The 56,877-nt window shown below is 74.3% G+C and carries 49 protein-coding genes and 1 pseudogene (1 of these 50 only partly in view); 20 read left to right on the top strand and 30 right to left on the bottom strand.

All coding sequences use genetic code 11. From position 1 onward, the window contains the following. From FRAQA3DRAFT_RS31140 to FRAQA3DRAFT_RS02020, 4 genes are all read right to left on the bottom strand, one after another. Positions 1-57 carry the 5' end (the start) of a DUF4097 family beta strand repeat-containing protein gene (locus tag FRAQA3DRAFT_RS31140; protein WP_009737402.1) on the bottom strand. It extends 975 nt beyond the left edge of the window, so only the first 57 of its 1,032 coding nucleotides appear in the window; it begins with the start codon at positions 55-57; its stop codon lies off the left edge, out of view. Further along, complete coding sequence (locus FRAQA3DRAFT_RS02030; RefSeq protein ID WP_035920467.1) at positions 50-754, bottom strand: response regulator transcription factor; 705 nt, start codon at positions 752-754, stop codon at positions 50-52. The genes FRAQA3DRAFT_RS31140 and FRAQA3DRAFT_RS02030 overlap by 8 nt, the downstream gene beginning before the upstream one ends. Beyond that, entirely contained in the window at positions 751-2,091 is a 1,341-nt protein-coding gene (locus FRAQA3DRAFT_RS02025; RefSeq protein ID WP_009737400.1) for a histidine kinase, read from the bottom strand. The genes FRAQA3DRAFT_RS02030 and FRAQA3DRAFT_RS02025 overlap by 4 nt, the downstream gene beginning before the upstream one ends. A gap of 379 nt (positions 2,092-2,470) precedes the next feature. After that, a complete protein-coding gene (locus tag FRAQA3DRAFT_RS02020; RefSeq protein WP_035920465.1) occupies positions 2,471-2,896 on the bottom strand; it encodes a GNAT family N-acetyltransferase in 426 nt (141 codons plus the stop codon). A gap of 342 nt (positions 2,897-3,238) precedes the next feature. On the opposite strand from FRAQA3DRAFT_RS02020, the gene FRAQA3DRAFT_RS36525 reads away from it, so the two are divergent. Beyond that, positions 3,239-3,811, top strand: coding sequence for a GNAT family N-acetyltransferase (locus FRAQA3DRAFT_RS36525; protein WP_232292078.1), 573 nt, complete (start codon positions 3,239-3,241; stop codon positions 3,809-3,811). A gap of 33 nt (positions 3,812-3,844) precedes the next feature. On the opposite strand, the pseudogene FRAQA3DRAFT_RS36520 reads toward FRAQA3DRAFT_RS36525, so the two are convergent. From FRAQA3DRAFT_RS36520 to FRAQA3DRAFT_RS01995, 5 genes and pseudogenes are all read right to left on the bottom strand, one after another. After that, positions 3,845-4,897, bottom strand: a pseudogene (locus FRAQA3DRAFT_RS36520) (alpha/beta hydrolase family protein); the annotation flags it as partial. Positions 4,898-5,353: 456 nt separating this feature from the next. Next, positions 5,354-6,163, bottom strand: coding sequence for a hypothetical protein (locus tag FRAQA3DRAFT_RS38335; protein ID WP_198287011.1), 810 nt, complete (start codon positions 6,161-6,163; stop codon positions 5,354-5,356). Between the two features lie 14 nt (positions 6,164-6,177). Beyond that, positions 6,178-7,962, bottom strand: a complete 1,785-nt coding sequence (locus FRAQA3DRAFT_RS02005) for an N-acetylglutaminylglutamine amidotransferase (protein WP_009737397.1) — start codon at positions 7,960-7,962, stop codon at positions 6,178-6,180. Positions 7,963-8,176: 214 nt separating this feature from the next. Further along, positions 8,177-10,753 carry a carboxylate--amine ligase/circularly permuted type 2 ATP-grasp protein gene (locus FRAQA3DRAFT_RS02000; RefSeq protein WP_009737396.1) on the bottom strand — a complete coding sequence of 859 codons (2,577 nt, stop codon included), beginning with the start codon at positions 10,751-10,753 and terminating at the stop codon, positions 8,177-8,179. Positions 10,754-11,204: 451 nt separating this feature from the next. After that, positions 11,205-12,176 carry a LysR substrate-binding domain-containing protein gene (locus FRAQA3DRAFT_RS01995; protein WP_009737395.1) on the bottom strand — a complete coding sequence of 324 codons (972 nt, stop codon included), beginning with the start codon at positions 12,174-12,176 and terminating at the stop codon, positions 11,205-11,207. 143 nt (positions 12,177-12,319) lie between these two features. On the opposite strand from FRAQA3DRAFT_RS01995, the gene FRAQA3DRAFT_RS01990 reads away from it, so the two are divergent. From FRAQA3DRAFT_RS01990 to FRAQA3DRAFT_RS01965, 6 genes are all read left to right on the top strand, one after another. Then, complete coding sequence (locus FRAQA3DRAFT_RS01990; protein ID WP_009737394.1) at positions 12,320-12,883, top strand: peroxiredoxin; 564 nt, start codon at positions 12,320-12,322, stop codon at positions 12,881-12,883. Beyond that, on the top strand, positions 12,883-13,440 hold the full coding sequence (locus FRAQA3DRAFT_RS01985; RefSeq protein ID WP_009737393.1) for a carboxymuconolactone decarboxylase family protein: 558 nt from the start codon (positions 12,883-12,885) through the stop codon (positions 13,438-13,440). The genes FRAQA3DRAFT_RS01990 and FRAQA3DRAFT_RS01985 overlap by 1 nt, the downstream gene beginning before the upstream one ends. 165 nt (positions 13,441-13,605) lie before the next feature. Then, positions 13,606-15,030, top strand: a complete 1,425-nt coding sequence (locus FRAQA3DRAFT_RS37960) for a hotdog fold thioesterase (protein WP_051054097.1) — start codon at positions 13,606-13,608, stop codon at positions 15,028-15,030. A gap of 325 nt (positions 15,031-15,355) precedes the next feature. Then, positions 15,356-16,255: a FadR/GntR family transcriptional regulator gene (locus FRAQA3DRAFT_RS01975; protein ID WP_009737391.1), complete on the top strand. Its 900-nt coding sequence runs from the start codon at positions 15,356-15,358 to the stop codon at positions 16,253-16,255. A gap of 458 nt (positions 16,256-16,713) precedes the next feature. Continuing rightward, positions 16,714-18,195, top strand: a complete 1,482-nt coding sequence (locus tag FRAQA3DRAFT_RS01970) for a P-loop ATPase, Sll1717 family (protein ID WP_009737390.1) — start codon at positions 16,714-16,716, stop codon at positions 18,193-18,195. A 55-nt stretch (positions 18,196-18,250) separates the two neighbouring features. Continuing rightward, on the top strand, positions 18,251-18,991 hold the full coding sequence (locus tag FRAQA3DRAFT_RS01965) for a hypothetical protein (RefSeq protein WP_232291871.1): 741 nt from the start codon (positions 18,251-18,253) through the stop codon (positions 18,989-18,991). Here FRAQA3DRAFT_RS01965 and FRAQA3DRAFT_RS01960 read toward each other — a convergent pair. From FRAQA3DRAFT_RS01960 to FRAQA3DRAFT_RS01920, 9 genes are all read right to left on the bottom strand, one after another. Beyond that, positions 18,952-19,287: a hypothetical protein gene (locus FRAQA3DRAFT_RS01960; protein ID WP_009737388.1), complete on the bottom strand. Its 336-nt coding sequence runs from the start codon at positions 19,285-19,287 to the stop codon at positions 18,952-18,954. The two genes, FRAQA3DRAFT_RS01965 and FRAQA3DRAFT_RS01960, sit on opposite strands and share 40 nt — an antisense overlap. 301 nt (positions 19,288-19,588) lie before the next feature. Beyond that, entirely contained in the window at positions 19,589-20,950 is a 1,362-nt protein-coding gene (locus FRAQA3DRAFT_RS01955; protein ID WP_009737387.1) for a serine aminopeptidase domain-containing protein, read from the bottom strand. 65 nt (positions 20,951-21,015) lie between these two features. Then, positions 21,016-21,222, bottom strand: coding sequence for a branched-chain amino acid ABC-type transport system, permease component (locus tag FRAQA3DRAFT_RS01950; protein WP_009737386.1), 207 nt, complete (start codon positions 21,220-21,222; stop codon positions 21,016-21,018). Between the two features lie 276 nt (positions 21,223-21,498). After that, positions 21,499-21,690 (bottom strand): (2Fe-2S)-binding protein, encoded by a 192-nt coding sequence (locus FRAQA3DRAFT_RS01945; protein WP_009737385.1) that lies wholly within the window; start codon positions 21,688-21,690, stop codon positions 21,499-21,501. A gap of 390 nt (positions 21,691-22,080) precedes the next feature. After that, positions 22,081-22,899 (bottom strand): family 1 encapsulin nanocompartment shell protein, encoded by an 819-nt coding sequence (locus FRAQA3DRAFT_RS01940; protein ID WP_009737384.1) that lies wholly within the window; start codon positions 22,897-22,899, stop codon positions 22,081-22,083. Beyond that, positions 22,896-23,315 carry an encapsulin-associated ferritin-like protein gene (locus tag FRAQA3DRAFT_RS01935; RefSeq protein ID WP_009737383.1) on the bottom strand — a complete coding sequence of 140 codons (420 nt, stop codon included), beginning with the start codon at positions 23,313-23,315 and terminating at the stop codon, positions 22,896-22,898. Before FRAQA3DRAFT_RS01935 ends, FRAQA3DRAFT_RS01940 begins: the two co-directional genes overlap by 4 nt. Positions 23,316-23,385: 70 nt before the next feature. Continuing rightward, positions 23,386-24,534 (bottom strand): OmpA family protein, encoded by a 1,149-nt coding sequence (locus FRAQA3DRAFT_RS01930; RefSeq protein ID WP_009737382.1) that lies wholly within the window; start codon positions 24,532-24,534, stop codon positions 23,386-23,388. Between the two features lie 281 nt (positions 24,535-24,815). Continuing rightward, positions 24,816-26,018 (bottom strand): phosphatase PAP2 family protein, encoded by a 1,203-nt coding sequence (locus tag FRAQA3DRAFT_RS01925; protein WP_009737381.1) that lies wholly within the window; start codon positions 26,016-26,018, stop codon positions 24,816-24,818. Positions 26,019-26,452: 434 nt separating this feature from the next. After that, complete coding sequence (locus FRAQA3DRAFT_RS01920) at positions 26,453-27,832, bottom strand: Ig-like domain-containing protein (protein WP_232291869.1); 1,380 nt, start codon at positions 27,830-27,832, stop codon at positions 26,453-26,455. A gap of 820 nt (positions 27,833-28,652) precedes the next feature. Between FRAQA3DRAFT_RS01920 and pucL the strand changes: the two genes are divergently transcribed. After that, positions 28,653-29,546: a factor-independent urate hydroxylase gene (pucL, locus tag FRAQA3DRAFT_RS01915; protein WP_009737379.1), complete on the top strand. Its 894-nt coding sequence runs from the start codon at positions 28,653-28,655 to the stop codon at positions 29,544-29,546. 29 nt (positions 29,547-29,575) lie between these two features. Here pucL and FRAQA3DRAFT_RS01910 read toward each other — a convergent pair whose 3' ends face one another. Further along, the gene (locus FRAQA3DRAFT_RS01910; RefSeq protein ID WP_009737378.1) at positions 29,576-30,472 is read right to left on the bottom strand and encodes an S-adenosyl-l-methionine hydroxide adenosyltransferase family protein; all 897 of its coding nucleotides are present in this window, start codon (positions 30,470-30,472) and stop codon (positions 29,576-29,578) included. Continuing rightward, positions 30,469-30,996 carry a DUF3099 domain-containing protein gene (locus FRAQA3DRAFT_RS01905; RefSeq protein WP_232291867.1) on the bottom strand — a complete coding sequence of 176 codons (528 nt, stop codon included), beginning with the start codon at positions 30,994-30,996 and terminating at the stop codon, positions 30,469-30,471. The genes FRAQA3DRAFT_RS01910 and FRAQA3DRAFT_RS01905 overlap by 4 nt, the downstream gene beginning before the upstream one ends. Positions 30,997-31,258: 262 nt before the next feature. On the opposite strand from FRAQA3DRAFT_RS01905, the gene FRAQA3DRAFT_RS01900 reads away from it, so the two are divergent. From FRAQA3DRAFT_RS01900 to FRAQA3DRAFT_RS01885, 4 genes are read left to right on the top strand one after another with little or no spacing between them, the layout of a single operon-like run. Then, a complete protein-coding gene (locus tag FRAQA3DRAFT_RS01900; protein ID WP_198287010.1) occupies positions 31,259-32,653 on the top strand; it encodes a glycosyltransferase family 1 protein in 1,395 nt (464 codons plus the stop codon). Continuing rightward, positions 32,650-33,870 (top strand): glycosyltransferase, encoded by a 1,221-nt coding sequence (locus tag FRAQA3DRAFT_RS01895; protein WP_009737375.1) that lies wholly within the window; start codon positions 32,650-32,652, stop codon positions 33,868-33,870. The genes FRAQA3DRAFT_RS01900 and FRAQA3DRAFT_RS01895 overlap by 4 nt, the downstream gene beginning before the upstream one ends. A gap of 14 nt (positions 33,871-33,884) precedes the next feature. Continuing rightward, positions 33,885-34,733 carry an SGNH/GDSL hydrolase family protein gene (locus tag FRAQA3DRAFT_RS01890; RefSeq protein WP_009737374.1) on the top strand — a complete coding sequence of 283 codons (849 nt, stop codon included), beginning with the start codon at positions 33,885-33,887 and terminating at the stop codon, positions 34,731-34,733. Positions 34,734-34,762: 29 nt separating this feature from the next. Then, positions 34,763-35,557 carry a hypothetical protein gene (locus FRAQA3DRAFT_RS01885; protein WP_198287009.1) on the top strand — a complete coding sequence of 265 codons (795 nt, stop codon included), beginning with the start codon at positions 34,763-34,765 and terminating at the stop codon, positions 35,555-35,557. A 57-nt stretch (positions 35,558-35,614) separates the two neighbouring features. On the opposite strand, the gene FRAQA3DRAFT_RS01880 is transcribed toward FRAQA3DRAFT_RS01885, so the two are convergent. The 4 genes from FRAQA3DRAFT_RS01880 to fabG form a co-directional block, all read right to left on the bottom strand. Further along, complete coding sequence (locus FRAQA3DRAFT_RS01880) at positions 35,615-36,130, bottom strand: DUF3090 domain-containing protein (RefSeq protein WP_009737372.1); 516 nt, start codon at positions 36,128-36,130, stop codon at positions 35,615-35,617. 31 nt (positions 36,131-36,161) lie between these two features. Further along, positions 36,162-37,310 (bottom strand): ferrochelatase, encoded by a 1,149-nt coding sequence (locus FRAQA3DRAFT_RS01875; protein ID WP_009737371.1) that lies wholly within the window; start codon positions 37,308-37,310, stop codon positions 36,162-36,164. Further along, complete coding sequence (locus FRAQA3DRAFT_RS01870) at positions 37,307-37,612, bottom strand: hypothetical protein (protein WP_009399509.1); 306 nt, start codon at positions 37,610-37,612, stop codon at positions 37,307-37,309. Before FRAQA3DRAFT_RS01870 ends, FRAQA3DRAFT_RS01875 begins: the two co-directional genes overlap by 4 nt. 281 nt (positions 37,613-37,893) lie before the next feature. Further along, complete coding sequence (gene fabG / locus FRAQA3DRAFT_RS01865; RefSeq protein WP_035920461.1) at positions 37,894-38,610, bottom strand: 3-oxoacyl-ACP reductase FabG; 717 nt, start codon at positions 38,608-38,610, stop codon at positions 37,894-37,896. 219 nt (positions 38,611-38,829) lie between these two features. Between fabG and FRAQA3DRAFT_RS01860 the strand changes: the two genes are divergently transcribed. Together FRAQA3DRAFT_RS01860 and FRAQA3DRAFT_RS01855 are read left to right on the top strand one after the other, a co-directional pair. Then, positions 38,830-39,156 carry a DUF167 domain-containing protein gene (locus FRAQA3DRAFT_RS01860; protein WP_009399505.1) on the top strand — a complete coding sequence of 109 codons (327 nt, stop codon included), beginning with the start codon at positions 38,830-38,832 and terminating at the stop codon, positions 39,154-39,156. A 315-nt stretch (positions 39,157-39,471) separates the two neighbouring features. Next, complete coding sequence (locus FRAQA3DRAFT_RS01855) at positions 39,472-42,357, top strand: pyruvate dehydrogenase (RefSeq protein ID WP_232291865.1); 2,886 nt, start codon at positions 39,472-39,474, stop codon at positions 42,355-42,357. A 103-nt stretch (positions 42,358-42,460) separates the two neighbouring features. Here FRAQA3DRAFT_RS01855 and fabI read toward each other — a convergent pair whose 3' ends face one another. The 3 genes from fabI to FRAQA3DRAFT_RS01840 form a co-directional block, all read right to left on the bottom strand. Next, positions 42,461-43,234, bottom strand: coding sequence for an enoyl-ACP reductase FabI (gene fabI, locus FRAQA3DRAFT_RS01850; protein ID WP_009399503.1), 774 nt, complete (start codon positions 43,232-43,234; stop codon positions 42,461-42,463). A gap of 177 nt (positions 43,235-43,411) precedes the next feature. Then, complete coding sequence (locus FRAQA3DRAFT_RS01845) at positions 43,412-44,593, bottom strand: cation:proton antiporter (protein WP_009399502.1); 1,182 nt, start codon at positions 44,591-44,593, stop codon at positions 43,412-43,414. A gap of 21 nt (positions 44,594-44,614) precedes the next feature. Then, on the bottom strand, positions 44,615-45,097 hold the full coding sequence (locus FRAQA3DRAFT_RS01840) for a cation:proton antiporter regulatory subunit (RefSeq protein ID WP_009399501.1): 483 nt from the start codon (positions 45,095-45,097) through the stop codon (positions 44,615-44,617). Between the two features lie 443 nt (positions 45,098-45,540). Between FRAQA3DRAFT_RS01840 and FRAQA3DRAFT_RS01835 the strand changes: the two genes are divergently transcribed. Beyond that, positions 45,541-46,083: a PGPGW domain-containing protein gene (locus FRAQA3DRAFT_RS01835; RefSeq protein ID WP_035920458.1), complete on the top strand. Its 543-nt coding sequence runs from the start codon at positions 45,541-45,543 to the stop codon at positions 46,081-46,083. Between the two features lie 93 nt (positions 46,084-46,176). Here FRAQA3DRAFT_RS01835 and FRAQA3DRAFT_RS01830 read toward each other — a convergent pair whose 3' ends face one another. Continuing rightward, entirely contained in the window at positions 46,177-46,575 is a 399-nt protein-coding gene (locus FRAQA3DRAFT_RS01830) for a hypothetical protein (protein WP_009399499.1), read from the bottom strand. A 359-nt stretch (positions 46,576-46,934) separates the two neighbouring features. Between FRAQA3DRAFT_RS01830 and FRAQA3DRAFT_RS01825 the strand changes: the two genes are divergently transcribed. The 5 genes from FRAQA3DRAFT_RS01825 (at position 46,935) to FRAQA3DRAFT_RS01805 (ending at position 53,820) form a co-directional block, all read left to right on the top strand. Beyond that, complete coding sequence (locus FRAQA3DRAFT_RS01825; RefSeq protein ID WP_009399498.1) at positions 46,935-48,821, top strand: glycoside hydrolase family 15 protein; 1,887 nt, start codon at positions 46,935-46,937, stop codon at positions 48,819-48,821. A 170-nt stretch (positions 48,822-48,991) separates the two neighbouring features. After that, positions 48,992-50,275, top strand: coding sequence for an L-2-hydroxyglutarate oxidase (locus FRAQA3DRAFT_RS01820; RefSeq protein WP_009399497.1), 1,284 nt, complete (start codon positions 48,992-48,994; stop codon positions 50,273-50,275). 179 nt (positions 50,276-50,454) lie between these two features. Beyond that, positions 50,455-51,627 (top strand): aminotransferase class V-fold PLP-dependent enzyme, encoded by a 1,173-nt coding sequence (locus tag FRAQA3DRAFT_RS01815; RefSeq protein ID WP_035920456.1) that lies wholly within the window; start codon positions 50,455-50,457, stop codon positions 51,625-51,627. A 162-nt stretch (positions 51,628-51,789) separates the two neighbouring features. Further along, on the top strand, positions 51,790-52,926 hold the full coding sequence (locus FRAQA3DRAFT_RS01810; RefSeq protein ID WP_009399495.1) for a DUF5685 family protein: 1,137 nt from the start codon (positions 51,790-51,792) through the stop codon (positions 52,924-52,926). 213 nt (positions 52,927-53,139) lie between these two features. After that, entirely contained in the window at positions 53,140-53,820 is a 681-nt protein-coding gene (locus tag FRAQA3DRAFT_RS01805) for a response regulator transcription factor (RefSeq protein ID WP_009399494.1), read from the top strand. Positions 53,821-54,217: 397 nt separating this feature from the next. Here the strand turns inward: FRAQA3DRAFT_RS01805 and FRAQA3DRAFT_RS01800 are convergent, their stop codons facing one another. Together FRAQA3DRAFT_RS01800 and FRAQA3DRAFT_RS01795 are read right to left on the bottom strand one after the other, a co-directional pair. Next, positions 54,218-55,105: a hypothetical protein gene (locus FRAQA3DRAFT_RS01800; RefSeq protein ID WP_009399493.1), complete on the bottom strand. Its 888-nt coding sequence runs from the start codon at positions 55,103-55,105 to the stop codon at positions 54,218-54,220. A 116-nt stretch (positions 55,106-55,221) separates the two neighbouring features. Further along, positions 55,222-56,184 (bottom strand): hypothetical protein, encoded by a 963-nt coding sequence (locus tag FRAQA3DRAFT_RS01795; RefSeq protein ID WP_232291864.1) that lies wholly within the window; start codon positions 56,182-56,184, stop codon positions 55,222-55,224. Between the last annotated feature and the right edge of the window lie 693 nt (positions 56,185-56,877).

Here is a 56,877-nt window from a genome sequence, read left to right as displayed (position 1 = left end):
CTCGAGTGTCGGGTCGGACTCGAGTGTCGGGTCGGACTCGGGTGCGTGGTCAGACATTGCGGTGCCCCCTGCGGGCGCGCTCCGACGCTGCGGACGGGCGGCGGGCGCCGCCGTCGGCCGCGTCCAGGAAGCGCAGCACCGCGAGCACGCGGCGGTGGTCGTCCTCGGCCACCGGAAGATCGAACTTGGCGAAGATGTTGGTGACGTGCTTCTCGACGGCCCGTTCGGTGATGACGAGCGCGGCGGCGACGGCGGCGTTCGAGCGGCCCTCCGCCATCAGGCCCAGCACCTCGGTCTCCCGCCGGGTGAGGCTGTCGAGCGGGTCGCGGCGCCGCGAGCGCACGAGCAGCTGCGCGACGACGTCGGGGTCGAGCACGGTGCCGCCGGCGGCGACCCGGGCGAGCGCGGCGTGGAAGTCCGCCACGTCGGAGACCCGGTCCTTGAGCAGGTAACCGACACCCCGGCTGGCCTGCCCGGCGATGAGGTCGACGGCGTAGCGCTCCTCGACGTACTGGGACAGCACGAGAACCCCGACGGCCGGCCACTGCCGGCGCAGCACCAGGGCCGCCCGCACGCCCTCGTCGGTGAACGTCGGGGGCAGGCGCACGTCGACGACGCAGACGTCCGGTGGATCGGCCGCGACCGCCCGCAGCAGCGCCTCGGCGTCACCGAGCGCCGCCGTCACCGTCATGCCGACGTCCTCGAGCAGCCGGGTCAGCCCCTCGCGCAGCAGCACCGAATCCTCGGCGATCATGATGTGCACGGCAGCTCCAGACGCACGGTCGTGCCCGCCCCGGGCGGGCTGGTCAGGCTGAACGCCCCGTCGACGGCGCGGGCCCGGTCACGCAGGCCGGCGAGCCCGCTGCCGCCGCTCTCCCGGGCACCGCCGCGGCCGTCGTCGGCGACCTCGACGGTCAGCCGTCCCCCGCCGCGGCGCACGACGATCCGGGCGCGGGACGCCCGGGCGTGCCGGGCGATGTTGGTCAGCGCCTCGGCGACGAAGAAGTAGGCGACCGCCTCGGCGTCCGGATCGCGCCGCGGCGCCGGGTCGACGTCGACGGTGACCGGGACCGGGCAGCGGGCGGCGAGCCCGGACAGCGCCGCGTCCAGCCCACGGTCGGTCAGCACCGACGGGTGGATGCCGCGGGCAAGATCACGCAGCTCGACCAGGGCCCGCTTCGTCTCCGCGTGGGCCTCGGCGACCAGGCCGGTGGCGACATCCGGATTCTCGGCGAAACGGGCCTGCGCCCGTCCGAGGGTCATCGCGACGGCGACGAGCCGCTGCTGGGCGCCGTCGTGCAGGTCGCGTTCGATCCGCCGCCGCTCGGCCGCCGCGGCGGCGACCATCCCGGCGCGGCTGGACTCCAGGTCCTCCACCCGCGCGGCGAGCAGCTCCTCGCCGCGCGGGGACAGCAGCCACCGGGCCGCCTGATAGTGCGCCACCGTCAGCCCGCGGGCGAGCCAGGGGGCGGCGAGCAGCGCGGCTGCCCCGAGGCCCACGTGCAGGGCGACCGCCCCGCCGTAGCCGAGGTACTGCCCGAAGATCCGCTCTCCCCCGGCGAGGGCGTACCCGTAGGCCGGGAAGAACAGGAAGGCCAGCCCGCCGCCCCAGGCGGCGAACAGCAGCCAGCCGCCGAACCAGCCGAACAGCGGCGCCACGACCAGCACGTACAGCACGTTCAGCCAGCTCCCGCCGGCTCGCAGCCGCCGCAGCTCGGCGCCGGCGCGGCCGACGACCCCCGGCCGGCGGGCGGGGTCACGTGCGGGTGAGCGCCGCAGCGGCAGCCGGCGGCCGAGCATCGCCTCGAACCGCCAGGCGTCGAACCGGGTCGACAGTCTGGCCACGACGAGCCCGAACCAGATCAGCGGCACCCCGAACAGGGCCAGCAGCAGCAGCGGCACGCCCAGCAGGATCGGGATGAGCACCGCGAGGAACACCGGCAGCGCGACGGCGCCGGTGAGGGCGACGAAGGCCGTGCCCGCCCAGGCCGGCGCGGCGTACGTCCGCCGCAGCGCGGGCAGCACCCCCCACCGGGCCGAGCCGCCGACGCCACCCGCGCTGTCTGCCGCCTGAACCGGATTCACCGTCATCCTTCTCCACCGTCCCCGCAGCGGACCCAAAGCGGCGCCGTGCGCGGCCGCCGTCCGACTGAGCCGACGGTAGATCGTCCGGTCGCCCGCAGGCGACGGAGCTGACCGGCCAGTCCGCCAGGGGGTTACCCGTACCGCGCTCCCCGCCGGCCACCACAGTGACGCCCCCGGCCTCGGCACGATTCCGTGTGCGAATGGTGACAGCAGTCCTGGGGCGCGGCCAACCGCGGACGGCCCGGCCTCGGTGCGGCGGTCGCGTGAGGATGAGCGGGCAGGCCGCCGCGAAGCGACACCGAAGAAGATCCGCCCACTCATCGAGTCGACCAGCGACCTTATCCCGACCAGATCGCCTACGACCGCCGAGCCTTAGCCCGTTCCTCTAGACGCGGCGGGTGAGGTGGAACGCGGAGATGGAGTAGCCGGCGCGCAGGGCGAGGCGGTGTGCCTCGTGACGGTGGGTGTCGGTGTCGAGGTGGATGTGCTCGCAGCCGAGCCGGCGAGCCTCCCGCTCCGTCCAGGCGAGCAGCCGGGTGGCGTGACCCCGCCCGCGCGCGGCGAGCAGGGTCGTGAGGTCGTCGATGGCCAGGTGCCGCCCGGCGGCCAACGAGTTCACCTGCCGGAAGCCGAGCGCGGCGACGACCCGGCCGAGCTCCCCGTCCCAGGACGCGACGAGACGGTAGCCTTCGGGCCGCTGCACCTCGTTGACGAGCCTGACGAACCCCGTCGACGTCAGATGCGGGCGTAGCTGGCGCATCGGGTCAAATGCCAACCAGGTCCGCTCCGCCTCCAACTCCTCGATTTTCACGGGCCGTATTGTGTCAGTGCCATCAGGTGATGTGTGTGCTGAGGTCCGGCCGGCACCGGTGGAATCGGTCACCGCGGCCGTGCCGCCGGCTCCGGCGGACGGGTCCAGCCCGCCGGCCATGGCCTGCGCGTCCCTCCCTCCCGCGGCCCGTCCGGCTCCCGCGGCCCGTCCGGAAAATGATTCGCCCCCGGGTGCGACCGCGGGCTACCCTGCTGCGGCCTTCGGGCCGTCCGCCGCCGGCCTGCGGCGGGCTGTCCCGGGACGCGGCGCGATGGCGGCGCCGTGGTGAAGCCGACACGGGGTGAGATCCGGGGCGGGGTGAAGGGCGTGGAGGGCAGCCGGATGGACCACGGCGGGCGGTCGTCGGCCGGAATCGTCGCCGAACCGGCGCTGCGTGGCCCGCGGCTGGTCCTGCGGCCGCTGACGGTGGCCGGCATCGGCGCGCTGCGGGCCGGGCGGTGCGGCGAGCTGGAGTCGCTCACCGGCACCCGGATCACCGCCGCCATCCACCCGCCCCCGCTGCTCGACGCCGCCCTCGGCCCGGTTCGCAACCGGTCGCTGACCGAGTCGGCGGCCGCCGGCTGGTGGACGTGGCTGGCCGTCGAACGGGCCACCGGCACGGCAGTCGCCTCACCCGGCCTCGGCGGTCCACCCGACGCCGACGGCTGCGTCACCTTCGGCCAGACGACGTTCGCCGGGCACACCGGGCGCGGCTACGCCGTCGAGAGCGGCTGCCTGCTGCTGGACTGGGCCTTCCGCGAGCCTCGGGTGCGCCGGGCGCTGATGACCCTGCCGCCCCACGCCGGGGTGGCCCTCGCGGTCGCCGCCCGTCTGGGTTTCACCACCATCGGCCGCGCCGAGGACGACGAGGTCGGCGAGCTCGTCCTGCTCGAACGGACCTGCCGGACCGCCTGAGGCGGCCCCGGCGCGGCGCGGCTGCGGCAGCCGCGGGCCGAGCAGGTGCGGGGCCAGCCAGTCGACGGCGGCCCGGACGAACCGGACCCGGTTGGCCAGCGCGGCGACCTCGTGCCCCTCGCCGGGGAACAGCAGGTAGCGGCAGTCGACGCCACGGGCGGTGGCCGCGGCCACGGTCTGCTCGGCCTCGATCACCGGAACGTTGGTGTCGTTCTCGCCGTGGACGACGAGCAGCGGCACGGCCAGCGCGCTCATCCGGTGCAGCGGGGACAGCGCGCGCAGCAGCGCGGGCTGCGTGACCGGATCGCCGTACTTGGTCACCGCGGAGGCCGCGATCCACGGCTCGGTGTGCTGGTAGAACGTCTCCAGGTCGACCATGCCGCAGACGTCCACGCCGACGCGGAACAGCTGCGGGAAGTGCACCAGGGCGGCCAGCGTCAGGTAGCCGCCGTAGGAGCGCCCGGCGATCCCGATCCGCTCCGGGTCGGCCATGCCGGTGTCGACGAGGTCCCGCACGCAGCTCGCCACGTCCTCGATGCCGTCGAAACGGCGATGGATGTGATCGGCCTCCTCGAAGGCCCGGCCGAACCCGGTGGAGCCGCGCACGTTCGGCGCGAACACGGCGATCCCGCGGGCGAGCAGCGCGTGGAACAGCGGGTTGAACGTCGGGCGTTCCTGGGCCTCGGGGCCGCCGTGCAGGTAGATCAGGGTCGGCAGTGGGCCTGGCGGCGTCGGCGGGCGGTACCACCAGCCGGCCAGCTCCCGGCCGTCGTGCGCGGTCAGGGTGTGCGGCACGGGCCGGACCAGCGCCGCCGCCCGGGTGGGGGCGTGCGAGACCAGACATCGGTAGCGGGCGGGGTGGCCGACGGGGTGGCCGGCGGCCGGGGCGGTCAGGTCGCAGGTCCAGATCTCCCCGGGCGCCGCGGCGCCGTCGAGGGCGAGGACCAGCTCCCGGCCGCCGGGACGAGCCAGCAGGGCGGTGACGACGTCGCGGGGCGGCGCCGGCAGCGGCCGGCACCGGCCGCCCGGCAGGTCGACGAGCGTGAGCTCGCTGCGTCCCGCCACGTTCCAGACGACGACCGCCCGCTCGCCCCCGCCCCCGCCCCCGCCGCCGCCCCCGGCGCCGGTCCCGGCGTCCGCGTCGGGGTGGGGGTCGTCGGGGTGGGGGTCGCCAGGGCGAGGGGCGCCAGGGTGGGGGGCGCCAGGGTGGGGGCGGCGTCGGCGTCGGGCCGGCCGAGCAGGGCGAACCGCTCCACGTCGGCGTCGGGACGCTCGGCGATCACCACGGTGGCGCCGGGGGTGTCCACGGGGACGTCGAGCAGGGCGGCCCGCTCGCGGCCGAGGTCGCTCACCAGCAGCACCCGACGCCCGCCCGCGGCGAACCGCCCGGCGAGGACGGTCGCGGTGCCGCCGGGCAGCTCCCACGACGAGTGGGCCGCATAGCCGGGCGGCGGCGGGGTGAGCCGGACGTCGACGACGAGCGCGCGGCGGACTCCCCGCGGCCCCTCCCGCAGCAGCAGCCGGTACGAGCCGGCCAGTGGATCACGAACCGCGGGGTCGAGGTCGACGAGGTCGCACACCTGCAGGGCGATGCCCTCGGCGAGCCGGGCCCGCCGGCCGTCGAGACCGACCAGCACGGCGGCGGTGCGCCCGGCCCGGTCGCCACGGTCGGACTCGGTGACCACGACGGCGAGCCCGTCGGCGGTCCAGCGGGCCGGCACGGCGGCGCGGCCGTCCCCGCCGGCCAGCCCAGCCCGGGCCGCCGCCGTCGGGGGCGACGACGCGCACCTCGGTGAGCTCCCCGCCGCCGGGCGCCACGTGCACGGCGATCAGGTCGCCGGCGGGCGACCACAACGCGGCGCGGACATGCCCGGGGCCGGTGTCCACGGGCCGCCGCCGGCCGCCGGCGTCCCGGATCCACAGCGCGGGCCCGTCCGGCCCGTCCGCGACGTAGGCGAGCCGGCCGTCGGGGGCGAGGGCGGGCGCCCGCACCCCCTCGGCCGCCACCCACTCCTGCGCCAGATCCGACCCTCCCGCCCGATCAGCCTTCCCGGCCCGATCAGCCTTCCCGGCCCGATCAGCCTCCCCGGCCTTGCCTGCGCCGGCCGCGGCGCGGGCCGCGCCGGCCGCCCGCATCCGCTCCCCGGCCCGGGCCCGCTCGGCGGCTCGGTCGGACTCCGGCGGCCGGGCCATGTCGCCCGGTCCCGGCAGGTCGCCGGCATGCCCCGGTCTGGGGGTGCGGGCCACGGGGGCCACCGTGCTCCCGGGGGTCCGGGGGGGCACGGGGGTCAGCGGGACCACGGCGTTCGCCCTCGTGGGGCTGCCGAACGCGCGGGGGGAGCCATGGGTCATGTCACTCCTTAGGGTCACGTCACCCCTTGGGTCTGGAGCCACATCTCGAGCAGCGCGGCCTGCCAGAGGGCGTTCGCGCCGAGGGTCGTGCGATTGTCGTTCGGGGCGGCCAGCATCGCCTGGATCCACGCCGGGCGGAACAGGCCGCGGGACTTCGCCGCCGGGTCGGTGAGCGCGTCGCGGACCCGGTCGAGGAACGGGCCGTGCAGGTGGCGGATCGCCGGCACCGGGAAGTACCCCTTGGGCCGGTCGATGACGTCGACCGGCATGAGCGGGCGGCCGATGTCCTTGAGCACGCCCTTGCCGCCGGAGGCGAGCTTGAGCTCGGGCGGGCAGGCCGCGGCGAGCTCGACCAGCTCGTGGTCGAGGAACGGGGTACGCGCCTCCAGGCCCGCGGCCATCGTCATGTTGTCGACCCGCTTCACCGGGTCGTCGACGAGCATGATCGTCGAGTCGAGGCGCAGCGCGGCGTCGACGGACGTCCCGGCGCCCGGCCGGGCGAAGTGGGAGGCGACGAAGTGCCGGCTGGCGTCGGCTTCGATGAGATGGTGCGGCTCGACCATCGCCGGCATGTCGCGGTGCGGCCGGTCGGCGAAGACCCGCAGGTAGGCGTCGACCGCCTGGTCACGCGGGACGCCGGCCAGCGGCGGGTACCAGGAGTAGCCGGCGAAGACCTCGTCGGCGCCCTGCCCGGACTGCACGACCTTGACGTGCCGGGAGACCTCCTGGGAGAGCAGGTAGAAGGCGACGCAGTCGTGGCTGACCATCGGTTCGCTCATCGCGGCAACGGCGGCGTCGACGGCGGGCAGCAGCCGGCTGCCCGGCACCCGGATCTGGTGGTGGTCGGTGGAGAAGTGCTTGGCGATGATGTCCGAGTAGGCGAACTCGTCGCCGGACTCTCCGCCGGCCGCCTCGAAACCGACGCTGAACGTGGCCAGGCCGTGCTGGCCGGCCTCGGCCAGCAGCGCGACGATCAGGCTGGAGTCCAGCCCGCCGGACAGCAGCACCCCGACGGGCACGTCGGCGACCATCCGCCGGCGCACCGCCACGCGCAGCTTCTCGGCGATGGCGTCCTGCCAGTCGCGGGCGGTCCAGTCGGCGCGCGCGGGGTCCCGGGTGAAGTCCGGACTCCAGTACACCTCGTCGGTCCAGCTCCCGTCCGGTTCGACGACCCGCACGGTGGCGGCGGGCAGCTTGCGCACCCCGGCGAGGATGGTGTGCGGCGCCGGCACCACCGAGTGGAACGACAGGTAGTGGTGGAAGGCGACCAGGTCGATGTCCGAGGAGACGCCGCCCCCGGCGAGCAGCGCGGGCAGGGTGGAGGCGAACCGCAGCCGTTCGGCGTCGGCGGCGAGGTACAGCGGCTTGATCCCGAGCCGGTCGCGGGCGAGGACGAGGCGGCCGGTGTCGCGCTCGGCGATCGCGAAGGCGAACATCCCGGCGAAGTGGTCCACGCACCGGGTGCCCCAGTGGTGGTAGGCCTTGGCGATCACCTCGGTGTCCGAGGTGGAGAAGAAGCGGTAGCCGGCGGCGGCCAGCTCGTCGCGCAGCTCCTGGTAGTTGTAGATGCACCCGTTGAACACGAGGGTCAGGCCGAGCTCGCTGTCGACCATCGGCTGGGCGCCACACTCGGACAGATCGATGATCTTCAGGCGGCGGTGGCCGAACGCGACCGGTCCCGACGACCACACGCCCACGCCGTCCGGGCCCCGCGGCACCATGGTGGCCGTCATCCGCACCACCGCATCGACGTCGGCTCCCCGGCCGTCGAACCTCAGCTCACCACTCAGCCCGCACATGTGCGCTCCCGTCGATCAGTCAGTTCAGGTGAGATCCATTCCCCGGGCATTCCTGCCCGGCATGAGGGTGCACGGTCGCCCGTCCACCTTCGATGCCGGAGATTTCACACTCGTGTCCCCATGGTTGCGACCGAGGACCGCTTCGCGGCGCCGGTACGCCGTCGTCCCCCGCCGAGAGCTTCGGCGGGGGACGACGCAGGTCGTACGGGTCCGCTCAGCGGCGCGGGATCCAGGTGTCCTTGGAGCCGCCGCCCTGGGAGGAGTTGACGATGAGGCTGCCGGGCGGGGCGACCCGGCTGAGCGCCGCGGGCACCACGACCGGCTCGGCCCCGGCGTAGACGAACACCCGCAGGTCCACCGCGCACGGTTCGAGGTGGCTGTCGTGCCAGGTCGGATGGGTGGACAGGGAGACCACCTCCTGGCCGATCCAGCGCCGCGGGTCGGCCAGGATCCGCTCCCGGACGGCGGTGAGCTGGTAGGGCTCGGCGTGCGGGCCGATCACGACGCCGGAGCCGCCGAAGCCGTCGACCGGCTTGACGACGAGCTGGTCGAGGTTGGCCAGCACGTGCTCGCACTGCTCCGGATCGCCGCAGACGTAGGTCGGGACGTCGTCGAGGACCGGCTGCTCCCCCAGGTAGTAGGTGACCATCCGGGGCACGTAGGCGTAGACGACCTTGTCGTCGCCGATGCCGTTGCCCGGCGCGTTCGCGACGCTCAACCGCCCGGCCCGGACCACCCGCAGCAGCGCCGGGCCGAGCGGGGCGCCGTCCGCACCCGGTGCGCCGAACAGCTCGTCCTCGTCGATGCGCCGGTAGAGGACGTCGACGCGGCGGCGCCGGCCGTCGTCGACCCGGTAGGCGACGTCGTCGTCGACGAGCAGCGCGCCGGGTTCGACCAGCGGGACGCCCATCTCCTCGGCGAGCATGGCGTGCTCGAAGTAGGCGGAGTCCGCCGGCCCGCTGGTCAGGACGGCGACCGCGGGCTCCCCGGTGACGGCGGGCGGCGCCGCGGCGACGAGCGCGTCGTGCAGCAGGGCGGGCACGGTGCCCAGGCGCAGGATGCCCGGCGGCGGCCCGAGCTCGGGCAGCACCGACTCGGCGAGCCGGCGGCCCTCGACGGCGTAGGCGATCCCGGACGGCACGCGCAGGTTGTCCTCCAGCACCAGCCATCCGCCGTCGCCGCCGCGGACGAGGTCGATCCCGGCGGTGGTGATCCGGATCGCGTCCCGCCCGGGGGCGCGGCCGCCGTGGCGCAGCCCGGGAGCGTCGTTGACCACCCAGGGCGGGACGATGCCGTCCGCGACGGCGGCCCGCTCGCCGTAGACGTCGTGCAGGAACGCCTCCAGCGCGCGGACCCGCTGGCCGAGCCCCGTGCCGAGCACCGCCCAGTCGTCGGCGGCGACGATCCGCGGCACGATGTCGAAGGGGAACGGCCGGCTCGCCGAGTCCCCGTTGACCCGGAACATGATGCCGCGGTCGGTCTGCTCGGCCTCGCGGGCGCCGACCCGTTCGTCGAGGACGTCGGGCCCGAGCCGCTCCAGGGTGCGCATCACCGCCCGGTACTGGGGGCGCACGGCGCCGTGCTCGTCGACGACCTCGTCGTAGCCGGTCGGCTGGTAGCGCTCCAGCAGGATCGGCGCGATCTGGTCGGGCGCCGACACCGCGGGCGCGACCCCGAGCGACGCGCCGGCCGGCGGGACGTCGCGGGTCTCGGCGAGGATCAGGTCGGCGACGTCGGTGAGCAGTCCGCGGCGGGCGAACGCCCGGCGCTGGCGTAGCGCCGAGCTGCCCCGCCCGGCCGCCTGCTCGGCGAGGTTGTCGATGAGCTCCCAGTCGTCGTAGCGCTCAAGCTGGGGACGCACCTCCTCCAGCATCCGGCGCAGCATGGCGCGCGCGGGCACGGGGCCGGCGCCGAAGATGTCGACGAGGTCGCCCTCCAGCCCGGAGCGGGCGGCCCGCCAGGTAGCCGCCCGCAGCAGCTCGGCGCGCGGGGGCGGGGCCTGGCCGCCGGCCTCGATCTCCTCGATCGCCCGGCCCACCAGGGCCCGGAACAGCCCGGCGATGAGGATGACGTTGTCCACGTCCGGGCAGGCGTCGCAGATGCGCAGCTCGACGGTGGGCAGGTGGGCCGACGGGCGGACGTCGAAATACACCATGCCCGGGTCACTGATCACGCCGGACTTGATCAGGTCCGCGATGAGCTGGTCGTACTCGGCCGCGGTCTTGAACGACCCGGCGACGCCGGCGGTGGGCCAGCGCTGCCAGACCAGCGTGCGCATGCTCGCGTAGCCGCTGTCGGCGCCGAGCCAGTACGGCGAGCTGGCCGACAGGGCCAGCAGCATCGGCAGCCAGGGGGCGGTCCAGGCGACGACGGCCATGGCGAGATCGCGGTCGGCGACGTCGACGTGCACCTGGGCGCCGCAGATGAGCTGCTCGCGGGCGACGATCTGGTAGTCCTCGGTCATCTGCTCGTAGCGAGCGTCCCGGGAGACGTCGAGCAGATCCATGTCGAGGATCGGCACGGTGCCCGACGCCGCCGGCCCGAGCCCCAGCTCGCCCGCCGCCTCGGCCAGCCGGCGGCGCAGATCCAGCAGGTTCGACCGCAGTGCCAGCAGATCCACCGTCGGCTGACTGTTCGTCTCGACGACGGATTTCAACAGTTCCGGAGAGAACGAATCCTTATCCAGCCTCTGCAGTATTTCCTCGGCCCGGGGAACAAGTTGGCGGGTGGTGAGATCGAGGATGTGAAACTCCTCCTCGACGCCGACGGCCACGTTCCGTGCGTCGCTCATGGCGGGCTACGCTACGGCCGGCCGGTTACACATACATGACACGGACGTATCTCGCATACCGGTAATTCTCGCATGCCTCGGCACGGACACGTGCACCACCTTTGTCGTGGCCGGCGTCCCGACCCCAGCCAGCCGTGGTGCCGCGACCCACCTGTGCGATCGCCTCGGTCCGACCCGTCGGCCGGACGCCGGCGGGCAGCCGGTCGCGGACGCTTGAGTCCCTGTCCCGTCGGCCGTCGATAAAACGTGACGAAGCCCGCAGCATTTAGTCGGGGAGGAGCGGGGATGAACATGTGCCGACCACTCACCGAAAGCGGCGTGGGACGCCGCGCGGCGTAGCCGCGGTGTTCACCCGGCGCAGGTTACCCCGGATTTTTCGCCGGACCCGGCGGCGGGCGTTGTCGCCGCGCGGCGCAGCCGTCCGACCGCCGATCGTCGCCGAGCGGGAAGGCTAAGCCGAAGCAGGGCCGGGAGCCGGGACCGGGACCGGGACCGGGACCGGACTGAGTTCCAGGTCCGTCCCGGGCAGCGCGGCGCGGACCTCCGCGGCCAGCAGGTCCCAGTCGACGACGCGCGCCGAGGTCGCCCGGTAGGCCAGGCCGATGCGCCGGTGCGGCGCCGGGCGGCGGAACGTGGCGACCGCGAGGCCGCGCCCCTCCCCCACCTCGACCCCGACGGCGGCGGCGGGCAGCAGCGTGAGCCCCAGCCCACCGGCGACCATCTGGACGATCGTGGACAGGCTGGCCGCGCGCAGCGTGGCCCGCTCCCGCGCCCCGGCCTCGCGGCAGACCTCCAGCGCCTGCGCCCGGAAGCAGTGCCCGTCCTCCAGCAGGAGCACGTCCTGCCCGGCGAGGCCGGCGACGGGAACGGCGCTGCCGCCGGCCAGCGGATGCTCGGCGGGCGTCACGAGGACGAAGTCCTCGTCGTAGAGCGGGATCTCGGTGATGCCCGGCTCGTCGTTGGGCAGCGCGAGCAGCGCCAGGTCGAGCGCGCCGCCACGCAGCTCCGCCAGCAGGGTGGCGGTCTGCGCCTCGCGCAGCCGCAGGCTCGCCTGCGGCCAGCGCCCGCGCAACGTGGGCAGCAGCCGCGGCAGCAGGTAGGGCGCCACGGTGGGGATGACCCCGAGCCGGAGGTCGCCGGTCAGGGGGGCACGGGCCCGCACCGCGACCTCGGCGATGTCGTCGACCGCGCCGAGCACGCCCCGGGCCCGCGCGACGATCTGTTCGCCCACCGCGGTGAGCAGCACGCTGCGGGTGGTGCGCTCGACGAGCTGGACGCCGAGGGTGCGCTCCAGCGCCGCGATCGCGCTGGACAGGGTCGGCTGGCTCACGTGCAGCGCCGCCGCCGCCCGGCCGAAGTGCCGGTGGTCGGCGACACCGACGAGCGCACGCAGCTGGGTGAGCGTCGGCTGAGGAGTAGCCATAGATCGAGGCTATCAAACTTGCCGAATCTTTCGATTTCCCTTCTGAGTCGACGGTCGCGAGAGTGAGGTCGTACCCGATCACCGCCCGAGACCCGATCACCGCCCGAGACCCGATCACCGCCTGAGAGAGGAGCACCCCGACAGTGCTGACCGTCGGCGACACCTTCCCCGCCTACGACCTGACCGGAGTCGTCTCCAACGACCCCGACACCGCCTTCGTCCGGGAGACCGCCATCAGCCGCCCCGGCACGTGGCGCGTCGTGTTCTTCTGGCCGAAGGACTTCACGTTCGTGTGTCCGACCGAGATCGCCGCGTTCGGCCGGCTCAACGACGAGTTCACCGACCGGGACGCCCAGGTCCTCGGCGTGTCCACGGACAGCGAGTACGTCCACCTGGCGTGGCGGCAGAACCACCCGGACCTGACCGACCTGCCTTTCCCGATGCTCTCCGACATCCGCAAGGACCTGACCGCCGCCGCCGGCGTGCTCGGCGACGACGGCGTCGCGCAGCGGGCGACCTTCATCGTCGACCCGGACAACGTCATCCAGTTCGTCATGGTCACCGCGGGCAGCGTCGGGCGGAACCCGGCGGAGGTCCTGCGCGTGCTCGATGCGCTGCAGACCGACGAGCTGTGCCCCTGCAACTGGCAGAAGGGCCAGGCGACACTGGGCGCCGCGGCGCCCGCCCCCGTCGAGGTGGCGGTCTGATGGCCGTCGCCCGCCTGCGGGAGCTGCTTCCCGACTACGCCAGGGACCTGCGCCTCAACCTCGGCTCGGTGACCAGCCAGTCGAACCTGTCCTCCCAGCAGCTGTGGGGCACGGTGCTCGCGGCGGCGATCGCCAGCCGCGGGCGCACCGCGCTGGTCGAGCTGGAGCCCGAGGCGCTCGACCACCTCAGCGCCGAATCGGCCACCGCGGCGCGTACCGCGGCGGCGCTGATGGCGATGAACAACATCTACTACCGCAGCCTGCACCTGCTGGAGGACGAGGAGTACTCCCGGCTGCGGGCCGGGCTGCGGATGAACGCCATCGCCCACCCGGGCGTCGACAAGGTCGACTTCGAGCTGTGGTCACTGGCGGTCTCCGCGGTCAACGGCTGCGGCCGCTGCCTGACCGCCCACGAGCACGAGCTGCGCGACCGCGGGGTCGCCCGCGAGGTGATCCAGGACGCGATCCGGGTCGCCTCGGTGGTGCACGCGGTCGCGGTGACCATCGAGGCCCTGGAGACCTCCAGCGGCATCGGCCAGGTCGCCGCCGCGGTCTGAGGCCGAGCGCCTGCCGCCCGCGCCGGGTCCGGCGCGGGCGGACAACATACGCCGGGCAGCGGGTTGCGGATTCGTTTCGGAGTCGTTCCGTCCCCACGCACGTGACAGAAATCACCTAGGGGTTCGTGAGGACAGAAAGTCCGCTGATCCTGCTAGACAGGAGCAGTGCACGGGGAGATCACCACAGCCAGGCAGGAGCAGGCACAGCCGGCGATGGCGCTGCGCGACCCCGTCCACCCGCGAAACCCGGCCCGCTCCCACCCGGCGCAGGCCGACCCTCGACCCCTCGGGCCGTCCCCCTTCCCGCACCGGGCCGGGGTGGTGGCGGTCGAACCCGCCGGCGCCTCGGACGCCCTCGCCGGCGCGACCGGCATGGCCGACGGGACCGGCATGGCCGACGGGACCGGCGGGAGCGGCGTGGCCGACCGGAGCGCCTCACCTGACGGTGGCGTGCTCTTTCGGATGGCCGTGCCCGCCTGGCTGCGCGGCGCGGGCACGGGCCTGACGACCGGGGCGCTCGCCGTGCTCGCCGAGACCGCCCTCACCGCGGCCGTCGCCGGCCGCGCGGACGGCGACGTGCTCGCGGCGAGCCTGCACCTGGAGACCCGCGGCGAGTGGCCCCACCCGCCGGTACCGATCCCGGTGGCCGCCGTGGCGCTCGGTGGGCCGATCAGCCCGACCACCCCGCGCATCCCACCCGGCCGCGACGCCGTCCCGCCAGCCGCGGCGGCGTCGCGGGCAGCCATCACGTCCACGCGCGAAAGCGCGCCGCAGCCGGACGCCATGGTCACCTCGGGCGACCCGGCGGCGCCGAGCGCACCGACGGTCGCGACCCGGCGGGATGCTGCGCACCGGTCGAGTGGGCCGGCGGTGACCGGCGCGGCGCAGGGCGTCGACGGCCTGCTTCTCTACGCCCAGGCGTGGGCGCCCGCCGAGGACGGCGAGGCGCCGCCGAGCCGGGGCGCCGCGGTCGCGGATCCGAGCCGGCCGAGGGCTCCGCGTCCGGCGGTGCGCCGGGCGGCCGGGACCATCACCGCCGCCGACGGCCGGGTGATGGCGGTGATGACGGCGGTGTGCTCGATCGTGCCGGTGGCCACGGCGAAGGGCGGGCAGCCGGCGGTCGGCACGCAGGTCGCAGCTGCGACGGGAGTGGCCCCCGGGGAGGTGACGGCCGCGCCGGCGGGCGACCCGGCGGCGCCCGTGTCCGCCGCTGCGGACGATCATCCCCTGCTGGCCATGCTTGCGGCCACCGTGCGCGTCGACGGGGACCGGGCGTGGGTGCGGTTCCGCCCCGAGGCGTGGCTGGCGAACCTGTTCGGCTCGGTGCACGGCGGGGCCGGCTGCGCGGTCGCCGACGCGGCGGTGTCGGCGGCGCTGGGCAGGGTGCTGCCCGCGGGCTCCGCCATCCAGGTGATGTCGATGGATGTGACGTTCATCCGGTCCCTGCCCCTCGACGGTGAGGTCGAGGCGGCGGTCGCGGTGCGGCACGTCGGCCGGCGACTGGCTGTAGTCGATGCCGAGATCGGGACCCTCGGGTCCCGGCCGAGCGTCCTGGCGCGCTTCCTCGTCTCGCGTACCACGCTGCGCTGACAGCCAAGACGACATCCCTGGTCAACGGCATCGCAGTCGTCGCGATCCGGGTTTCGTCGGACCCGCCCCGGCCCGAAGTGATCAGCTCGGTACGCGGATGACATGTCGACAGCCTTATGTACTCTGAGTAACAGAGCTCGTATCACAGCGTGGTATTCCGCCAACCCCGCCCATGCCAGGTTCCGCCACGCTGCCACAATGCGACTTTGTAAGCACGGTTCGTAGCCAACTCATCGCAGCGACCACTATCCGTACATCAATAGTCGCAGCTCGAAACCCGGGGCGTACCCGGCCGGGCAGCCACCACCAGGGGGAACACGAGATCATGTCGTTAACGCAGCCGACCGACACCTCGACACCTCGCATCGCGCCGCACCCGGTGCGCCTCGCCCGCGCCGGCGGGCCGGACAGTGCGGCGGCCACGGCCGGGTCATCCGGGATGCCGACCCGCACGCTGTCCGGCCCGCTGCTCGCGACGAACCGCGTCGGCCAGCACGTCCGCGTTCCCAAGACCGCCGAACTCGTCGCCGCCCACCTACGCCGCCAGATCGTCCGCGGCGAACTCCACGAAGGCGACGCCCTCCCCCCCGAAGCCGTCCTCATGGAACAGTTCGGCGTCTCCCGCCCCACCCTGCGCGAAGCCTTCCGCGTCCTCGAATCCGAAGCCCTCATCAGCGTCCGCCGCGGCGCCCACGGCGGCGCCCGCGTCCACACCCCCAACGGCCACGTCGCCGCCCGCTACACCGCCCTCGTCCTCGAACACCAACACACCACCCTCGCCGACATCCACACCGCCCACACCCACCTCGAACCCACCGCCATCCGCCTACTCGCCACCACCGCCACCCCCACCCACCTCACCCACCTCACCACCCACCTCACCACCACCGACCACGCCCTCGCCGCCCCCCACCCCAACCCCACCGACATCCACACCCACCACCTGAACTTCCACACCCTCCTGCTCACCACCCCCGCCAACCACACCCTCACCATGATCACCAGCATGCTCCGGCACATCCTCGACGCCACCACCCCCGACACCCCCACCCCCACCCCCGACCTCACCACCCTGCGCCACCAACACACCACCCACCACCAACTCCTCACCCACCTCACCAACCACGACCCCGACGCCGCCGAAACCCTCTGGCGCCACCACCTCACCACCACCCCCCACACCCCCCACCAACCCACCACCCCCCTCGACCTCCTCGGCGACTGACACCCGAACCCCGGGCCACCCGCGGATCACCCGCCGGTCCCCCGGAGCTCGGCCGCGCCGAGGAGGCCGTGACCGGGCCCGCCGGCCGGGTCGGCCGTCGCGACCCGCCCGGCATTCCCGGCGCGGGGAACCTGAGCACGACAGTCCCGGCAGCGGCCGGAGCCGTGCGTGCGCCAGGCGCGACATCAATACGGACTTTTCGCAGATTCCGGGAGCAGTCGCCAGCGGCTCCGGCCGCCTCCCGCGGCCGGGAGGCGGCAATCCCCCTACCGGATCGACCCGATCCGCATGTACTCCGACCTGCATGGACTGCGGCCGGATGCACGGAACCACGCCGTCCCGAGGGCGCGGAACGCGTATAGCCGAAAATAATTCGCCCGCGATGCGGCGGTGTTCGCGGTATCGTCACAAGCGTTCAGACTCGGGCAACGCGCTGGCGTTCGGCCGAAAGGGTCCTGATGGTCGACCTTGCACGCCTCAGCTTCGGCGCGGCAGCCGCGGAACGGGACATCCGTCGGGGGCTCGACTCCTATTTCATCGAGTCCTCCGCATACAACCAGCTGAGCTCGGGGACGAAGACGATCCTGGTCGCGAATCGGGGCGCCGGCAAGAGTGCGATCTTCAAGACCATGGCGCACCGGCAGCGGGATGCGGGCCGATCGGTGATCGAGCTGGCCCCGGAGGATTACTCCTACGAGTTCCTCAGCTCCGCCATGACCCGCGAGCTGGACGGCGCGTGGGCGAAGCTGGGCGCCTACGCGACGGCCTGGAAGTACCTGATCCTCATACTGATCATGAAGGAGCTGACCCGCCGACACGGCCGGCTGCGGCGCGGCGCGGAAAGCCAGATCCACACCTACCTGCGGGATCACCACGCGGCCGGCGCGACGAGCGCCTTCGACGCCTTCGTCTCCTATCTTCGCCGGATCGAGTCGGTGAAGATAGGCCGGTATGAGGCCGGCGTCCGCACCCGGGAGTTGCAGTACCTCTACAAACTCCAGGAAATCGAACATCTGCTGCCCCCACTGGTCCGCCTGTGCGAACGCAGCCGGGTGACGGTGCTCGTCGACGAGCTGGACCGGGGCTGGGACGCCTCCGAGGACGCCCAGGCATTCGTCGCGGGCCTGTTCCAGGCCTGCATGTCGATCAATGATCTCTCGCCGGACCTGACGATCTGCATGTCGCTACGGCAGGAGCTCTACGACAGCATTCCCGCGATATACGACGACGCCCAGAAGTTCCGCGATCTCATCGAGGTCATCTCCTGGGACGAGGACGGGCTCTGGAAGATGATAGCCGGCCGCATCCGCCATACGGTCCCCGACCTGAAGGGCCGCAATGACGATGACTGCTGGGGTGCGGTCTTCACCAGGCCGCTGTGGTCGTTCCGGTACATGACCGACCGTTCGCTGTGTCGTCCCCGGGAAATCATCCAGTACTGCAGCCACGCCCTCGACCACGCCCGCGCGCACAGCTCCCGCAAGTCGGTCCGGATCACCCCACGGGACATTCAGGCGGTCGAATCGACGTATTCGGCCGAGCGGTCGCGCGACATTGCCGCCGAGTACCGGTTCCAGCATCCCGGCCTGCTCGGCGTCTTCCAGACGTTCCGCGCCGGCCCGGACGTCTGGAGCCGCGCGGACCTGGAGCTGTTCCTGCTGGACCTGGCCACCGGGGCGGTGCACACGGCGCCGGAGGCCCGGCCGTGGGTCGACAGCCGGGAGCCGGAGGTGATCCTCGAGGTGCTGTGGAACGTCGGTTTCCTCATCCCTGCCGGCGATACCGCCACCGACCGCGAGCAGCTGCCGGTCGGCGCCGCGCCCCACCAGGCGGCGCGGACCGCCGAGGTCCGCCGGCCCCGGCGTCCTCGGCCCGCCCTGCACAGCGTTACCGAGTTCGCGCTCCACCCGATGTTCCACCGTTACGTCGTCGATCGATGAAATGCCGGCGTCCGCGAATGGGCGCACATGACGGCGCCGATGGCGCCGATGGCGGGTGCTGACGCGGAGAAAGCGGCGTGGCGGACGCACCGTCGTTTTTCACACAGTGCAGCCAACACACTGGTTCAGCCTTCTGGCTGGCGTTACCGTGGGCCGCATGCCATCGGCGGGTCTGGCCTGGCAGACCCTTTCCGACCCCGGGGCGCTCGCACTCGTCGACGCCGATTCCGGTCGAGCCGCCGCGCTGGCCCGGCCCCACCCCGCCGACCTGCCGATGGTCCAGATCGTCGACATCGAACGCCTGGCCGGCGGCTGGCTGGCGCCGGCGAGCCGGCCACAGTCCGAGCGGCACCTGCACGAGCAGATGGCCGCCGATCCGCTGAACACGATGCGCGGGCTGTGCTGGCTGATGGCGATGTGGATCGTGGCCGTGCATCTGCGCACCGGCCGCCCGCCGAACGTCCTCGTGGCGGAGCTGCACTTCCCGGGGATCTGGCAGGGGCCCGAGGCGCCGGCGAGCGCAGCGGTCTGGGAGGCCCTTGCCGGGCGTATCCGGCTCGGTGTCCTCGCCGCGCTCACCAGCGACGGCGACGCGGATGCGCGCTTCTGGCAGGCGCTGCGCCAACCCCCGGGCATCGCGCCGGTTCTGCTCGGCTATGCCCTACGCATGCTCGCGGATCTGCACCGGCAGATGCTGGACCACGGCATCGATCCGAAGGAGATGGCGGGCACGCTGGCGCTTTACACCGTCGATCCTCAGGATCGCGCGACCGCCTGCTTTCGCCCGCTGACCTGACTGCCCGACCGAACGGCCGCGTCGCGGCGGTCCGGCGGCGTCACGCCCGAGCCCTGGACGGGGGGCTGGTCGGCCGCGTCGATGTAGACCACCCGGGTCGTCCCGCCGTGCCCGTGGATGGCGAGCAGGGTTTCCATCGTCGGGTAGATCGCGATGGAGTCGTGCTCGGAGTCCCACCACAGCACGCAGGTCCCGTCGGGCGCCTGCGCCCCGAACGCCACCGCGCCCGTCCCGGACACCCCCGAGACGTCGACCTCACGCTCCAGCTCGAACCGCCGCACCTGGCGAGCAGACATCGCCACGACCTCCTTGCGGGGCACCGCACCGTACCCGTAGGCATCGCCCGTGATCCGGTCCGGCGGGCGACCAGGGCACCGGGGCCGGGTGATGCACCGTGACCCGACCGGATCAACCGGCCGGCGCTGCGCGTCGGGGCGCGCGCCGGCCGGTTGGCCAACGGTAGCCGGCAATGTCGGGGCCGGTCACCTGTATGCCCCCATAGCACCGCCCGGGTAGCCCGACCGGGGTAGTACCTCCGGGGGAGGTTGCCTGCCTCGCCTGCACACACCGACGCCGACCGGCTCCTCCAGGCGACGCTCACGGTTGCGCGCGGACGGTCACGAGCCGCGCATCCCCCGCGTCCGGGGGGGTGAGATAGCGCGCGTAGCCGGATTCGCCCCGCAGGTGCCGCGCGAGGAAGGCCACGGTGTAGCGGTCCGCGAGCCGGTGGGCATCCGCGGGGGCGATCTGCGGCGGCCAGCAGGTGGCCGCGGAGGTCAGCGCGACCCGCAGGCCCAGCGCGACCGGGATCCCGGCGGCGCCGAGCAGCCTGACCTGCCGGCAGATCTCGGTGAACGAGTTGTGCACGGCGCCGGTGACGGCGACGGTCATCCGCGGGTGGGAGCCGACCAGGAGGGCGAACGCCCGGTCGACGTTCGCCGGAATCGACAGGGCCAGGTCCCGGGTGCCGCCGATGAGCAGCGTGGGCACGCGCACCCGGGCGAGTGCCGCCGCGGGCAGCGGGGAGGTCGCCGGCGCGATCCCCACCGTCGCCCGGATGCGCGGGTCCGCCGGCGCGGACAGGACGCCGATGCTCGACACGACAGCGGTGAACCCGCCGAAGGAGAAGCCCACGACGGCGATCTCGTCGAGGCGGACCCGCGACGCTGCGGGGCAGGACGGATCGGTCAGCGCGTCGATGACCGCGGAGACGTCGCGGGGCCGGTCCGTCGCCAGCGCGAGCTGGCGCTCCACTCGGCCCGCCGCCGCGTCGGTCATCGTGTCGCCGGGATGATCGGGAGCGGCGACGAGGAAGCCGTGGCTGGCCAGCGCCTCCATCAGGTAGGCCGCCTGGACCCGGCTGCCGGCGCTGCCATGGGAGAACACGACGAGGGCGAACGGGCCCGGCGCCGGGACGGCGTCGGTCACGGCGCTCGCCGAGTCGAAGCCAATGTCCCCGATCAACGGGTAGAACGCCCGGCGCCCGGGGCCGGCGCCGCTGCCCGGTCCGCCGGCCGCCGCCTCGGGGCAGGCTCCGCCCGCGCCGGATCCGGCCCCTGGGCGCGGCCCGGCGTTCGTCCCGGTCGGGCCGGGAAGAGGCGAGCCGGGGACGGTGGACGCGTTCGGGCGGGCCGGGTACCACAGAGAGGTCACGAGAACACGGCCTGGGCGATGCGGGTCGGCGATTCGCACCGTACGGTAGCCGACCTGCCAGGGCCCGGGCAGGGCCGGATCGGGCACGGTGGCCTCGGCGGCCACCGGCACCGGGGCGGCCGCGGCGGCGCCGACGAGCTGACCGCGGTCGCCGCCGGCCGGTCCGCCGCCCGCGATCGCCGGATCCGCCGGGCCCACCACGCAGCCCAGCAGGGCCAGCAGGACGGCGGCGAGGGCCGCCGGGCACGCCGCCGACGGCGCTGCGGTCCGGCGCGTCGCCGCATACCAGATCACCCTGCGCATCATGACGATGACACTACTGAGAGTGTCGGAATGTCGCCGAGGCAGCGCCTCGCCCCGGTGGCCGGATGTCACCCGGCGAGCAGTTTCACCAGATCCTCGTTGCGCAGGTCCACCCCGCTCCAGGAGATGAAGTCCGGGACCTTGCCGAGCGCGAACGCGGCCAGCAGCGCGCCGCGCAGGTGGCCGAGCCCGCCGACCACGACGACCAGGAACGCGTCGACGATGTACCTGGTGCCGATCGTCGGGTCGATCGAACCGACGAGGGTGAGGGTCACCCCCGGCCACGCCCGCCAGGCCCGAGCCGGTGAAGAAGGTGAGCTGGTCGACCCGGTCGGTGCGAACGGCGCTGCAGGCGGCGAGCTGCCGGTTCCGCATGACGGCGCGCCTACGCCGGCCGGCCGCCGTGCGGCTCCAGTAGAACGGATCACCACCACCACCAGGCAGGCCACGGCCAGCCCGACGATGAACATCCGGTTGTACGGGATGCTGATGCCGCCGAGGGTGGCCTCGCCGATCAGCCAGCCACCGACCTGGCGGCGCGCAGCGGCTGGCTAGCTCGCCCTGGCCAGGCGGGCGCAGCGGGGCGCGGCCTCGTCCAGCAGGTCCTCGATCTCCTCGACGCAGCCGCCGCAGCCCGTACCGGCGTTGCAGCGCTCGCCGATCTCGTCCACGTCCCGGGCACCAGCGGAGATCACGTTACGCAGCGTCCGGTCGGACACCGCGAAGCAAGAACAGACGAGCACCGCACCTCACCAGGCCCGAGGCGGCCAGCCCACCCGGAGCTGGCCGACAGTTGGCGACCTTGCCGGGAGACCGCGGCGGCGACCCGGCGGGCCGACACCTTAGCTAAGGCTTCCCTTATCGCAGGGTGGCACGGACGGCTCGGCGGCGCAAGACGTCCGTATCGCCCGGCTGTGGGGGCGCAAGCGCCCCCGAGCCGCGTGCGGGCAGGGCCTGCGGCGCGGGGAACGACCTCCGCACCGCCCGGTGTGGGCGAGGTCTCAAGGCTGGCCCCGGGCGCGCACGCTCGGCGGATGCCGTCTGTGCGCTGTCCCGGGGCACCGGGGTGCCGGGGCGACCCGGCCTGCCAGACCGGGGCCGGACGGCCCGTCCGGCCCCGGTCTCGCGGACGGTCAGGCGCCGCCGGCGGCCGGCACGAGCGCGACGGCCGCGTCCGGCTCGGTGACCCGGAAGGTGAAGCTCTCCTCCAGGTACAGGTCGACCGTGTCCGTCGTGTGCGACGCGTACCCGATCGAGAGGTCCTGGCCGGACTCGAGGACGAAGTCGCCGCCGCGCAGGCTGAGCACGACCGCGCCGGTGACCCCGGGGGCCTGGACGACGGGCCCGTCGAGGATGTGCTGGAGATGGGTGAGCAGCAGGTAGCCGCCATGCTCGGCGGTCTCGATCACGGCCGTGTAGCTGTCCGGCTCGAGGGCCAGGGCGTACGGGCCGGCGATGCCGGCGCGGCGCAGCAGGGCGACGGCCTTGGCCACGGTGCGCGGGTAGGTGTCGGTCCCCGCCTCCAGCGGCAGCTGGGGATGCGCCGACGCCTGCGTGATGCCGACCAGGCCGGCCTCCTGGTAGCCGTGGAAGACGACCGAGTTCTCGGTGACCGCGATGCGGCGCACCGCCTCCTCCAGCGGCGCGAGGTCTATGTCCTCGGCCCCACGGTCGGCGTCGGCGAGCTGGGCGCGATCCAGGGTGAAGCCGACGCGCAGCTCGATGACCGGCTGCACCCGGCGCACCCGGGCCTGCACCCCGGCCGCCGGCGGCGAGGACAGCGCCGCCACCCGGCCCAGGGGGGTGGCGGAGTACTCCCAGCCGTGCGGCCCGGCGAAGTCCACCACCTTGCGGGCGGCCAGGTTCGTCGTGAGGCGGGCCTTCGCCTCGTCGTCCACCGCCTTCCAGGCAGCGTCCGTCAGCGGGGCATGGCCGCGCAGCAGATGATTCACTCGCCTACACCTTTCAGACTGCCGATTCCGAGGGAGCCGTCACCGGGCCCCGCCGTCTGCCGCCCCACCACCGCGCTCGCGCCGCCGGCCTCGCCGGAGCCGCCCGGCTCCGTGGCGTCCGCCTCGACCTCGGTCACCGGCCCGGAGGTGAACAGGTAGGTCCGTAGCTGGGTGTCCAGCACCGGGTCGTGGCGACGCAGCCATTCCAGCGTCATCGCCGCGTGTTCCTTCTCCTCGTCCCGGTTGTGCGCCAGCACCTGTGCCAGCTCCGGGTCCGTCGCGGCGTCGACCCGCTGGTCGTACCAGTCGACCGCCTCCAGCTCCTCCATCAGCGAGACGATCGCCCGGTGCCGGTCGACCGTCTGCGCGGAGAGCTTGTCGGGCTGCTCGTGCAGCCCCATGCTTGAGTCGCCCATGGCGTCTGCCTACCACGATGACCCGTGATTACGCCGGCATGGGTGCGTCGTCACACGCACCGTCACCGCCCTACCGCGACGGCAGCGGGATGATCTCGACGCGGCGGTTGGCGGCGCGGCCCTGCGCGGTGGCGTTGTCGCTGACGGGTTCGCGTGCCCCGAAGCCCGCGGCCCGCACGCGATCGGCGGAGACGCCCCGGCTCGTCAGGTAGTCGGCGGCGGCCTGGGCCCGGTCCAGCGACAGCGCCTGGTTGAACGCGGACGGCCCCGAGGTGTCGGTGTAGCCGCCGACGAGGACGGAGAGGTCCCCGGTGCGCAGCGCGGCGGCGACCTTGTCCAGTCGGGCCCGCGCCGACAGGCTCAGCCGCGCTGCGGACAGCGGGAAGGTGACGTCGTGACCGTCGAGGGCGGCCCGCACGGCCGCCAGGGTCTCCGCGCCGGCCGCCGGCGCCGAGGCCCCCGCCCCGGTGGAGGCGCGGCCCGACGCGGCCCGCCCCGGCTGCTCGCCCCGGGCCGCGGTACCCGTCCTGGCGCGGGTGACGACGAGGTGGTCGGCCAACGTGGCACCGGGGACGGCGGCACTGGTCGCGGCCAGCACCGCGGCGCCGAGCCGGCGGCGGGCGGCCTCGTCGGGGGCGCCGCCGGCGACGGCGACGGTCGAGCCGGTAACCGTCGCGGAGTGCTCCCCCGCCACCCCGCGCAGCGCCGTGGCGAGGGCGGCGACGGCTTCCACCGGCGGCTCGGCGACCGCCGGGTCGACGAGCACCTGGCCACGCACCGTGCCACCGGCGGCGTCGGCGACGGCCGCGAGCAGCGCGGCCCGGCTCGAACCGTCGGGGACGGTCGCGGTGACCGACAGGCCCCGCCCGGCCACGGCAAGCACCAGCGGCCGGGCCGGCTGGGTGGCGATCAGCACGTCGTCGCCGAGGCGGGCCGACGTGGTACCGGAGACCGCGGCCGAGGCCCGCGCCTGCTCCGCGGCCGCCGCGTTGGGGAAGCGCCCGGTGACGATCGCCTCCCGCCCCTCGATGCGCACCTGGGCGTGCAGGCCGCCGGCCGCCCGGACCGCCTCCGTCGCCCGCGCGGCCAGGTCGTCCTGGATGGGGCCGCGGCGCAGCGCGAAGGCGATCAGGGCGAGCAGCAGCCAGGCCAGCACCAACGACACGACGAACGCGACCGGGCGGGGACGGTGCAGTCGCGCGGCCAGGGACGGGGACATCGATCGGACTCCGAGCGGGATCGGACCGGACGCGCAACCCGGGACGGCGCGAAAGGGTCGGACGTGCATCTTTCGCGACGCGGCCCGGACAGGCGGTGGAGGGAGGCTCTGCGACCGACGCCGGCCGCGACACAACCTTCGCACATCGCCCACCCAGGCAACGCACCGGGGGGCGTAAAACCACCCATCCGGGACGCTACGTCACAGCGGGGCGGCATCTGCCCGCGAACAGCCGGCCGACGGGCTACCTCGGCCCCCCGGCCGGACGGGGCCCGTCCGGATCAGCCCGCGCGGGCACCGTCCGGCCGGACGGCCCGCTCCGAACGCAGGGACAGCTCGGGCGCGGCGGGAGCCGGCACCGGGGGCACCGGCGCCGCGGCCGGCGTCCCCTGCCCCCCGGTGGACGGCGTCGCCCGCGACGAGGAGGGTTCCGCCGGCGGCACGGGCCGGGCGGCGGTCGCTTCCGGCGACGGCGCGGGCGGTACGGCGTCGGTGGAGGGGTCGGGGTCGGCGCCCGGATCTGGGTCGGCGCCCGGATCGGGGGCGGCACGGGGATCGGGGTCGGCACGGGGATCGGGGTCGGCACGGGGAGCCGCCGCGGCCGGTGCCGAGGCGGCGAGCACGACCGGCGGCGCGAGCGGCCCGCCGACGTTCGGGGACACGGCCGGGGACGGCGCGCCGGCCGGCAGGGCGGGCACCCCAGGCAGGGCGGGCACCGCCACGACGCCGGCCGGGGTCGCCCGGACCCGCCGCCGCCAGGCGAACACCAGCGCGACGGAGCCGGCGGCGACGCCGAGGACCAGCCAGCCGGCCACCGCGTCGAGCAGGTAGTGGTTGGCGGTCGACATGACGACGAAGACCGTGGCCGCCGGGTAGAGCACCCCGAGGACGCGGGTCACCGGCCGGCGCCCGAAGCGCACGAGCAGGAACCCGCACCACAGCGCCCAGGCGCAGTGCAGCGACGGCAGCGCGGCGTACTGGTTGGTCAGGCTCTCCAGGCCGTTCGGCGCGGCGCTGGCGCTGCCGCTCCACCAGCCCCAGCCCTCGAAGTGGGACATGGTGTCGGTGTACGAGGTGCCGGTGAGCAGGCGGGGCGGCGCCGTCGGGAAGAGGAAGAACCCGAGCAGGCAGATCAGCGTGGTCACCACGAGCGTCCAGCGGATCTGCGCGTAGTGCCGGGTGTGCCGGCGGTGCGTCCACACCAGCAGTCCCGGCGTGACCACGAAGTGCAGCGTCGCGTAGTAATAACAGCACACGACCGCCAGCACCGGGACGCTCTGCAACCACCGGTTGAGGCCGAGCTCGATGTCGACGTGCAGGAAGGTCTCGAACCGCAGCAGGTCATGACCTATCCGCATCGCCTCGCCGGCCGAGGCGTCGGCGACGGATCGGGTGCCGGTGTACGAGTAGTACAGCACGGCCAACATCAGCAGCTCGACCCACCAGACCGGCAGACCGGTGGTCTGGTTGCGCAAGCGCCTCACGATGCACCCCTCGAACGTCGCACTCTTCCCCGACCCTCGCACCAGCCCCAGCCGCCGGACCAGCCCCAGCCGCCGGACCAGCCCCAGCCGCCGGACCAGCCGCGACCGTCGCCTCCACCCTCGCCGCGGACGTCGGTCCCACCCGGCCGCGCCCTCCCGGGGCGCTGCGACAGCGCGCTCTTCATGCTTCCACTCAACAGCATGAGCCGGTTGATGCCGTCACGGGCCGATCGGTGACCCGGTCCGGAGGGAAATTCACCGGATTCTCGCCTATCCTTCGCCGCGGCCCCCACGGCCCGGCTCCGGTCACGACCAGTCGGCGCGCCGCGGCCGCCGGGGACCGACCCGGTGCGACCGCCGGGTTGGGCGCAACGCCGCCGACCGGTCACCGCCCGGTGTGGGCGGTGACCGGTCGGCGCCGGAGGCGGGGTCGGTCAGGCGCCGCCGGCCGCCGCGACCCCGGGCGCGACCGGGACGGCGGTGGTGGCGGCGGTGGGCGGCGGCAGGGTGGGCGCCGCCGTCTCGGGCTGGTCCGACACGGGCAGGGCGCTGCCCGCCTTCCAGACCTCCCACGGCACCGACCAGAAGTTCCCGAGCTGGGTGGTGTCCGGCGGGCGGCCGGTGTTGACGATGTCGACGATGTCACCCAGCCGGCTGATGCCGTAGAACCACTGGGCGTCGGCCGGGGAGGCGTTCACGCAGCCGTGGGAGACGTTCGCCCGCCCCTGGGAGGCCACGGACCAGGGCGCGGAGTGCACGTACTGCCCGCCGCTGGTGTAGTTCACCGCCCACTGGACCTTTTCGTAGTAGTAATCCGGGTTGCCCTTCGGGATGCCCACCGTCGCCGAGTCCATAATCACCTCGGGCGACTTGCCGAGAATGTTGTGGGGGCCGTCCATCGACGGGGATGAGGGCTTACCGAGGCTCACCGGCATCGTGCGCAGCAACTGGCCGTTGCGGAACACCTGCATGGTGTGGGTGGCGGAGTCGACCTTGGAGATCTGCGCCGAGCCGACGACGAAGTCCATCGCCCGGTCCTTCACGCCGAGGCGTCCCCCGCCCGCGTCGTACCCGGCGAGGTTCGCCTCGACATGCACCTTCGTTCCCGGCGCCCAGTACTGCTGCGGGCGCCAGACGACGAGCCGGTTCGAGATCCAGTTCCAGGCACCGAGGACCGGCGGGTCGGTACGCACGGACAGCATGCGCTGCACGGCGGCGCGGTCCGGCGCGGGGGCGCTGAAGGTCAGGCTGATCGGCGCACCGACCCCGACGGTCTGCCCGGCGACCGGATCCCAGGAGACCTTGAACGACTTCTCCGGAACCCCGGTGACGAAACTGGTACGTACCGACTTCGTCCCGACGATCCCCGCCGCCGGGCTGGTGGTGGCGGCGACCTGGTAGCGCGAGTCGGAGAACAGGCCGCCCGTGGACGTCCACGTGCGCCGGTCGGCCGAGAACGTGCCGGGCAGCACCCCCGGTTCGGTCTTCTCCGAGGCGCTCGCCTCCCGGTTGACGCTCACGTCGGCCAGTGGGGCGTTGGCGTGGACGACGACGTGGTTGGTGAGGGTGACGCCCGTGGTGTCGTCGCCCGGGAAGACGGTCACGTTCGCCGCGGGATCCGGCGCGACGACGCCCGCCGGCTTCCCCGAGCCGCCGGACGAGCAGGCGGCGACGGTCAGCGCCGTGACGAACGCGAGCGCCCCGCCGACCCACCGGCGACGCCGGTGCCCGAAAGTGCCGGCCGGTCCCGGACCCGGACGGCTCGGGCCCCACCCACGGGAAACACGCGAGGGAGTCATTACCGAGCGAGACATGTAATGCCCTCTTCCGAAGAACACGACCGGCATCGTCGCCGGACGGAAGCCTAGGTCTGAACGGTACCCAGAGGTCGGCACCTCGTCCCGTCGATCACCGGATTGACTGGTGCCAGCCGCCAGACCATCACTCCATGTAGAGCAGTTAAATACGGAGGGTAGCGCCCTCCGGGTATTCCCCATAAACCCCTCCCCTTTCCCCCCTTTCGACGCGTGGGGACCGGACGAGGTTGCGCACCGGGGCTGACAATTCGCCGACCCGCCGAAAGCGACGACCGGGACCCATGACGCCGCCAAAGGCGGCGCAACCGGCCACGCCGAGGGATGTTTTTCCGCAACTCGCGGACGACCCGACGGGACATCCGGTCGGGGCCCTCCCGAACCATTGCGAAGTACGTGGAAAGCCGGCGGGACACCCCGGATTCGTTGGGCGGTCCGTGATCGACGACCCACCGGCCCGGGGTCGGTGGAGCTGGTGGCGCCGGCCGGACCCCGCCCCGGCCACCGCGGGGCCGCGGGAGGACCGCCGGAAGATCACCGGACGGCCTCGACGCGGACGGCTCGTGGCCGGCCGGCGGAAACGGCCACGAAACCCGCGGGCGGACCGGGCCGTCACACCGCTGCCGCAGGATGGGCGGGGCCGCGGGACGCACCCGTCCGGGGATTCCGCCCGGCTGCGCGGGTTGCGGCGGCCGCGGGCCGGGCCAGGCGGCCCCGGGTCAGACCGCCCGGCCCGGACGCGGCCCGGGGCCGGATCAGACTCGTCGCTGGGCGCCCCTCACCGCGAGGGAACGAACGTCCCCGCGACCAGGGAGGCTTGATGGCGATCGTGCTCGGACCGAACCAGTTCGGCAAGGCGGAGATCCGCCTTGTCCACGTGGACCGCACGGGTCCGGTGCACCACCTCACCGATCTGAACGTATCCACCGCGCTTCGCGGCGACTTCGCCGCGGCGCACCTGACCGGTGACAACTCACACGTCCTCACCACCGATGCGCAGAAGAACACCGTCTACGCCTTCGCCCGGGAGCACGGAATCGGCCAGATCGAGGATTTCGCGCTCCGGCTCGGCCGGCATTTCGTCGGCTCCTTCCCGTGGATCGACGGCGCGCGGATAGAAATCGAGCAGTACCACTGGAATCGAATCCCGGTGGCCGGGGCGCCGCACGACCATGCGTTCAGCCGGGCGGGTGGGGAAAGACGGACGACGGTCGTCACGGTGGACGGCGACACCGCGTTCGTCGTTTCCGGACTCGCCGGGCTGGTCGTGCTCAAGTCGACCGGGTCGGAGTTCTGGGGATTTCCCCGCGACCACTACACGACGCTGGCCGAGACCACCGACCGCATCCTCGCGACCGAGGTGACGGCCCGCTGGCGTTACGTCGGGGCCGATCTCGACTTCGGACCGCTGTTCGACGGCGTCCGCGAGACCCTGGTCAGCACGTTCGCCAGCGTCCACAGCCTGGCGCTACAGCAGACGCTCTACCGGATGGGCGAGGCGGCCCTGACCGCCTACCCGCAGGTCGCCGAGGTCCGGATGTCGATGCCGAACAAGCATCACTTCCTGGTCGACCTCGAACCCTTCGGCCTGGACAACCCGGACGTCGTCTACCAGGTGCCGGACCGTCCCTACGGGCGGATCGAGGCGACGGTGCTGCGCGACGACGCGCCCGGCCCGGGCCCGAGCTGGCAGGCCGTCCCCGGCTTCTGCTGACCGGCAGCCGCTCAGCCGCCGTCGCCCGCTCAGCCGCCGTCGCCCGCTCGGCCGCCGTCGCCCGCTCGGCGCAGCGCGAGCCGGTCCGCGGGGGCGACGGCCAGGGCGCGGGCCGCGTCGCCGTCGCGGACCGCGATCGCGGCCATGCCCGCGGCGTCCACGTAGAGCACCAGCTCGCCGGGCTCCACCGACCCGAACGTCACGCCCACCGCCAGCTCGGTCACCCGCGCCGCGGCCATCGGGCCACCAGCCCCGCCGCCGGGTGCTCCACCGGCCACGCCGGCGGGTGGGCCGGCGTCGCGGGTGACGGGCCAGAGCAGCGCCCGGCCGGGCGGTCGCAGCCCGGCGTCGGCGAGCAACGGCTCCCCCGCCGCGAGCTGGATGTTGCCGAAGGTGTCGACGAGCAGCACCTCCGCCTCGAGCACCCCGTCCGCTCGCAGCCGGGCGTGCGCGGCGGGCAGGCGGACGAGGGTCACCGGGTCGAGCGGGGCGCCGAGCGCGGCCAGCTCCGTCCCCCGGGCGAGCTCGGCGGCGGCGGGCGCGAACACGTCGCGGCCGTGGAACGTCGCGGGCGTCCCGGCCGGCACCGGCAGCGTCACCGCCGCCTGGACGCCGCCCAGCCGCTCGGCTGCCGCGATCAGCAGACCGTTGTCGGGCCCGACGAGGTCCCCGCCGGGCGCACGCAACGCCACCGGCCGGCGCGCCGTGCCCACCCCCGGGTCCACCACCGCGAGGTGGACACCGCGCGGCAACGACCCGACTGTCTGGGCGAGCACCGCCGCCGCCCGTCGTACGTCGCCCGGTGGCACGAGATGCGTGATGTCGATGATGCGGGCCGCCGGCACCGCCCGCAGGATCACCCCGTGGCACGCCGCGACGAACCCGTCCGCGAGCCCGTAGTCGGTGATGAAGCTGACGCAGATCACCGCGCCGAGGAGTCGGCCGCGCGGCCGGGATCAGCCCGCGCGCGGGGATCGGCCGGTCCCGGCGGCTCGTCGGCGGGGGCCGACGGATCGGCCGGCGTGGCGTCCGCCGTCGGGTCCGAGCCGGCCGCCTCGGCCGTCGCGGACCACTCGCCGCCCGCCGTCCCGGGCCGGCCGTGCACCCAGCCCTCGTCGTCGACCCAGCCCTCGCTGTCGACCACGCGGTGCGGATCGGCGGTCAGCGCGGCCGGCGTGTCCTGCACCGCCTGCACCGGATCGAAGGCGGCGGGTCGATCCCGCTCGGGGGCCGGGCCGCCGTTGGCGACGACGACCGCGACCCAGGGCAGGATGACGGCGATCGCGACGGCGACGAACCGCAGCCAGCCGTGGAAGGCGACCACGGCGAGTATGAAGCAGATGACGCGGACCAGCATCGAGGCCAGGTAGCGCAGCTCCCGGCGGTGGATATCCGACTGCCGCGATCGGCTGGCGGACGTGATGAGCACCGTCTCCTGCCGCCTGAACATCACCTGTACACCTCGATGGTTCTCCCTGTCCGTCTTGTCCCCGTCCGCGCCCCGCACCGCCCCCTCCCAATATCCTCCTCACCAGGGCGCGGGGAAAACGGCCGCGAGCTGGCGCCGGACCCCGCGGCGGCGTCCGGGCCACCCGGACCACGCCCCGCTCGGCCCGGACGGCGCTTTCCAGCACGAAGCTGTGCGGGAACGTTCACGTATCGGTCGGCTGGCTGTCCGCGAGACGGCTCCGTGCCCTGCCACCGTGCTCGGTGTGCGCGTAGCTGTGATCACCGAGTCGTTCCTCCCCCACGTCGACGGAGTGACGAACACGGTGTGCCGAGTTCTGGAGCATCTGCGCGACCGCGGGCACGAGGCGATGGTCGTCGCGCCGGCCCCGGCACCGGCCGCCCGGCGCACCGCCCCCCGCGCGCACGCCGGCGCCCCGGTGCTGTGGGCGCCGTCGGCGCCGATGCCCGGCTACCCGGCGTTCCGCTTCGCCGTCCCGTGGCCCGCCCTGCCCGCGGCGCTGCGGGAGTTCGACCCGGACATCGTGCATCTGGCGGCCCCGGCCGGGCTCGGCGCGCAGGCGGTGTTCGCGGCCCGGCGGCTGGACGTGCCGAGCATCGCCGTCTACCAGACCGACATCGCGGCGTTCGCCGCCCGCTACGGGCTGGCCACCGCCGAGCGCACGATCTGGCGCTGGCTCGCCACCGTCCACCGGCTGGCCGCGCGCACGCTCGCCCCGTCCTGGGACTCGGTCGACGCCCTGCTGCGCCAGGGGGTGCAGCGGGTCGCCCGCTGGAGCCGTGGGGTGGACCTCGAACGCTTCGATCCGGGTCACCGGGACGAGGACCTGCGCCGCCGGCTCGCCCCGAACGGCGAGCTGCTCGTCGGCTACGTCGGCCGGCTCGCCCGGGAGAAGCGGGTGGACCTGCTGGGCGCGGTCGCCGATCTGCCGGGCACCCGGCTCGTCGTCGTCGGCGACGGCCCGTCGCGGCCGACGCTCGCCCGGGCGCTGCCGGACGCCGCCTTCCTGGGTTTCCGCAGCGGCCGCGAGCTGTCCGCCGCGGTGGCGAGCCTGGACGTGTTCGTGCACACCGGCGTGCACGAGACGTTCTGCCAGGCCGCCCAGGAGGCCAAGGCCAGCGGGGTGCCGGTGGTCGCCCCGGCGGCCGGCGGGCTGCTCGACGTCGTCGAGCACGGCCGCACCGGTCTGCACTACGCCCCCGGGGACCCGGCGGCGCTGCGGACCCAGGTCGCCGCCCTGGTCGGCGACCCGGGGCGGCGGGCGGCCCTGGCGCTGGCCGCCCGGGACTCCGTCGCCGGATGCGGCTGGACCGCGGTCGGCGACGAGCTGCTCGGCCACTACCGCGACGTCCTCGGCACCGGCGGCGGCCACGGCGGACGCGGCGGACACGCTGCGCACGGTGAACACGCCGCGCACGGCGGCAGGCACGGTGCACACCGGGGGCACGGTGCACGCGGGGGGCCGGATGGCCGGGACGGGACGCCCGGACGGCCCGGCCCGGGCGGGTGGGCGGCCCGGCACCCACGGGTGGGGTCCGGCGGCGGCACCCGGGTGGGATCGGGGGCAGCCGCGGGGCCGCCGGCAACGGGGGCGGCCGGCCGGGAGGCGGACCGACGAGACGACAGGCGGTCGATATGAAGATCGTGCAGGCGGCGAACTTCGTCGCGCCGGCCTCCGGCGGCATCCGGACGACGCTGCGTCACCTCGCCGCGGGCTACGCGGCGGCCGGTCACGAGGTCGTCCAGATCGTGCCCGGGGAGCACGACGAGGTCGAGGAGCGCCCCGACGCGCTGGTGCTGCGGGTCCGGGCGCCCCGCCTGCCCGGCACCGGCTACCGGGTCATCACCCAGCCGTGGCGGGTGGCGGCCCTGCTCGACCGGGAGCAGCCCGACCGGCTGGAGGTCCACGACCGGGCGACCCTGCGCCCGCTGGGCGGGTGGGCGCGGCGCCACGGCGTGCCGTCCCTGGTCGTCAGCCACGAACGGCTCGACCGGCTGCTCGGCACCTGGACTCCGCAGGCGCTGCGCGGCGTGCTGCCGGTGACGGCGGCGGCGGACCGGGCGAACGCGTCGCTCGCCGCCGGGTTCGACACGGTCGTCACGACGACGGCCTGGGCCGCGGCCGAGTTCGTCCGGCTCGGCACGACGAACCTGCGCCACATCCCGCTCGGCGTGGAGCTCGACCGGTTCCACCCCGACCACCGCGACCGCACACTGCGCCGGGCGTTCGCCCGAGACCGGGAGGCGCTGCTGGTCGTGGCCAGCCGGCTGGCCCCGGAGAAGCGGGTGGACACCGCCGTGGACGCGGTCGCCGAACTCGTCCGCCGGCGGGTTCCGGTCCGCCTGGTGATCGCCGGTGACGGGGCGCACCGCGGCCGGCTGGAACGGCGGGCCGCCGGGCTGCCCGTGACCTTCCTCGGCTTCGTCGCCGACCGGGAGCGACTCGCGGGCCTGCTGGCCAGCGCCGACCTCGCGCTCGCGCCGGGGCCGGTGGAGACGTTCGGACTGGCCGCCCTGGAGGCCCTCGCCAGCGGCACGCCGGTGGTGGTGAACCATGCCAGCGCGCTGGCCGAGCTGGTGGTGCCGGGCGTGGGCGCGATCGCCGCCGGTAGCGGGTTCACGTTCGCCGACGCGGTCGTCGACCTGCTGTCGTCGTCGCCGGCCGGGGACACCGGGCGGCGCGCGGCCGCCCGGGCCCGTGCCGAGCAGTTCACCTGGTCGGCCACGGTCGCCGGCTTCCTCGCCTGCCACGCCGAGGCGCCGACGGCCGGCTCGGCGCACCCGGGCGAGCCCACCGGCTCCGGGGCGGTCACCGCGCCGGCGGCGGTTCCACCCGCACCGCCGATGGCCGCCTGAAGGCGGGAACACCGATGGCCGAAGCCCGGTCAGCCCGGTGCCCCCCACCGGCGGCACGTTTCGTCGCGCTGGGCGACAGCATCACCGTCGGGCTGGGCGACGGGGTCACGATGGGTCGCGAGCACCGCCGCACCGCCACCCACGGCCGTGGGTTCGCCGCCCGGCTCGCCGAACGCCTCGGCCCGCCCGGCAGCGTGCGCTACACCAACCTCGCCACGACCGGCGCGACCGCCCGTGAGGTGCGGACCCGCCAGCTGCCGGTCGCGCTCGCCCTCGACCCGCAGGTCGCCACCGTGGTCGCGGGCATGAACGACGTGCTCAAGCCGACGTTCGACCCGCTGCGGCTGCGCCAGGACCTGGTCTGGACGGTGAGCCGGCTGCGCGCCGGCGGGACGGTCGTGCTCACCGCGACCCTGCCCGATCCCGGCCGGCTGCTGCCGCTGCCGGCGCCGGTGGCCCGCGTCCTCGCGTACCGGGTGGCACGGCTCAACGCCGCCGTGCGCGCCACCGCCCAGGCCGACCCCGGGGTGCTCGTCGTCGACCTCGGCCGCCATCCGGCCGTGCGCCACCGGTCGAGCTTCGACGTCGACCGGGTCCATCCGGGGCCACACGGACACCGGCTGATCGCGCAGGCGTTCGCCCATCGGCTCGCCCAGGCCGGGGTACCACTTGTCGGCCCGCCGTCCGGGCCGGATGGTGCGGGCGGCCCGGACGCCGAGGTCACGGCCCCGGGCGCCCTCCGGCACTCCTACTGGCTGCTCAGCGTCGGCCTGCCCTGGCTAGCCGGACGGTGCCTGGCCGGCGGCGACCGGCACGTCTATCACACGGAAAATCGGCTCGTGAGTCACCCTCGGCGCGCCTGAGAGGCCCTCGATTGCCTACGGTAGGCAATGTGCTTCCCGCCCTGTCAGCCTCGCCCCGGTCCGGCGTCCTCACCGGCTGGGGCAACGCGTGGCTTGCCGGGCTCGTCGGACTGGACGACGTCATCACGAAGGTGCACCGCGCGCTCGGCGGCGAGGCGGCGCCGCACACGGTCGGCGACGAGCCGCTCGTCCTCGGTCTGGGTGCCCTGCGCACGGCCGGCGCGCAGCGGCTGCGCCTCGTCCTGCCCGCCCCGGGTGACGCCGCCGGCCTGCCCGGCCCGCCGGAGGTGAACCGCGACGCGATCACCGCGGGTGAGGCCATCATCGTCGTCGGGCCGAACCCGCCGCTGCTGCTCGTCCCCAGCGTCGTCGTGCACGGCCCGGCGCTGGAGGGCCGGCTGGAGTCGGTGCACTGGCGGGTGCTGCCGGCGGCCCGGGTGCCACCGCCCGGGGCCGGGCTGCGCGCCGCGGAGCACGACCTCAGCGAGGCCATCCGCACGACCACGGCGGCCCTGGTGCATCTCGACATCGCCAGCGCCCGCCCCGAGGTGCTCGCCCTGCTGCGCGACCGCGGCGAGGAGGAGCCGGGGCCGGGGCTCGGTCCCGGCCACCCGTCGGCCGCCCATGCCCTGCTCGCCCGGGCGGAGCGGCTGTCGACCCTGCTGGACCTGGCGGCCCGCGACGACGGTGCCGCGGTGACGGCCAGCGAGATCGCGCGGCGGTCGGCGGCCCTGCGGGGCCTGTCCGCGGCGGTGCGACGGGCCTACGAGGCCGCCTACGACGCGTTCGACCCGTCCTGTGCGACGGTGCAGCCGCCGCACTGAGCCGCCTTCAGGAGGGCCGCCCTCGGGAGGGCCGGCTTCAGGTGAGCGGGGAGCCGGTCAGTTGAGCCGGGGGCAGAAGTGGCCCGCGGGATCATCGGGGCGACCGCACAGGACGCACGGCGGGCGGCCGGCGGCGACGATCGTGCGGGCCCGCTCGATGAAGGCCCGGGCCTGCCGGATCGACAGTCCGACCCGCAGCGAGTCGAGCTCGTCCTCGCTCTCGGGCAGCCGGATCTCCCCGGGGGAGATCCCGGCCGCCTCGACGAACACCCGATGGCCGTCCCAGGAGACGGTGAGCTGCCCCAGGTGGAAGTCCTCCTCGAACGGCGCGTCCAGCGGGGCGAGGTCGATCTCGACATCCGAGGCGGCCGGAAGCGCGATCCCCTGGGTCTGGCCGACCTGGCCGAGCAGCGTGTTCAGCCCCTCGGCGAGGGCTGAGACCTCGGTCTTCTCCAGGCCCACGGTCACGATCTGCCCACGGCCGGCGGCCTGTAGGAAGAAGACCCGGTCACCGGGCTGGCCCACCGTTCCCACCACGAACCGCTCCGGGGATTCGAACACGTAGCGCTGCATAGCTCCGATCGCTCCGTTACCTTCGTTCGCCTCATCGTCCGGTTCTGGCTGCGTCGTTCCCCATCAGTATCGCCGCATCCCCATGCCGTCCACCCTCCACGGCGTCCTGGATTGCGCGATGTGGCTGTTGCGGGAGCTGGCAGCAGTGCGCGGCGCACTGCTCGGGCCACGGTCCGAGCTCGGTCAGCGCCCGGCGAGGCAGGTCCGGGTGCCGGATCTCCTCGACGAGCTCCCGCACCATCGCGACGAACCGGGGATCGGTGCCCACCGTGCCGGCGCGCGCCACCGGCAGCCCCACCTGCCTCGCCCGCTGCGCGGCGAGCACGTCGAGGTCGTAGGCGACCTCCATGTGATCGCTGACGAAGCCGAGCGGCACGATGACGGCGCCCACGGCCCCGGCGGCGGCGAGCTCGGCCAGCCGATCGCCCACGTCCGGCTCCAGCCAGGGCACGGCCGGCGGCCCGCTGCGGCTACAGAAGGCCAGCTCGACGGGATGGCGGACCCCGGTGAGACGCTCGACCCCGGCGGCGATCACCTCCGCCACGGCGCGCAGCTGGCGCGGGTAGGCGTCGCCGCGGGGACCGCTGGCCCGCGCCTGCGACAGCGGCAGGGAATGCGCGGTGAACACCAGGTGGGCGTCGGCGCGCGCCTTCTCGGGCAGCTCGGCCAGCGCGGCGACGCACCGGTCGACCATCGGCTCCACGAAGCCCGGATGGTCGAAGAACAGGCGCAGCTTGACCAGCTCCGGGGCGGCGACTCCCGGCGGGAGCGCGGCGAGCGCCGCGGCCAGGTTCTCCCGGTACTGCCGGCAGCCCGAATACGACGAGAACGCCGAGGTGACGAAGCAGGCCGCCCGGCGGACCCCGGCGGCGGCCATCTCGGCGACCGTGTCGGTCAGGTAGGGCGCCCAGTTGCGGTTACCCCAGTAGACGGGCAGCCCGGGCAGCTCCGCCCGCAGGGCCTGGGCCAGCGCGCGGTTCTGGTCGTTGAGCGGGCTGCGCCCGCCGAACATCCGGTACTGCTCGGCGACGACCGCCAGCCGCGACTGCGGGACGCCCCGCCCGGCCGTCACGTTACGCAGAAACGGCAGCACGTCGTCGGGGCCCTCGGGTCCGCCGAAGGAGACCAGCAGCAGCGCATCGACATCCCCGGCGGCCGGCGTCCCGGTCATCGCGGTCATCGCGGCACGCGGTCGGCGAGGTCGGCGGGATAGGTCGGGAAGTAGCGGCCAATGGTCGACAGTTCGAACTCCGGCAGGATGGCTCCCGCCGGTTCCCGGGCGAGCAGATACTCGAACGACGCGCGGACCAGGGCGATCAGCTCCGGCTCGTCGTCGACGGCCGTCCCGCTCGCGGCGAGCACCGCGTCGTCGACGGTGACCCGGAACGAGAAGGAGAGCCCGGGCACGCCGGGCGAGGTCTCCTCCGCGACCTCCACGTCGAAGTCGCGGCCACCGCGCGGTTCCACCCGGATCACGCTCATCGGACCCACCCCTTCGTGGCTGCGACGGCCTTGACGCCACCACCCGGGACGAGGGCGGTGCACCTGGACCGCCGCCGTGCGACGCCGGCCGCCGCGCACGGCCACGGCTCGACGGCGCGCAGCAAGGCTCCCCCGCCCACGATATCCGCCGGCGACGACCCGCACCCACCCGCGGCCCCGCGCCGGCCGGATGCGGCAGGATGCGGCTCAGCGCCCGGCCGTGCCTGCGGGTCGGCCGCCCGCCAACCATCGCGGTCGGCCGCGCCCCGCCGGGTTGAGGATCAGTGCCCCATGCTCAGGCCGCCGTCAACCGGGATCAGCGCACCGCTGATGTACCCGGCCTGGGGGGAGGCCAGGAAGGCGACGAGGGCGGCCACGTCCGCCGGCTCACCCATCCGCCCGCCGGGCACCTGGGCGGTGAGCGCCGCCCGCTGGGCCTCGGTCAGCGCGTCGGTCATGTCGGTCCGGATCGGGCCGGGGGCGACGACGTTGGCGGTGATGTTGCGCGGGGCCAGCTCCCGGGCGAGGGACCGGGCAAAACCGATCAGGCCGGCCTTGGAGGCGGCGTAGTTGGACTGCCCGGGCCCGCCGGTGGAGGCGACGACGGAGGAGACGAAGATGAGCCGCCCGCGGCGCATCCGCATCATCGGCCGCGCCGCCCGCTTGGCCACCCGGTAGGCGCCGAGCAGGTTCGTGTCGACGACCTCCTGGAAGGCGTCCTCGCTCATGGTGGCCAGCAGGGTGTCGCGCACGATGCCCGCGTTCGACACGACGATCTCGACGGGGCCGAACTCGGCCTCGACCTCGGCGAACGCCTTGTCGACGCTCTCGGTGTTGGCGACGTCCATCCGGACGCCCAGCATGCCCTCGGGGGCGGAACCACCGCGGCTGGCGACCGCGACCCGGTCCCCCGCGGCGGCGAGCGCGACCGCGCAGGCGGCGCCGATGCCGCGGTTACCACCCGTCACCAGGGCCACGCGACCCTCGTTTTCGACCATGGCGGGATAGTAGCCGGCCGATGCACCGCCCCCGGACCTTCCCGGCCGACGACACACACCCATCCCGGAGTACCGCGGGAAATCATCACCCCCGCGGTCACCCCTTGGTGGCATCCCGCGCACGCGCCCGTCCCGGGAACGCGCGGGGTCCGCCTCATCCCTCATCGTCACGCCGCGATACGAGCTCGCGCGGCGCGGCGGTGCGGGACCATACCTCTCATGCGGGTGACGATCCGGGTGCAACCGGGCGCCGGGCGGGCCGCCGTGGGCGGGCGCTGGATGGACCCGCACGCGGGGTCGATGCTGATCGTCCGGGTCACCGAACGGGCCGTCGACGGCCGGGCGACCGAGGCCGCCCTGCGCGCGCTGGCCGGGGCGCTCGGCCTGCGCCGCACGCAGGTACGGCTCGTCCGCGGGGCCACGAGCCGGGTCAAGACCGTCGAGGTCACGACGCCCGCAGCGGACGAACCCGCCCTCCGTACCCGCCTCGACCGCCTGCTCGCCACCGGCGACCCCGACGGGACGACCAGCACCCCGAGGGGCTGACGCCGGGGCGCGACGGCCGTGGGCGGGTTCCGCACGCCGGGCAGAGCCTGGGCGTCGGGCAGAGCCTGGGCGCCGGGCAGAACCTGGGCGCCGCCGGTGGGGTGCGCACCGGCGCCACCGGGTCGGCGGTGTCCAGCCCGCGTCACCGCAACCGCCCACGGATGCTGAAATGGTGCGACCACCATGAAACGGGACGCCGGACGCGGGCCTGCCGCGTAGTGGACGTGTGTCGCCGATCCGGCCGGCGGCACAACCTCCGGCCCGCACCGCACGTCCGGACATTGGGAGGTCGGTGTCGTGGGACGAAGGCCGGTCATGCGCAGGCCGGAAGTCAGACCGGCGGACGCGCTGTGGGCGCATGCGGGTCGGGGGGAGCTGACCATGGGACCGGACATCCCAACCGTCCCAGACTCCCCGGGCACCGCCGCGCCGCACGCCGCCCCCCGGCCGGGCCGGGAGGACGGCGCGATCCCCCCGACCCGCCCACTCCTGCGATCCGGCTCGGACATCCACCGAGATCGAGACGAGGACTCCATGGTGACGTCGCCGCCTGCCGCCCGCCGCCCCTGGCCCGCCGAAGCCGGGGAACCGGCCGGGACACCCGTGGCGGCAAGCTCCGTCGTCCCGGCCGCACCCCACGGATCGGGCGCGATCACCGACAGCGCGCCGGAACCGGTCACGCCGGGGCCGCCCGGTGGGGTGCTCGATCTCGCCGCTCTGGCCGCGGTGGAGGGTCGGCTGCGCGCCGCCGCCACCGCGGCCATCGAGGACGGCGTACGCGGCGGGCGACGTTCCCCGGCCGCCGCCCGGGGCGAACGGGCGGGGGTGGTCGCCGCCTCGAGCATCGCCACCGTCCTGTGGTTCGACTCGCTGCGCGCCGAGGACCGGGTCAGCGTGACGCCCCGGGCCGCCGCGCTGGTTCACGCCGTCCATCAGGTGCTCGAGGACGCGCGAGCGGCCGACGACACGATCGGTGGGCCGGCGGCGGGTGACCCGCCGGCCGGCTGGCTGCGACCCGACACCGCGCCGCCCCCGGCGGACTCCCGTCCCCTGCGCGTGCTCGGCGCCGGCAACGTCGGGCCGAGCGGAACCGTATGGGCGGCGCTGGCCCGCCGGTACGCCGGCGAACGCTTCGACCGCACCCCGCGAGGGCGGCAGATCTGCCTGATCGACTACGCCGAACTACGCGACCCGGCCGTCTGGGAGACGATCGCCGACGAGCGGGCCGCCCATCTCGGCGAGCTGCTCTGGGTGGTGATGGTGACCGGGAGCGGCGTGTCGGCCGCCACCGGCGGCCCGGGTGGGATCGGCGGACCGGCCCGCGCGGCGCGGCTGTTCGAGGCGGCCGGCTGGCAGGTCCTGACCGTGCGGTACGGCCGCCGGCTGGAGGCGCTGTTCCGGGCTCCCGGCGGCCACGCGCTACGGTCCCGACTCGACCTGCTCACCCCGGCCGAGTTCCAGGACCTGCTGCACGCCCGCGGGGCGGACCTGCGCCGCCGCCTGGCCGGGCCGGGCACGGCCGGCGCCGGCATCAGCCGGCTGCTGGACACGCTCACCGACGAACAGATCCTCGCCTGCCTGGGCGACCTGGGCGGGCACGACATCCCACTGCTGATCGACGCCTTCGACGAGGTGGCATCGGACCAGCCGACCGTGCTGTTCGCCTACACCGGCGACCGGCTCGCGCCGGACGACGACGCCGATCCGGCCGCCGAGCTCGCCCGCCAGAACAGGGCCGGCGCGGTGGCCGACGGCAGCGGCAGCGGGTCGCTCATCGCCCTGCCGCCGGACTCGGGAGCGCGGCGCCTCGCCCGGCACGTCACCCGTTACCTGGACCACGCTCCGGTGCCGCTGCGCAGCCCCGCCCCGGTGCCCGCGCACGCCGCCCGCCGCTTCCCGGAACGGATCTCCACCCAGGATGCGTTCGGGGAACTGCTGCGCGATCTGCCGCGGCTCGCCCCGCAGGCGGCGGCGGCGGTGGTCACGATCAGCACCCGGGCCGCCGATCCCGTGCTCGCCGGCTGGCTGGCCGCCGCCGGCGAGCCGACCGACGGCGGCACGGCGCCGCCCGGCACCGCCGACCGGGCCGACCGGGCCGACCGGGCGATCGCCGCCCCGGCCGGCGGTGGTAGGCCGGCGGCGAACGGGATGCCGGCGGCGGTGAACGGTGCTGTCGGCGGCCTCGGTGCTGTCGGCGGCGTGGGTGGTGCGGGTGGTGCCGGTGGTGCGGGTGGTGCGGGTGGTGCGGTCAACCTGGTGCGGCCGGCCGGCTCGGACGACGACGACAGCGACGGCGGTGCCCCGGCCGGGCGTCACGTGGCCGGCGGCCTGTCCGCGGCGGCCTTCGGTGGGGTGCTCGGGTCGCTGGGGGTGGCCTGGAGCCGGCAGGGCCTGCCGCTGCTGCCGATCGGGGTCGCCGACGAGGTGGCGGCCGGTCGGGTGCTGCCCGGCTGGCTCGCCGGCGGCAGCGCCGACGCCCGTTCCGTGCTGGCGGTGGCCGACACCGGGCTCGACCCGGTCACCCGCGCCCTGGCCTGGAACGGCGGCGACGGCGCCCCCGTCGGGATCGCGACGACCTGGGTGCCGGCGTTCGCGCACGACCTCGCGTGGTGCCTGCTGGCCGGGCTCGGCCGGCTGGCCCGACTCGACGGTGCGTCCAGCCTGATCCAGCTCTCCGCCCGGCCGGTGGACCAGCGGCTCGCCGAACTACCGGTGGACGCGGACGGCTGGCGCCGCCGTCGCGCGCTGGTGCTCGCCGGCGGCTACCGGCTGCACGAGGGCGGGCCGGGCGCCGCGATCACCCTCGTCGGCGTCGGCCCGGTCATGCCGGAGGTGTTGCGCGCTGCGGCGGAGCTGCGCGCCGGGCTCGGTCACGAGGTGAGCGTGGTCTGTCTGACCTCGCCGGGCGCCGTCTTCCAGGCGTTGCAGGCCCGCCGCGGGCTGGCCGAGGGGTCGGACGCACTGCTCGCCGAACTCTTCCCGGCGGACCGGCGGTGCCCGATGGTCACCGTCGTCGACGGCGACCCGCGGACGCTGAGTTTCCTGGCGGGCGTGCACGGCGATCCGATCTCGACGCTCGGCTCGGCCGCCCCGCCGCCGGACTCCGCCGCGGCGGCCCGGTCGGGGGCCGCACCCGTCACCGTGGACATGATCGTCGGAACGGCGCTGGACCTGCTCGACGAGGCGGCGGCCACCGGCTGACCCGGTGGGCCGACCTCGGGCGGGACGCCCGCCGGTCGGCCCAGCTCCGGTCGGCCCAGCTCCGGTCGGCCCAGCTCCGGTCGGCCGAGTGCCCGGCGCCGCGTCAGGCGCCGACCGCGTGCACGCCGCCGTCGACGTGGACGATCTCGCCGGTCGTCGCCGGGAACCAGTCCGACAGCAGCGCCACGCACGCCTGGGCCGCGGGCGTCGTGTCGTGGACGCTCCAGCCCAGCGGCGCCCGGCCGTCCCAGACCTCCTCGAACTGGCTGAAGCCCGGGATGCTCTTGGCCGCCATCGTGCGCAGCGGGCCGGCCGCCACCAGGTTCACCCGGATGCCCCGCGGGCCCAGGTCGCGGGCCAGGTAACGGGCCGTGGAGGCCAGCCCCGCCTTGGCGACGCCCATCCAGTCGTAGGACGGCCAGGCGACGGAGGCGTCGAAGTCGAGGCCCACGATCGACGCCCGCTCCCCGAACAGGGGCAGGGCCGCCCGGGTCAGGGAGGCCAGCGACCAGGTCGACACCTGCAGGGCGGTGCCGACCTCGGACCAGGCGGCCTCGACGAACGGCTTGCCGCCGAGGACCGACTCGGGGGCGAAACCGATCGCGTGCAGCACCCCGTCCAGGCCGTCGACGTGTTCGAGCACCCGCCCGGCGAGCCCGGCCAGCTGCTCCTCGTCGGTGACGTCCAGCTCGACGACCGGCGCCTCGGTGGGCAGTCTCCTGGCGATGCGCCGCGTCAGCGACAGCCCACGTCCGAATCCGGAGAGAACCACCTGCGCGCCCTGTTCCTGCGCGATGCGGGCAACGCTGAACGCGATCGATGCTTCCGTGAGAACACCGGTGACGAGAACGCGCTTACCTTCGAGAAGTCCGCTCATGGGCCGCATCCTGCCAAACATGGCCGCCCGAGTGGGCACACCCGGGCCCGTAAGTTCGCCCCCGTTCCGGTCGGACGTCGCCGCGGCCGTCAGCCGGCCGCCGACAGGCCCCTCCGACGTCGATGCACCGTGGACCAACTGTTGCGGAATCGTCGGTTCGGCATCGCCGACGGGTGGTCAGGGACGGCTCAGCCGGCGGCGCGCGGTGCGGGTCACCGGCTCGACGAAACGGGCGGCCAGCGGGCCGATAATCGCCATGAGCAGCACATAGCAGGCGGCGAGCGGGCCCAGTTTCGGTTCGATGCCGGCCGCCACGGCGAGCCCGGCGATCACGATCGAAAACTCGCCTCGCGCGACGAGGGCCGCGCCCGCCCGGAACCGGCCCATCGTCCCGATCCCGGCGGAGCGGGCCGCCCACCACCCCGTCATGACCTTTGTCACGACGCCGGCGAGCGCCAGCAGCGATCCGGCGAGCAGCGCCGGGGGAATGTCGGCGGGGGCGGTCTGCATGCCGAAGAAGACGAAGAAGACGGCCGCGAACAGGTCCCGCAGCGGCCGGAGCACCTCCTGCGCCCCCTCGGCCACGGGGCCGGACAGGGCGATGCCGACGAGGAACGCGCCGACGGCGGAGGACACCTGCATCCGCTGGGCGAGGCCGGCCACGAGCAGCGCCAGCCCCAGCGCCCGCAGCAGCAGGACCTCGTCGTCGCGGTCCGCCGACGGGTTGAACACCAGGCGGGTCACCTTGTCGCTGTGCCGCAGCGCCACGTAGAGGACGGCGACGAGCAGGCCGAGGGCGATCGCCACCGTCAGCGACCCACGGGCGAAGCTGTGATGGGCCAGCAGCGCGGTCAGGACCGGCAGGTACACGGCCATCGCCAGGTCCTCCAGCACAAGGACCGACAGCACGACCGGCGTCTCCCGGTTACCGAGCCGCCCGAGGTCGCCGAGGACCTTCGCGATGATCCCGGAGGAGGAGATGGCCGTCACCCCGCCGAGGACCACCGCGGCCGTCGGGCCCCAGCCCAGAATGAACGCCGCGGCGACGCCCGGGGTGGCGTTCAGGACCAGGTCGAGCACCCCGGCGCGGGCCTGTTTACGCAGGCCGGACAGCAGCTCGCCGGCGGTGTACTCCAGGCCGAGGGTGAGCAGCAGCAGGACGACGCCGATCTCGGCGCCGATCTCGATGAACTCCTCGCTGGCGCCGAGCGGCAGCAGCCCACCGTGGCCAAAGGCCAGGCCACCGAGGAGATAGAGCGGGATGGGGGAGATCCCGACGCGCAGCGCCAGATGTCCGAGGATGCCGAGGGAGAACAGAACTCCCCCGAGTTCGAGGAAGGTCGTGGCGGTGGAATGCACTCGATCCGGCCAGTCCGCTCGTCAGCCGGAGTGGAGCAACGCGGCGACGGACGCCGTGTTCTCCGGGGTGCCGACGACGACCACGATGTCCCCGGCCTCGAACCGGAAGTCCGGCCGTGGGGAGGCGTGGACGATCTGATCGCGGACGACGGCGACGATGGAGGCGCCGGTGCGGGTGCGGGCCTGGGTGTCGCCGAGCGGGCGGCCCGCGTAGGGCGAGTCCGGCCGGATCGCGATCTGCTCGCCGACCAGCCCGGCGAACGCGCTGCTGATGTCGGCCAGCTTCTCGACGATGTGCGGCGCGCCCAGCAGCTCCGAGAGCGCGTCGCTCTCCTCCGCCGTCAGCGGGATGGAGTCCCGGGAGGAGTCGGGATCGTCGGGATCGTAGATCACGAGGTCACGCCGCCCGTGATGATGGGACACGACCCCCAGCCGACGGCCACTGCGCGTTTGGAAGTCGTGCCGCAGCCCAATGCCGGGGAGCGCGGTCTCCTCGATTTCCACAACAACCCTTTCCGCGCCGTGTTGACCCGCTCGTCCACAGGAAGCTCCTGGTGAGCCGCCTTTGCCACCCTAACGAACGATCCGGGGACGCTCCTGGTTCGCGCCGCCCACCCCGAAACGAAACAGCGTCGGCGACGCAGAGACACAAAAGAGTCACCCAAAATCCTCGCCGGGCCCCGGGGCGGCCGGCGCCGACGGCGCGAGAGGTAACGCAGCGCCACGGACGGGAGCGCGGCTCAGGTCACGGAGCCGAGCTCGGAGATTCGGGCCACGATTGTGGTGCGTGGCGCGTTGGGACGGAGGTAACGACGACGATGTCGATGACGCTCGGACGGTACCCGCCCGGACGTCACGGCCGGAACCGCCACCAGGAACCACCATGGACCCGTGGAGACCTGTGCGCATCCCGTCCCACCCACCCCGTCCAGGGAGAGTCGCCCGCCGTGCTGACCCAAAGCGCCCGACTGCTGCGCAGGATCGCCCTCACCGTGCTGGGGCTCGTGGTCCTCGGCGTCGGCATCGCGATGCTCGTTCTGCCTGGTCCGGGCTTCCTCGTGGTCGCCCTCGGGTTCTTCATCCTGAGCCTGGAGTACGAGTGGGCGCGCAGCCGCTTCGAGCGGGCCCGGCGCAAGGCCGCCGACCTCGCCGACCAGGCGGCCGCCAACCGGTTCTCCTCCGCGTTCACGATCCTGTTCGGTCTCGGGATGATCGCCGCGGGCATCGCCTGGATCGTCGTCGACACCCTGCCGGCCTCGTCGCCCTGGACCGGCGGGAGCCTGATCTTCAGCGGGCTCGTCGTGCTGGCGACGATGATCGTCAGCCTGTGGCAGGCGAAGCAGGCGCGTGACGCCGGTCTGCCCACCCCCGCCGAACTCCTCGAACAGCGCGAGGAGTTCGACCAGGAGGAGCGGGCGGCCGAGCTCGGCCGGCAGGAGCAGGAGCTCGCCGGCGAGGCGGCGCAGGACCCGGCCCAGCGCCCGAGCTGATCCTCGAGGCGCCGCCCGGGCCGGGGCCGGCACGCCCGCAGACGCTCAGGGCCGGCGCCAGGGTCGGCGGTGGCCGGATGCCCGGCCCGGGCATCACTGGCCCTGGGTCTCCTGGCTGATGCCGGCCACGCCCGGCTGGTCGTGCGCGCACTTGTACAACGCCGCGCGGTCGGCCGTCGACGCCTTCGCGACGTCGTAGCGCAGCGGATACGCCCGGCTGGTGGCGAGGTTGTTGCGGTCCCTCGGCAGCTGGATCGCGCGGCCCACCGAGGGACACGCGGCGCGCACGGCCTCCTTCTGCGCCGCCGTCGCCTCCGGGGTGAAGACGACGACGGCCTCCTGCCTGGGCGGCGGCCCGCTCACCGTCGCGTAGATCCCGAACACGATCAGGCCGATGGCCGCGAGGGTGATTGCCACCACCGCCGTGCGGCGCCGCGGGTCGGCCAAATACCGCACCGCGCGGGCGGCGGCGGTGGGCGACGAAGAGGCCACGTCGTGAGTCCTGTCACATCGGGGAAGGATTTCTGGTCCGGATTACGGGTGGACCACCCCGAAGTCCGGACCCCCAACCTAGCCGGCCGGCGCAGTCCGTAAGGTGAACGCCTTTGTGAGGCTCAGCGACCTCCGCAACGTGTGACCGCCGCACCCCGCCCGACCGACCTACCGGGCGCGGGGCGCGGGCCCGCCCAGGGCACGCGCATCGGCACACCGTCGACCGGCGGCGCCCGCCCACGATCGGGCCCAACGACGGGCCACATCCGATGACGCCGGCAACGGTGCTCATCCCACATTCGGCGATCATCACCGTCCGATGATCGCGACCAGCGAACCATGGGAGCGAGGAACAGGTCGTGCCATCCCTGATCGAGGACTACGCGCTGATCGGCGACACCCACTCTGCGGCACTCGTGGCGCGCTCGGGCTCGATCGACTGGCTGTGCCTGCCCCGGTTCGACTCGCCGTCCTGCTTCGCCGCGTTGCTCGGCGACGCCGACGACGGGCACTGGCAGATCGCCCCGGTCGAGCCGGTCCTCGGCGTCAGCCGCCGCTACCGCGGCGACACCCTGGTGCTGGAGACGGACATGACCACCGCCTCCGGCACCGTGCGCATCGTCGACGCGATGTTTCCCCACGCCGGCACCCACACGGTGCTGCGCCTCGTCGAATGTCTCGAAGGCGCCGTCCACATGCGCTCCGAGACCCGGTTCCGGTTCGACTACGGCTCGATCGTGCCGTGGGTGCGCCGCGTCGACGAGCACACCATGTCCGCCGTCGCCGGCCCCGACGCCGTCACCCTGCGCACGACCGCCCCGATGGAGGGGCACGACATGGCCACCTACGCCGACTTCCACGTCGCCGCCGGCCAGTCGGTGCCCTTCTCGCTGACCTGGACGCCCTCGCACCAGTCCCCGCCACCGGTCCACGACGTCCGCCGCATGATCACTCTCACCGAGGCGTGGTGGTCGGACTGGATGGCCGGCTGCACCTACGACGGCCAGTGGCAGCCCGCCGTGCGCCGCTCGCTGATCACCCTCAAGGCCCTGACCTACGCCCCGACCGGGGGCATCGTCGCGGCCGTCACCACCTCCCTGCCGGAGCACATCGGCGGGGTGCGCAACTGGGACTACCGGTACTGCTGGCTGCGCGATGCGACGATCACCCTGCTCGCCCTGCTCGACGCCGGGTTCACCAGCGAGGCGACCGCCTGGCGGGAATGGCTGCTGCGCGCGGTCGCGGGCGACCCGTCCCGGGTGCAGATCATGTACGGCGTCGGGGGGGAACGCCGGCTGCCCGAATACGAGGTGCCCTGGCTCGCCGGCTACGAGAACTCCTCCCCCGTCCGGGTCGGCAACGCCGCCGTCGACCAGTTCCAGCTCGACGTCTACGGCGAGGTCCTCGACGCCCTGCACGTCGCGCGGGTCGCGGTCGCCAACCGGCGGCCGTCCGTCCCCGGGCTCGTCCTGCCCGGCGGACAGGCGATCGCCGAGACGCACGGCGACGACTCCTGGCCGCTGCAGACCAAGCTGATGGACTTCCTCGAGACCGGCTGGCGCAAGACCGACGAGGGCATCTGGGAGGTCCGCGGGCCACGCCGGCACTTCGTCCACTCCAAGGTGATGGCCTGGGTCGCGGCCGACCGGGCCGTGCGCGGCATCGTCGAGTCCGGCCTGCCCGGCCCGGTGGAACGCTGGTCCGCGCTGCGCGACGAGATCCACACCGAGGTCTGCGCGCGGGGCTTCGACCCGGACCGCAACACCTTCACCCAGTTCTACGGCTCCCGCGAGCTGGACGCGGCGCTGCTGTACATGCCGCTGGTCGGCTTCCTGCCGGCGACCGATCCCCGGGTCGTCGGCACGGTCGCGTCGATCGAACGGGAACTGATGGAGGACGGCTTCGTCCTGCGCTACCCGACCGCCGAGGACGGCGCGGTCGACGGGCTGCCCGCCGGCGAGGGTGCCTTCCTCGCCTGCACCTTCTGGCTCGCCGACAACTACGCGCTGTCCGGGCGGGTACACGAGGCCCAGGAACTGTTCGAACGCCTGCTGTCGCTGCGCAACGACGTCGGCCTGCTCGCCGAGGAGTACGACCCCCGGCTCGGGCGGATGACCGGCAACTTCCCGCAGGCGTTCAGCCACGTCCCGCTGGTCAACACGGCCCGCACGCTCACCGACGCGCTGCGCGGCATGCCACGCTCGCGCACCGACCGCGCGCACCCGCCGGGCCACTTCTTCGGCTGAGCCGTGCGGCGGCGGCGCGGCGTGGCCCTGCGGGTCACGCCGCGCCAGGTCCGCCGCACGGCAGTCGAGCCGGACTACCAGTTCGCCACACAGCGTGCATGCCGATACTTGTTCCGTACCGTCGGCGTGGCGAAGACTTCAGCCGATCGACGAGGAGCAGGGGGCGGGGCGTGGCAGGTCGAATCGCGGTGATCGGCGGCGGCATACTCGGACTGGCGGTGGCCCGCCGGCTCGGCCAGGTCGAACCGGGAGCGACGGTGACCGTGTTCGAGAAGGAGCCCGACGTCGCCCGGCATCAGACCGGCCGCAACAGCGGTGTCGTCCACGCCGGCCTCTACTACGTCCCGGGCTCGCTGAAGGCCACCCTGTGCCGGCGCGGCGTCGGCCTGCTGCGCGAGTTCTGCGACACCCACGACATCCGCTACGACGAGTGCGGCAAGATCGTCGTCGCGGTCGACGACAGCGAACTGGAGCGGCTGGCCACGATCGAGAAGCGGGCGGAGGCGAACGGCGTCCCCCGGACCCGCATGCTCGACGCCGCCGAGCTGCGGACGATCGAACCGCACGCCCGGGGCGTCGCCGCCCTGCACTCCCCCACCACCGCGATCGTCGACTATCCCGGGGTCGCGCAGGCGCTACGCAAGGAGATCATCGCCGCGGGCGGCACGGTGCGCACCGGGGCCGAGGTGATCGGCGTCGACGAGCGGCCGGACGGGGTGCACCTGCGGCTGACCGTCACCGGCTCCGCCAGCGGCCGGCCGAACGGCAATCACGAGGTGGCCTCCCGCAACAGCGGTCGGGTCTCGGTCGTCTCCGAACGGGTCGGCCCGTTCGATCTGCTGATCGCCTGCGCGGGCCTGCAGTCCGACCTGGTGGCGACCTTCACCGGCGAGGACCCGTCCCCCCAGATCGTTCCCTTCCGAGGCGACTACTGGCTGCTGCGCCCGCAGCGGCGGGACCTCGTGCGCGGGCTCATCTATCCGGTACCGGACCCGCGGTACCCCTTCCTCGGAATCCACCTCACCAAGCGCATCGACGGCGAGGTCCTCGTCGGCCCCAACGCGGTGCTCGCCACGGCCCGCGAGGGCTACACGGTCGCCACCGTCGAGGGCAGCGACCTGCGGCGGACCCTCACCTGGCCGGGTTTCCACAAGATGGCCAGGACGCACTGGAAGACCGGCGCGAAGGAGATACTGCGCACCGTCAGCAAGCGGGCGTTCGTCGCCGAGGCCCGGCGCTACGTGCCCGAGCTGCGGACCACCGACGTGGTGCGCGGTCCCGCGGGGGTGCGTGCCCAGGCGGTGGCCCGGGACGGCAGCCTCGTCGACGACTTCGTCCTGTCGCACACCGGTCGGGTCGTCCACGTGCGCAACGCGCCGTCGCCGGGGGCGACCGCGTCGCTTGCGATCGCGGAGCACATCGTCAGCAAGGTCGTGCCCGAACGGGCAAGCTGACACCTGGCGCTCACCGCATGCGGAACCGAGGCCCCGGGCCGTCCGATGGGTGCGATCCTGGTCCGGTGAGTGCGCTGCCAGGCCGCCAGGGTCGTGAGGTTCTCGCCGGCGCAGCGGCGGACGACCGTGCCGGGACGGACCTCGCCCGGCGCTGGCGTGCCGCACGGTCGCGGTCAGCTGTGACTCACCTGGACCCGGCCGCCGCCGCGCGGCCGAGCCAGGCGACCCTCGACGCTCAGATCGCTCACCTGCGGCGCGAAGGCGAACGCGGCGCGTACGTCGCCGAGATGGAGGCCGGGGAGGTCCTGCACTCCGCGCGGGCGGCACTCGCCGACCTCATGGGGCCCGGTCTCGGCCCTGACGATCTCACCTTTCACCATTCGGCCAGCACCGCCTTCGCCGCGCTGCTCACCGCATGGCCCCTACCCCCGGGAGCCAGAGTCGGGGTTCTCCCGAGCGAGTACGGCTCCAACATGCTGGTGCTCGAGGCCCGGGCGCGACAGGCACCATTCGAGTTGATCGATCTGCCGGTCGACCCGCAGGGAGTGATCGACCTCGACGTACTCGACCGAGCGGGGATGCCCAGCGCCCAGGCAGCCCGTCCGCTTGCCCTCGCCGAGCTGGATCTCGTCGTCTTTCCGCAGGTCCCCAGCCAACGCGGCATCGTGCAGCCGGCTGTCGAGATCGGCAGGCGCTGCACCGCGGCCGGGGTGCCGTTGGTCCTCGACGTCGCCCAGTCCCTGGGCCAGATCGATGTCCGCGACATCCACGCCAGCGCCTACCTGGGAACGTCGCGCAAATGGCTGTGCGGGCCGCGCGGCGCCGGCTTCCTCGCCCTGCGGGGGGACCTCGCCGAACGCCTGAACGTCGGCGTTCCGAGTCTGTACACCGCGCGCCGGGGCGAGGACGGCTGGCCGATCCCCCTGCCCGGCCTGTCCCGGCTGGCGATCGGAGAGGCCTCGGTGGCCTCCCGGGTCGGCCTCGCCCAGGCGCTCACCGAGCTGCTCGCCAGCGATCCCCGGCTCGTGTTCGGCCGCATCGTGCGCCTCGCCGCCCAGGGGCGGCGTGCCCTCGACGGCGCGGGGGGATGGCGGGTGCGCGAGCGGCCGGACTCGCCGAGCGGCATCATCACGCTGGAACCACCACCCGGCGTCGACCCCATGGCCGTCCGCGATCGTCTCTACCGGCAGGACGCGATCCTCACCAGCGCCATCCCGGTCCAGCGAAGCCGTGATCTCGAGGGACCGGTGCTGCGGGTGAGTGCCCACGTGTACAACGACCCGGCCGAGTTCGAGCAGCTCGCCGCGGCCCTCAACCGTGGTCCCGGAAGTTCCTCACCGGCACGCACGTGAGCCGGACACGGCGCGCTTTCAAACGGCACCCGACGCGCTCTGCCCTTCGGCGGCAACCCCCTCGCCCGGGAGTTGCGCGGCGGCCGCACTGTCGCGGACCGGACAGGGCGGCCCTGCCCGCATGCACCCCTCCCCACCTCAGCCTTCTGGGAGGGTGCGACCATGTTCGGAGTGGTTCGCCCCTGTCAGCGACAGTTGTCCGGCGACCTGCAAGCGGCTTGGATGTCGCATCTCTGCGGGCTATGCCTCACCCTCCGTGATCACCATGGTCAGTGGACCCGGGTCGCCACGAACGTGGACGCGGTTCTCGTGTCGGTGCTCGTCACCGCGCAGACCGTCGCGCCGGCCGAACGCCGCCGGGCCGGGCCGTGCCCCCTGCGCGCGATGCGCCGGATCGAGGTGGCGGCCTCCGCCGAGGCGGGCCCGCGGTTGGCGGCCGCAGTGTCGCTGGCCGCGGGCGCGACCGCCGTGCGTGACCACATCGCGGACGGCGACGGTCCCCTGCGCCGTCGCCCCGCGGCCGCGATCGCTCGGCGGCTGGCCGACCGGGCCGTCGCAGCCGCCGACCACACGGGCTCGGTGGTCGGGTTCGACGTCGCCCTGCTGGAACGCGCGGCGGTGGAGCAACGCGCCCGTGAGGGCGGCAGCGCCCGGGGCAGGGCGGCGCTGTTGGACGCGCTGGCCCCGACCGAGAGTTCGGTGTCCGCCGTCCTCGCGCACACCGCCGTCCTGGCCGGACTCGACGACAACCGCGCGCCCCTCGCGGCGGTCGGACGGCACCTTGGCCGCGTCGTCCATCTGCTCGACGCCGTCACGGACCAGGACGACGACGCCCGGTCGGGATCGTGGAACCCGCTGACGGCAACCGGAACCAGCCCGGCCGAGGCCCACCGCCTGTGCGAGGACAGCCGGCGGGACCTGCGGCACGCGCTGGCCGAGGTTCGCTTCACCGACACGGTCGATGCCCGGCTCGCCCGCCTCCTGTTCGGCGACGGGCTCGGCCATGCCGTCGACCGGGCCTTCGCGGCCGCGGGAGCGTCCCCCGGCCCCGCCCGACCCGACCAGCGGCCCGACGGGCGGCCGCCCCGCCGCCGGCGGGCGGGCTCGGCCTGCCTGGTCGCCACCGGCATGTTCCTGACCTGCCAGATGTGCGGCGACTACACGTCGCCGCTGGACGGGCAGCGCAAGAAGGGTCTGTGCGACCGGTGCGGCGACCTCGACTGCGACTGCTGCGACTGCTGCGACTGCTGCGGCGAGTGCGCGGACTGCGACTGCGGCGGTTGCGACTGTAACTGCTGAGCCAGCAGGATGTTTCGACCCCGTTGCGCGAGTCGGAACCAGGTCGTGACGTCTGGTAGGGATCTGCTGAAATGGTGGGCGTCGCGCGAGCGGAGTCCCCGACGCTCCTCGCGGCGGGGGACGCCCCCACGTCCCCACTGGCGGGCACCGACGCCCGTACGGCCGTGTCGAGGTCTGTCATGGCCGCAAGTCCGGGAGAACGACTGGACCACCATGAACGCAGAGGACAACACGGCAGTTTCCGACATCATCACCGTTGCGGCGGTGGACGATCATCCGATCGTGCTGCGTGGTTTGGCAGACCTGCTGCACGACGTCAAGGACTTCGACCTGATCGGCACCGCCTGTTCCCTCGATGCGCTGCTCGCCGGGCCCGGACAGCACGCACAGGTGGTCCTGCTGGATCTCGACCTCGGTGACGGCACCGAGCCCCCGGACAACCTCCGGCGGCTGCTCTCCGACGAGCGGGCCGTGGTGGTGTTCAGCGCCGCCGCCGCGCCGGCCACCGTCCGGGACGCGATGCGCGCCGGCGCCTCGGGCTTCGTTCCCAAGACCGACGACGTCGAGGATCTGGCCACTGCGATCCGCGCGGCCGCCGCCGGCACCGGATGGATCTCTCCGCAGCTGGCCTTCCTGCTCCTCACCGATGACTCGCCGGACAAGCCGGACCTGTCCCCGAAGGAGGTTGAGGCGCTGCGCCTTTATGCGACGGGCATGCCTCTCAAGACCGTCGCGCGGAAGATGAACGTCTCCCCGGAAACCGCCAAGCAGTACATCGACCGGGTCCGCCAGAAGTACCGGCGGGTCGGGCGCGACGCGGCAACCAAGGTCGACCTGTTCAAACGGGCCATCGAGGACGGCCATCTCGATCGCCGCGCCGAGGGGATGGCCTGACCGAGGCGTCAGCCCGCCGCAGCCACCCGGCCGCGGGGCGGTACTCGCTCCGTCGCGTCCGATCGGCCGGGAAAAGCGCAGTGGGCGCCGACACCCCCATGTCAGCGCCCACCACCCCGACACACACTGGATCCCCGTATCCGGTGCGCGCCCTCGCGCCACCCCCCGCGTGGCGTGAGGGCGCGCGATCCGGTCAAGCGCGGAACATCTCCGACAGGTCCCCCGACCGAGCCTCGCTGTTCCCCCCCGTGTGCCCCTGACCTCGTTCATCGTGACTGATGTCGCGGTTGGCGTCATGACCCCAAATCCACCGAACCGGACGTCCCCCCAATGGGGGTCACACCTCCCACGATCGAGGCATCCCCCAGTCGGTTCAGGGCGCTGCTGCGGCCGGCGGTCAACGACGTGGCTCGCCGCCATGGCCACCGCGGGCCGAGGCCTGATACACGAACTGCGCAACCACACCGACCAGGAAAACGACAAAACCACAACAGGCAATCACCCACAACCCGGGGCCGACCGTGGTCGCCGTGCGCAGCCCGCTGTCGACGAACGGACCACCGCGGTAGAGCTGGACGAGGTCGACCGCCGCGGTCAGCAGGACCATCAACCCCGTCATGGTGGCGAGCATGCGCCCCCACTCCCGGCGCCCGGCGGCGAGGAGCAGGCCCGCGACCACAGCGAGGATCCCGAGCAGCACCGTCAACCGCCCGTGCTGGTCGGGATCGGTCCCCCGCACGGTGAACTCCACGAACCCGTAGGCCCGTACCGTCGCCCACCGCATCCCCGACGCAATGATCACGGCAACACCGGCGCAGACAGCCAGGGGGCCGGGTAGCCAGGCGCAGCGGGACGCGATCCGGCGCAGCCGCGAGCGGACGGCCGGGTCCGCCGCCCGGGCCGGCGCAAGCACCGACGCAGGCACCGACGCAGCCCCCGTCGAGGGCAACGCCCACGGGTGTGTGCGGGCCGCTGTGGACTCCGGCCGCACGTCCGGCGCGGCCGCGCCGCCCACCGTGCCGACATTCGCCGCCGGCGGGGAAAGCGTCGCGGGTCCCTCCCGGGACCATGCGGGATCGGCCGTCGCCGCGGCCCGTGCCCGCCACGCCCGCAGCTCCGCGGCGACCGTGGCAGCGCGGTCGTCACCCTCGCCCGGGCGCGGGTCGGCCGCGGGTGGTGGCGTCCCGCCGTCCCCCGTAGCCCTCCCGGCCCCGCCCCCCGCGGCAGCCGAGGGTGAACCGGCGTCCCACGGGCGGGCCCACGGACTCTGCTGTTGACCGGTCACCCACGCCCACCACCGTCCGACACCCCGACAGGGGCCCGACGACCGCCCCGCACGGTCGTATCACGCGCGGAAGCCGCCCGCATGACCACGAGACAGAACTACCTAAACCGGGCGAGTTACCGCCGGGCACCGCCTGCGGCCGCTGCCGTACGCGCCTGCAGCAGTACCGCGCCGATCAGGGCGAGGACGCCGGACCCGAGCGTGACCATGATCCCGTTCTGCGGATGGATGGAGATCACATCGGCCGAGACGGCCCGAAAGGACGCAAGTGTCGGCGGTCCGTAGGCCCGGTCGAGCCCAGCGATCACCACGATCAGGATCGCGACCAGGCGGGCGACCAGGATGTCCGCCGCGCCACCGCCGATCGGCCGCCGCGCGAGCCGGGCGGCACCCACGACAGCCAGGATGACGGCCAGGACACCGACCAGCCGGCCGTCCCCGACGACGATGCCGTTGAAGGAACGTGTCTCGTCCGCGCTGGACATCTCGCTCCAGGGAAGGACGCTGCCGATGACGCAGCCCACCGCACCCACGATCATCGCCAGCGCCGCCGCCGGCCGCGTCCGGGCGGGCCGCGTCGCGGACGCGGTCACATCCTGTCCAGCCGCGCCGACCGGTTCCAGCGATCCGCCGGCGCCCGGTGCCGAGCCCACCGGGCCAGGCCGCTGCTCACGTTCCGGCACTGCGCCGCGGACGGGACCCGCGGATGACCGGCGCGGGTCGGCCTGCTCGCCGGGCCGGGGCACCTCGACCTGCGACGTCGCCCCCAGCCCAGCGGGTGAGCCGCGATCGTCAACGACGGCAGGGGCCGCAGCGCCGACGTTCCCACCCTCGAACGCCTCGAACGCCTCGAACGCCTCGGACCCGTCGAACGCGTCCGGGTCCGTGCGGTGCCCCGGGTCCGCGAGACGCCAGCCGTCATCGCTCACCGCGAACCGGCTCGTGGCCTCACCGTGATCATCATTGCCGTGATCTCGACGCAGCCCGACGCGCATGGTCGGCGGGTCGAGCTCCGGGCGTACGGTCGGCGGCCGGTCCGGGCCGGCGAGGGCACGGCTCCCGGTGGCGCTCCCGTCCACCGTCGCGGTCGGGCCGCCGGTGCCGCCGGCGGGCGAGCGTTGCGGTCCGGGCGCCGCCTGGGGACTGGGCCGGGCGGCCTCCGGGGCGCCGGCGCGGGCCGAGGCACCCCGGGAGGGCGGCCGCGCCCTGGCCGTCTCACCGCCGCGTTCATCCTGCCGCCTCGTGAGCGGGTCGACGATCCGAGCAGCGGCCGGGTGGTGACCGGGACCGTCGCCGCCGGGCAGCCCGTCGGTCCGGCCGGCCGACTGGCGATCTGCGGCATCCCGATCTCCGGCCCCCCGACCCGCCCCGGCGTCGGCGGCCCGGGCCGCCGATCGCGGCGCGTCGCGTTCGAACCACGTGGGCCGCGGCCCGGCGCCAACCGGCGCGGAGGAGGACGGCGGTGGCGATGGGGCCGCGGCTGGCGCAGCGGGATCGGCCCCCGCAGGCGGCACGGAGGGTGCCGGCGTCGGGGGTACGAAGGCGTTCGGTCGCGCCCGGTCGTCCCCCCACGGCCGCGGGAGGCTGCTGTGGCTGTGGCTGCACGGTGGGTCGCGGCGGGTCGGTTCGCGGCGGGTCGGTTCGCGGCGGGTCGGTTCGCGGCGGGTCGGTTCGCGGTTGGTCGGCTTGCTGGCCGCCTGCCGGCCGGATCTGCGGCGTCCACGGCCGCTGATCGACGGGCCGCGCAGACTGGTTCCGGCCCGGCCCGGGTG

Origin of the sequence: Frankia sp. QA3, assembly GCF_000262465.1 — a bacterium.
In the GTDB taxonomy this organism is placed as follows: Bacteria; Actinomycetota; Actinomycetes; order Frankiales; family Frankiaceae; genus Frankia.
This window is presented reverse-complemented; position numbering and strand designations above follow the sequence as displayed.

What these genes read in the sequence shown, in the direction of transcription:
- FRAQA3DRAFT_RS01875 (WP_009737371.1), bottom strand. Translation starts at nt 37,310, where the DNA reads ATGACCGCGATGACCGGGACGCCGGCCGCCGGGGATGTCGATGCGCTG.
- FRAQA3DRAFT_RS01895 (WP_009737375.1), top strand. Translation starts at nt 32,650, where the DNA reads ATGAAGATCGTGCAGGCGGCGAACTTCGTCGCGCCGGCCTCCGGCGGC.
- pucL (WP_009737379.1), top strand. Translation starts at nt 28,653, where the DNA reads ATGGCGATCGTGCTCGGACCGAACCAGTTCGGCAAGGCGGAGATCCGC.
- FRAQA3DRAFT_RS02000 (WP_009737396.1), bottom strand. Translation starts at nt 10,753, where the DNA reads ATGAGCGACGCACGGAACGTGGCCGTCGGCGTCGAGGAGGAGTTTCAC.
- FRAQA3DRAFT_RS01960 (WP_009737388.1), bottom strand. Translation starts at nt 19,287, where the DNA reads ATGTCTGCTCGCCAGGTGCGGCGGTTCGAGCTGGAGCGTGAGGTCGAC.
- FRAQA3DRAFT_RS01970 (WP_009737390.1), top strand. Translation starts at nt 16,714, where the DNA reads ATGGTCGACCTTGCACGCCTCAGCTTCGGCGCGGCAGCCGCGGAACGG.
- FRAQA3DRAFT_RS01920 (WP_232291869.1), bottom strand. Translation starts at nt 27,832, where the DNA reads ATGTCTCGCTCGGTAATGACTCCCTCGCGTGTTTCCCGTGGGTGGGGC.
- FRAQA3DRAFT_RS01975 (WP_009737391.1), top strand. Translation starts at nt 15,356, where the DNA reads ATGTCGTTAACGCAGCCGACCGACACCTCGACACCTCGCATCGCGCCG.
- FRAQA3DRAFT_RS01805 (WP_009399494.1), top strand. Translation starts at nt 53,140, where the DNA reads ATGAACGCAGAGGACAACACGGCAGTTTCCGACATCATCACCGTTGCG.
- FRAQA3DRAFT_RS01995 (WP_009737395.1), bottom strand. Translation starts at nt 12,176, where the DNA reads ATGGCTACTCCTCAGCCGACGCTCACCCAGCTGCGTGCGCTCGTCGGT.
- FRAQA3DRAFT_RS36525 (WP_232292078.1), top strand. Translation starts at nt 3,239, where the DNA reads ATGGACCACGGCGGGCGGTCGTCGGCCGGAATCGTCGCCGAACCGGCG.
- FRAQA3DRAFT_RS01985 (WP_009737393.1), top strand. Translation starts at nt 12,883, where the DNA reads ATGGCCGTCGCCCGCCTGCGGGAGCTGCTTCCCGACTACGCCAGGGAC.
- FRAQA3DRAFT_RS01870 (WP_009399509.1), bottom strand. Translation starts at nt 37,612, where the DNA reads ATGAGCGTGATCCGGGTGGAACCGCGCGGTGGCCGCGACTTCGACGTG.
- FRAQA3DRAFT_RS02025 (WP_009737400.1), bottom strand. Translation starts at nt 2,091, where the DNA reads ATGACGGTGAATCCGGTTCAGGCGGCAGACAGCGCGGGTGGCGTCGGC.
- fabG (WP_035920461.1), bottom strand. Translation starts at nt 38,610, where the DNA reads ATGGTCGAAAACGAGGGTCGCGTGGCCCTGGTGACGGGTGGTAACCGC.
- FRAQA3DRAFT_RS01860 (WP_009399505.1), top strand. Translation starts at nt 38,830, where the DNA reads ATGCGGGTGACGATCCGGGTGCAACCGGGCGCCGGGCGGGCCGCCGTG.
- FRAQA3DRAFT_RS02005 (WP_009737397.1), bottom strand. Translation starts at nt 7,962, where the DNA reads ATGTGCGGGCTGAGTGGTGAGCTGAGGTTCGACGGCCGGGGAGCCGAC.
- FRAQA3DRAFT_RS01930 (WP_009737382.1), bottom strand. Translation starts at nt 24,534, where the DNA reads ATGTCCCCGTCCCTGGCCGCGCGACTGCACCGTCCCCGCCCGGTCGCG.
- FRAQA3DRAFT_RS01935 (WP_009737383.1), bottom strand. Translation starts at nt 23,315, where the DNA reads ATGGGCGACTCAAGCATGGGGCTGCACGAGCAGCCCGACAAGCTCTCC.
- fabI (WP_009399503.1), bottom strand. Translation starts at nt 43,234, where the DNA reads ATGAGCGGACTTCTCGAAGGTAAGCGCGTTCTCGTCACCGGTGTTCTC.
- FRAQA3DRAFT_RS01880 (WP_009737372.1), bottom strand. Translation starts at nt 36,130, where the DNA reads ATGCAGCGCTACGTGTTCGAATCCCCGGAGCGGTTCGTGGTGGGAACG.
- FRAQA3DRAFT_RS01890 (WP_009737374.1), top strand. Translation starts at nt 33,885, where the DNA reads ATGGCCGAAGCCCGGTCAGCCCGGTGCCCCCCACCGGCGGCACGTTTC.
- FRAQA3DRAFT_RS02030 (WP_035920467.1), bottom strand. Translation starts at nt 754, where the DNA reads ATGATCGCCGAGGATTCGGTGCTGCTGCGCGAGGGGCTGACCCGGCTG.
- FRAQA3DRAFT_RS01905 (WP_232291867.1), bottom strand. Translation starts at nt 30,996, where the DNA reads ATGTTCAGGCGGCAGGAGACGGTGCTCATCACGTCCGCCAGCCGATCG.
- FRAQA3DRAFT_RS01955 (WP_009737387.1), bottom strand. Translation starts at nt 20,950, where the DNA reads ATGATGCGCAGGGTGATCTGGTATGCGGCGACGCGCCGGACCGCAGCG.
- FRAQA3DRAFT_RS01810 (WP_009399495.1), top strand. Translation starts at nt 51,790, where the DNA reads ATGTTCGGAGTGGTTCGCCCCTGTCAGCGACAGTTGTCCGGCGACCTG.
- FRAQA3DRAFT_RS38335 (WP_198287011.1), bottom strand. Translation starts at nt 6,163, where the DNA reads ATGACCCATGGCTCCCCCCGCGCGTTCGGCAGCCCCACGAGGGCGAAC.
- FRAQA3DRAFT_RS01855 (WP_232291865.1), top strand. Translation starts at nt 39,472, where the DNA reads ATGCGCAGGCCGGAAGTCAGACCGGCGGACGCGCTGTGGGCGCATGCG.